This window comes from Paenibacillus haidiansis, assembly GCF_036553665.1.
GTDB lineage: Bacteria > Bacillota > Bacilli > Paenibacillales > Paenibacillaceae > Fontibacillus > Fontibacillus haidiansis.
On the sequence record NZ_JAZHPZ010000017.1, the window covers coordinates 1 to 57,671 of the forward strand.

At 45.3% G+C, this 57,671-nt stretch carries 55 protein-coding genes and 3 pseudogenes (1 of these 58 running past the window's edge); 8 read left to right on the forward strand and 50 right to left on the reverse strand.

Annotated features, from left to right (window positions below):
- Positions 1-39 precede the first annotated feature (39 nt).
- The 13 genes and pseudogenes from V3851_RS22730 to V3851_RS22790 all read right to left on the reverse strand — a co-directional run bounded on the left by V3851_RS22730 (position 40) and on the right by V3851_RS22790 (position 13,001).
- The gene (locus V3851_RS22730; RefSeq protein ID WP_331847368.1) at positions 40-1,368 is read right to left on the reverse strand and encodes an IS3 family transposase; all 1,329 of its coding nucleotides are present in this window, start codon (positions 1,366-1,368) and stop codon (positions 40-42) included.
- Positions 1,369-1,475: 107 nt separating this feature from the next.
- Positions 1,476-1,718, reverse strand: a pseudogene (locus tag V3851_RS22735) (N-acetyltransferase family protein); the annotation flags it as partial.
- An 87-nt stretch (positions 1,719-1,805) separates the two neighbouring features.
- Entirely contained in the window at positions 1,806-1,949 is a 144-nt protein-coding gene (locus V3851_RS22740) for a GNAT family N-acetyltransferase (protein WP_331848806.1), read from the reverse strand.
- 21 nt (positions 1,950-1,970) lie between these two features.
- Positions 1,971-2,789, reverse strand: a complete 819-nt coding sequence (locus V3851_RS22745) for a DUF2935 domain-containing protein (RefSeq protein WP_331848807.1) — start codon at positions 2,787-2,789, stop codon at positions 1,971-1,973.
- Positions 2,695-3,666: pseudogene (locus tag V3851_RS22750) on the reverse strand (4-hydroxyphenylacetate 3-hydroxylase C-terminal domain-containing protein). The gene V3851_RS22745 and the pseudogene V3851_RS22750 overlap by 95 nt, the downstream one beginning before the upstream one ends.
- Positions 3,663-3,935 (reverse strand): 4-hydroxyphenylacetate 3-hydroxylase N-terminal domain-containing protein, encoded by a 273-nt coding sequence (locus V3851_RS22755; protein ID WP_331848874.1) that lies wholly within the window; start codon positions 3,933-3,935, stop codon positions 3,663-3,665. Before V3851_RS22755 ends, V3851_RS22750 begins: the two are co-directional and overlap by 4 nt.
- 281 nt (positions 3,936-4,216) lie before the next feature.
- A complete protein-coding gene (locus V3851_RS22760) occupies positions 4,217-5,146 on the reverse strand; it encodes a GNAT family N-acetyltransferase (RefSeq protein WP_331848808.1) in 930 nt (309 codons plus the stop codon).
- A 36-nt stretch (positions 5,147-5,182) separates the two neighbouring features.
- Positions 5,183-7,252: a serine hydrolase domain-containing protein gene (locus V3851_RS22765; protein ID WP_331848809.1), complete on the reverse strand. Its 2,070-nt coding sequence runs from the start codon at positions 7,250-7,252 to the stop codon at positions 5,183-5,185.
- 228 nt (positions 7,253-7,480) lie between these two features.
- Positions 7,481-8,539: a winged helix DNA-binding domain-containing protein gene (locus V3851_RS22770; protein ID WP_331848810.1), complete on the reverse strand. Its 1,059-nt coding sequence runs from the start codon at positions 8,537-8,539 to the stop codon at positions 7,481-7,483.
- A 64-nt stretch (positions 8,540-8,603) separates the two neighbouring features.
- On the reverse strand, positions 8,604-9,440 hold the full coding sequence (locus V3851_RS22775) for a class I SAM-dependent methyltransferase (RefSeq protein WP_331848811.1): 837 nt from the start codon (positions 9,438-9,440) through the stop codon (positions 8,604-8,606).
- A 272-nt stretch (positions 9,441-9,712) separates the two neighbouring features.
- Positions 9,713-10,885 carry an MFS transporter gene (locus tag V3851_RS22780; RefSeq protein ID WP_331848812.1) on the reverse strand — a complete coding sequence of 391 codons (1,173 nt, stop codon included), beginning with the start codon at positions 10,883-10,885 and terminating at the stop codon, positions 9,713-9,715.
- 478 nt (positions 10,886-11,363) lie between these two features.
- A complete protein-coding gene (locus V3851_RS22785) occupies positions 11,364-12,107 on the reverse strand; it encodes an SDR family oxidoreductase (RefSeq protein ID WP_331848813.1) in 744 nt (247 codons plus the stop codon).
- A 33-nt stretch (positions 12,108-12,140) separates the two neighbouring features.
- On the reverse strand, positions 12,141-13,001 hold the full coding sequence (locus V3851_RS22790) for an aldo/keto reductase (protein ID WP_331848814.1): 861 nt from the start codon (positions 12,999-13,001) through the stop codon (positions 12,141-12,143).
- A gap of 180 nt (positions 13,002-13,181) precedes the next feature.
- Between V3851_RS22790 and V3851_RS22795 the strand changes: the two genes are divergently transcribed.
- On the forward strand, positions 13,182-13,721 hold the full coding sequence (locus V3851_RS22795) for a TetR/AcrR family transcriptional regulator (protein ID WP_331848815.1): 540 nt from the start codon (positions 13,182-13,184) through the stop codon (positions 13,719-13,721).
- 200 nt (positions 13,722-13,921) lie between these two features.
- Here V3851_RS22795 and V3851_RS22800 read toward each other — a convergent pair whose 3' ends face one another.
- Both V3851_RS22800 and rarD read right to left on the reverse strand, forming a co-directional pair.
- Positions 13,922-14,449 (reverse strand): sensor histidine kinase, encoded by a 528-nt coding sequence (locus V3851_RS22800; RefSeq protein ID WP_331848816.1) that lies wholly within the window; start codon positions 14,447-14,449, stop codon positions 13,922-13,924.
- Between the two features lie 107 nt (positions 14,450-14,556).
- On the reverse strand, positions 14,557-15,435 hold the full coding sequence (rarD, locus tag V3851_RS22805; RefSeq protein ID WP_331848875.1) for an EamA family transporter RarD: 879 nt from the start codon (positions 15,433-15,435) through the stop codon (positions 14,557-14,559).
- Positions 15,436-15,672: 237 nt separating this feature from the next.
- Between rarD and V3851_RS22810 the strand changes: the two genes are divergently transcribed.
- Positions 15,673-16,029 (forward strand): MmcQ/YjbR family DNA-binding protein, encoded by a 357-nt coding sequence (locus V3851_RS22810; RefSeq protein ID WP_331848817.1) that lies wholly within the window; start codon positions 15,673-15,675, stop codon positions 16,027-16,029.
- Between the two features lie 75 nt (positions 16,030-16,104).
- Here the strand turns inward: V3851_RS22810 and V3851_RS22815 are convergent, their stop codons facing one another.
- The 25 genes and pseudogenes from V3851_RS22815 to V3851_RS22935 form a co-directional block, all read right to left on the reverse strand.
- A complete protein-coding gene (locus tag V3851_RS22815; RefSeq protein ID WP_331848876.1) occupies positions 16,105-16,419 on the reverse strand; it encodes an ADP-ribosylglycohydrolase family protein in 315 nt (104 codons plus the stop codon).
- Between the two features lie 221 nt (positions 16,420-16,640).
- Complete coding sequence (locus tag V3851_RS22820; protein WP_331848818.1) at positions 16,641-17,273, reverse strand: chloramphenicol acetyltransferase; 633 nt, start codon at positions 17,271-17,273, stop codon at positions 16,641-16,643.
- Between the two features lie 297 nt (positions 17,274-17,570).
- Positions 17,571-17,897 (reverse strand): SRPBCC family protein, encoded by a 327-nt coding sequence (locus V3851_RS22825; RefSeq protein WP_331848819.1) that lies wholly within the window; start codon positions 17,895-17,897, stop codon positions 17,571-17,573.
- 228 nt (positions 17,898-18,125) lie between these two features.
- Positions 18,126-18,884, reverse strand: coding sequence for an ABC transporter permease (locus V3851_RS22830; protein ID WP_331848820.1), 759 nt, complete (start codon positions 18,882-18,884; stop codon positions 18,126-18,128).
- The gene (locus V3851_RS22835) at positions 18,881-19,630 is read right to left on the reverse strand and encodes an ABC transporter permease (protein WP_331848821.1); all 750 of its coding nucleotides are present in this window, start codon (positions 19,628-19,630) and stop codon (positions 18,881-18,883) included. The genes V3851_RS22830 and V3851_RS22835 overlap by 4 nt, the downstream gene beginning before the upstream one ends.
- Positions 19,627-20,340, reverse strand: coding sequence for an ABC transporter ATP-binding protein (locus tag V3851_RS22840; RefSeq protein WP_331848822.1), 714 nt, complete (start codon positions 20,338-20,340; stop codon positions 19,627-19,629). The genes V3851_RS22835 and V3851_RS22840 overlap by 4 nt, the downstream gene beginning before the upstream one ends.
- A gap of 92 nt (positions 20,341-20,432) precedes the next feature.
- Complete coding sequence (locus V3851_RS22845; RefSeq protein ID WP_331848823.1) at positions 20,433-21,443, reverse strand: HAMP domain-containing sensor histidine kinase; 1,011 nt, start codon at positions 21,441-21,443, stop codon at positions 20,433-20,435.
- Positions 21,440-22,117 (reverse strand): response regulator transcription factor, encoded by a 678-nt coding sequence (locus V3851_RS22850; protein WP_331848824.1) that lies wholly within the window; start codon positions 22,115-22,117, stop codon positions 21,440-21,442. Before V3851_RS22850 ends, V3851_RS22845 begins: the two co-directional genes overlap by 4 nt.
- A gap of 195 nt (positions 22,118-22,312) precedes the next feature.
- Positions 22,313-23,098, reverse strand: coding sequence for a stalk domain-containing protein (locus tag V3851_RS22855; protein WP_331848825.1), 786 nt, complete (start codon positions 23,096-23,098; stop codon positions 22,313-22,315).
- A 300-nt stretch (positions 23,099-23,398) separates the two neighbouring features.
- Positions 23,399-24,043: a cyanophycinase gene (locus V3851_RS22860; RefSeq protein ID WP_331848826.1), complete on the reverse strand. Its 645-nt coding sequence runs from the start codon at positions 24,041-24,043 to the stop codon at positions 23,399-23,401.
- Positions 24,044-24,147: 104 nt separating this feature from the next.
- Positions 24,148-25,986 (reverse strand): heparinase II/III family protein, encoded by a 1,839-nt coding sequence (locus tag V3851_RS22865; RefSeq protein WP_331848827.1) that lies wholly within the window; start codon positions 25,984-25,986, stop codon positions 24,148-24,150.
- Positions 25,987-26,050: 64 nt separating this feature from the next.
- Positions 26,051-27,910, reverse strand: coding sequence for a DUF2264 domain-containing protein (locus tag V3851_RS22870; protein ID WP_331848828.1), 1,860 nt, complete (start codon positions 27,908-27,910; stop codon positions 26,051-26,053).
- A 19-nt stretch (positions 27,911-27,929) separates the two neighbouring features.
- Complete coding sequence (locus tag V3851_RS22875; protein WP_331848829.1) at positions 27,930-29,057, reverse strand: glycoside hydrolase family protein; 1,128 nt, start codon at positions 29,055-29,057, stop codon at positions 27,930-27,932.
- A gap of 80 nt (positions 29,058-29,137) precedes the next feature.
- The gene (locus V3851_RS22880; protein ID WP_331848830.1) at positions 29,138-30,799 is read right to left on the reverse strand and encodes an extracellular solute-binding protein; all 1,662 of its coding nucleotides are present in this window, start codon (positions 30,797-30,799) and stop codon (positions 29,138-29,140) included.
- Positions 30,800-30,850: 51 nt separating this feature from the next.
- On the reverse strand, positions 30,851-31,720 hold the full coding sequence (locus tag V3851_RS22885) for a carbohydrate ABC transporter permease (RefSeq protein ID WP_331848831.1): 870 nt from the start codon (positions 31,718-31,720) through the stop codon (positions 30,851-30,853).
- A 12-nt stretch (positions 31,721-31,732) separates the two neighbouring features.
- On the reverse strand, positions 31,733-32,608 hold the full coding sequence (locus tag V3851_RS22890) for an ABC transporter permease (RefSeq protein WP_331848877.1): 876 nt from the start codon (positions 32,606-32,608) through the stop codon (positions 31,733-31,735).
- Positions 32,609-32,894: 286 nt separating this feature from the next.
- A complete protein-coding gene (locus V3851_RS22895) occupies positions 32,895-34,400 on the reverse strand; it encodes a response regulator transcription factor (RefSeq protein ID WP_331848832.1) in 1,506 nt (501 codons plus the stop codon).
- On the reverse strand, positions 34,397-36,205 hold the full coding sequence (locus V3851_RS22900) for a cache domain-containing sensor histidine kinase (RefSeq protein WP_331848833.1): 1,809 nt from the start codon (positions 36,203-36,205) through the stop codon (positions 34,397-34,399). The genes V3851_RS22895 and V3851_RS22900 overlap by 4 nt, the downstream gene beginning before the upstream one ends.
- 172 nt (positions 36,206-36,377) lie before the next feature.
- Positions 36,378-36,764, reverse strand: coding sequence for an Rrf2 family transcriptional regulator (locus V3851_RS22905; protein WP_331848834.1), 387 nt, complete (start codon positions 36,762-36,764; stop codon positions 36,378-36,380).
- Between the two features lie 350 nt (positions 36,765-37,114).
- Entirely contained in the window at positions 37,115-37,411 is a 297-nt protein-coding gene (locus tag V3851_RS22910; RefSeq protein ID WP_331848835.1) for a putative quinol monooxygenase, read from the reverse strand.
- A gap of 10 nt (positions 37,412-37,421) precedes the next feature.
- Positions 37,422-38,066, reverse strand: coding sequence for a nitroreductase family protein (locus tag V3851_RS22915; RefSeq protein ID WP_331848836.1), 645 nt, complete (start codon positions 38,064-38,066; stop codon positions 37,422-37,424).
- 26 nt (positions 38,067-38,092) lie between these two features.
- Positions 38,093-38,494 (reverse strand): MarR family winged helix-turn-helix transcriptional regulator, encoded by a 402-nt coding sequence (locus V3851_RS22920; protein WP_331848837.1) that lies wholly within the window; start codon positions 38,492-38,494, stop codon positions 38,093-38,095.
- Positions 38,495-38,770: 276 nt separating this feature from the next.
- Positions 38,771-39,160: a Rossmann-fold NAD(P)-binding domain-containing protein gene (locus V3851_RS22925; RefSeq protein ID WP_331848838.1), complete on the reverse strand. Its 390-nt coding sequence runs from the start codon at positions 39,158-39,160 to the stop codon at positions 38,771-38,773.
- Positions 39,161-39,407: 247 nt separating this feature from the next.
- Positions 39,408-40,850, reverse strand: coding sequence for a glycoside hydrolase family 1 protein (locus V3851_RS22930; RefSeq protein WP_331848839.1), 1,443 nt, complete (start codon positions 40,848-40,850; stop codon positions 39,408-39,410).
- Between the two features lie 37 nt (positions 40,851-40,887).
- Positions 40,888-42,276 (reverse strand): annotated as a pseudogene (locus V3851_RS22935) (PTS transporter subunit EIIC).
- Positions 42,277-42,496: 220 nt separating this feature from the next.
- Between V3851_RS22935 and V3851_RS22940 the strand changes: the two are divergent.
- On the forward strand, positions 42,497-43,156 hold the full coding sequence (locus tag V3851_RS22940) for a helix-turn-helix transcriptional regulator (protein WP_331848840.1): 660 nt from the start codon (positions 42,497-42,499) through the stop codon (positions 43,154-43,156).
- 65 nt (positions 43,157-43,221) lie between these two features.
- On the opposite strand, the gene V3851_RS22945 is transcribed toward V3851_RS22940, so the two are convergent.
- From V3851_RS22945 to V3851_RS22955, 3 genes are all read right to left on the reverse strand, one after another.
- Positions 43,222-43,707 carry a PTS sugar transporter subunit IIA gene (locus V3851_RS22945; protein WP_331848841.1) on the reverse strand — a complete coding sequence of 162 codons (486 nt, stop codon included), beginning with the start codon at positions 43,705-43,707 and terminating at the stop codon, positions 43,222-43,224.
- 140 nt (positions 43,708-43,847) lie between these two features.
- A complete protein-coding gene (locus V3851_RS22950) occupies positions 43,848-45,374 on the reverse strand; it encodes a right-handed parallel beta-helix repeat-containing protein (protein WP_331848842.1) in 1,527 nt (508 codons plus the stop codon).
- Positions 45,375-45,634: 260 nt separating this feature from the next.
- The gene (locus V3851_RS22955; protein ID WP_331848843.1) at positions 45,635-46,264 is read right to left on the reverse strand and encodes a hypothetical protein; all 630 of its coding nucleotides are present in this window, start codon (positions 46,262-46,264) and stop codon (positions 45,635-45,637) included.
- 169 nt (positions 46,265-46,433) lie between these two features.
- Between V3851_RS22955 and V3851_RS22960 the strand changes: the two genes are divergently transcribed.
- Positions 46,434-47,333 (forward strand): leucine-rich repeat domain-containing protein, encoded by a 900-nt coding sequence (locus V3851_RS22960; protein ID WP_331848844.1) that lies wholly within the window; start codon positions 46,434-46,436, stop codon positions 47,331-47,333.
- A gap of 11 nt (positions 47,334-47,344) precedes the next feature.
- On the opposite strand, the gene V3851_RS22965 is transcribed toward V3851_RS22960, so the two are convergent.
- From V3851_RS22965 to V3851_RS22975, 3 genes are all read right to left on the reverse strand, one after another.
- Positions 47,345-48,280 (reverse strand): NAD(P)/FAD-dependent oxidoreductase, encoded by a 936-nt coding sequence (locus tag V3851_RS22965; RefSeq protein WP_331848845.1) that lies wholly within the window; start codon positions 48,278-48,280, stop codon positions 47,345-47,347.
- A 176-nt stretch (positions 48,281-48,456) separates the two neighbouring features.
- The gene (locus V3851_RS22970; protein WP_331848846.1) at positions 48,457-49,023 is read right to left on the reverse strand and encodes a YdeI/OmpD-associated family protein; all 567 of its coding nucleotides are present in this window, start codon (positions 49,021-49,023) and stop codon (positions 48,457-48,459) included.
- A 76-nt stretch (positions 49,024-49,099) separates the two neighbouring features.
- A complete protein-coding gene (locus V3851_RS22975) occupies positions 49,100-49,564 on the reverse strand; it encodes a VOC family protein (RefSeq protein WP_331848847.1) in 465 nt (154 codons plus the stop codon).
- A gap of 100 nt (positions 49,565-49,664) precedes the next feature.
- Between V3851_RS22975 and V3851_RS22980 the strand changes: the two genes are divergently transcribed.
- From V3851_RS22980 to V3851_RS22995, 4 genes are all read left to right on the forward strand, one after another.
- Complete coding sequence (locus tag V3851_RS22980; RefSeq protein WP_331848848.1) at positions 49,665-50,573, forward strand: helix-turn-helix transcriptional regulator; 909 nt, start codon at positions 49,665-49,667, stop codon at positions 50,571-50,573.
- 85 nt (positions 50,574-50,658) lie between these two features.
- The gene (locus V3851_RS22985; protein ID WP_331848849.1) at positions 50,659-51,834 is read left to right on the forward strand and encodes a serine hydrolase domain-containing protein; all 1,176 of its coding nucleotides are present in this window, start codon (positions 50,659-50,661) and stop codon (positions 51,832-51,834) included.
- Positions 51,835-52,176: 342 nt separating this feature from the next.
- A complete protein-coding gene (locus V3851_RS22990) occupies positions 52,177-53,466 on the forward strand; it encodes a VTT domain-containing protein (RefSeq protein WP_331848850.1) in 1,290 nt (429 codons plus the stop codon).
- 33 nt (positions 53,467-53,499) lie between these two features.
- Positions 53,500-54,144 (forward strand): phosphatase PAP2 family protein, encoded by a 645-nt coding sequence (locus V3851_RS22995; RefSeq protein ID WP_414859346.1) that lies wholly within the window; start codon positions 53,500-53,502, stop codon positions 54,142-54,144.
- A gap of 30 nt (positions 54,145-54,174) precedes the next feature.
- Here the strand turns inward: V3851_RS22995 and V3851_RS23000 are convergent, their stop codons facing one another.
- The 4 genes from V3851_RS23000 to V3851_RS23015 form a co-directional block, all read right to left on the reverse strand.
- Positions 54,175-55,443 carry a cytosine deaminase gene (locus V3851_RS23000; protein WP_331848851.1) on the reverse strand — a complete coding sequence of 423 codons (1,269 nt, stop codon included), beginning with the start codon at positions 55,441-55,443 and terminating at the stop codon, positions 54,175-54,177.
- Entirely contained in the window at positions 55,412-56,689 is a 1,278-nt protein-coding gene (gene codB / locus V3851_RS23005) for a cytosine permease (protein ID WP_331848852.1), read from the reverse strand. The genes V3851_RS23000 and codB overlap by 32 nt, the downstream gene beginning before the upstream one ends.
- Before the next feature lie 311 nt (positions 56,690-57,000).
- The gene (locus V3851_RS23010; RefSeq protein WP_331848853.1) at positions 57,001-57,561 is read right to left on the reverse strand and encodes a pyridoxamine 5'-phosphate oxidase family protein; all 561 of its coding nucleotides are present in this window, start codon (positions 57,559-57,561) and stop codon (positions 57,001-57,003) included.
- A gap of 38 nt (positions 57,562-57,599) precedes the next feature.
- A protein-coding gene (locus V3851_RS23015; RefSeq protein WP_331848854.1) for a winged helix-turn-helix transcriptional regulator crosses the window boundary here: on the reverse strand, positions 57,600-57,671 show its final stretch. 300 nt of this gene lie beyond the right edge of the window; 72 of the gene's 372 nt are visible here — the last part of the coding sequence; its start codon lies off the right edge, out of view; the stop codon is at positions 57,600-57,602.

Genomic DNA, 57,671 nt, shown 5'->3' on the forward strand with positions numbered 1-57,671 from the left:
TAAACTGGCCCCTTAGTCAAGGACACTTTAAAAAAAGGGTTAAGCCGCACTTAAAAGATGATTCCTGTATTGAACAGGAGTCATTTTTTTTCGTCCCCATTGATATCTGTGGTAATTGTAATAGCGAATGTAGCGATGAATCTCTCGTTCCAATTCAGCCAGTGTTGCACAGTTTCGGCTTTTTATATGATCTTTCAAATGTCCAAAGAAGGACTCCTGAGGGGCATTATCCCAGCAGTTTCCGCGTCGCGACATGGACTGTCCAAGGCCTTTCATTTTCAATAAGTGCTGGTAGGTGGGACTTGTGTAGTGGCTCCCTTGATCTGAATGGATGAAGGCGTCCTTATGGAGCTTCAATCGACGCTGTCTCGTTAATGATTTAACGGTGTCTGTCGCAAGACTTAAATGGAGGGTAGTGGAGAAGTTATGGGCAAGCAGTTCGCCTGTGGCGGCATCCAACACGGTCGACAAATAAGCCGTCTGCGATTTGCCATACGGGAGATAGGTGATGTCGGTGAGCAGCGCAAGTCCGGGAATCCCCTTCTTGAAATCCCTCTGCAGCTCATTAGGAACGGTGCGATGCTCGAGTGTTGCTTTCGCCATACGCCGATACGGATTGGCCCGTCGATGGGGACATATGAGATTAAACTTATTCATGAGTCGTTTGATTCGCTTGAGGTTGTACACCGTGTCATACTCATGTTCCAGTGTCATTTTGATCGAGCGCGAACCTTTCTTGAATCCTCTTCGATGAAAGGCTTTCTTAACAAGGGCTCCGGCTTGTTCATCCCTTCGCATACGTTCTTCACGCTTACCGGCAGATAAAAGGTAGTTGTAATAGCCTGAGCGTGATACGTCTAGCAGCTCACAAAGGAAGCCCGTCATGCGTGTGTATCCTTGTTCAATCGCGCCCTGGATAAGTTCGAATCGTTCACTTTTACCTAGGTTTTCTCCGTTTGCTAACAGCCTCCTTTCGCTCCTGTCTAACTTTTTTACGTATTCCAGTTGTGCCTCCAGCAGCTTGATCTTTGCTTCTTGTTGGGCAATAATCTCATCGGGTGATAACGTTGGTTTCAACGGACGTAAAGCTGCCTCTTTGCGTGAATCCGCCAGTCCGATGATTCCGTCTTTGTCATAGGCTTTCTTCCAACGATCCGCACTCTGCTCGACTCGCTTGATCCCGAGCATCTCCACGTCAAAGCCGTTTGCTTCAAAAATCTCTCGAGGAGTCCTTCCTAATAGATACTGGTCGATGAATACGCGTTTGAACGCATCGGCATACGTGATTGATTTCTCACTGACCCGCAAAACATTTGGATTATTCGCTAAAAGCGTACGTTCATTTTTATTAAAGAGTTTCTTACTCATGCCCTCGCCCCCACTATTGATTCCAGTATACAAAAAGGTACCCATACGCTAAACACTTTTTTCTAAGTGTCCAGTGTATGGGTACCAGTTTAGGAGGAACTTCTTTTTTAATCTATTCCAACAACTTCACTTCGTCTCTCCATGAACAGTACATCTCTCCAAACACCATTCATCTTTCCAACCTTTTTTCGAAGTCCGATTTCCCGAAAACCTTGTTTCGAATGAAGAGCTATACTCGCTTTATTCTCAGGAAAGATACCCGTTTGAATTGTCCAAAACCCATTATTCTCTGATAATTCAACTAGCTTCCCTAAGAGCAGATGGCCTACTCCCCTACCACGCACATTTTGCCTTACATAGTTAGCTTAATGAAATTGCATGGAAACATAATTAGATACTTATCTAATCGGTAATCGGACCATGTTCTTGCCCTCGACCTAAAGTTGGGCTCCTTCATCAGCCGGGGTGGATGCCTTAACCATTTTGAAGCCCTCTTGTTTCATTTGTTCTTCCCAGAAGAGAACAACTTTATTTCCTACGCCCTTGCCTTGAAATTGTTCATCTACCCAAATCATGTTCATGAAGGGTATATTCAGTCAATTTCAAAATAAGATTTCTTTCCTGTTTACCTTCATACCGGACAATGACCGATCAAACATGTCAAGAATAAACAAGAATCTTTCTGCTTCACGGAAAACATGATCCGCTAACAATGGATGAATGATGCTTTTTATTCGGCACTCTTCAATTAAGTCACGTGCAGTTTTCTTAAAATCACGCAATGATTTTACAGAAACACGATTCTCATCAACAAATTGACTTAAAAGCGGATGTGTTTGCGACTCAGGGCGCATTGAACTTAAATCAATAGCCTGATACATCAGCGTATCGAATTCATGGCTAAACTCTCTTGCTTGCTCTACCAGCTTTCTTTCAGACGGATCAAGCAAATGACTTATAAACTTTGCGTGGTCAGCCATTATTTTCAGGAAAAATACATTCTCATCAATAATCGCATCAGCTAATGGTTCAAGCCTTCCTTTATTAAGCTCATCTAATCGGTTACTGAAATATCTTGCTTCCCGGCTAATATGATCTACAAGCAGAGGAAAATTGTTGCCTCCGGGAAGTTGGCACCGCAATATCAGTCCGAGTACCCTTCTCTTAAATGCCCAAATATGTGTGGCTGCATTGTAAACTTCTGAGTTGAACTGTCTGATGGTTTGGGGATCCGTATTTTCTTGATATGAATGAGCTCTCCTTTCGATATCCTCAAAGATCGCATGGAATTGATTGGCCTCATTAATTAATTGAGTGTCCTCGCACCTAAAACCCAAGCGAAGGAAGAAGGAATGTTCCTTCATAATGCGTGACCAAAAACGTATCTCGTCTAATGAACGTACAACAAAAGGATCTGACATCAACATCACTCCCTTCAGTATCGGTTATAATACATTGTCTTAATAACAGATTATGGGATTGGCTTGTTCCAATATGATATCGGCATAAGATAAGTGGACTTTTTTCTAAAAAATCAAGATTTACAATCACCCCCCCGCTGTTTACTGCTTCTGTCAGTGCGTAAATGCGGATATCTTCAAAATTTCCGGCATAATTTCGTTCGTATAGCCCATGCCGGCCGCCAAATTCGCTCCCGATCGCGTCCCAGAACAGTTTATTCAGCTTAATTTACTCCATACTGTCATACCCGCCCGAGCCACGGTAAAATCTCTCTAAATAAGGGCGAAGCTCCGGATTTTTAAAATCCGCCGAACTGGATGGCTGTACGATGAGCCCTCCTCCAACCACGTCTTCAATAATTTCTTTTAAACGCGTCCAAGCCATGGGAGAAAACACTCTGTAAGCCGTTCCGTGTTCAACATTCGGCAGCACCGTTCCATTAGGTCCCGGATTCGGATCTTTAGCCATTGCGGTACTTATTGCCCAGAACATATTTCGCCAGGCAATCATTTCTCCGACTTTTGCTTTGACCCCGCGGAAATCGCTGGTTCCCGAAGATTCAACGGATTTTAACAGCAGGCTGGCGATAAAATCAAGCTTGACCGTCAGACGGGAACATCCGTGAAACATAAACAAATTGACGAACCCGGAACGCGGGAAAAACGCATTAGCCTTTTCAATATCTCTATAAACCAAGATGTATTCCCATGGGATCAAGGCTTTATCAAAAATAAGTACAGCATCATTCTCATCCATACGGCTTGAAAACGGGTTATCGAACGGGCTGCCTAATACAGCGGAATGGAATTCATATGAAGGACGGCAAATCAACTTCATTCCGGGCGTATCGTGGGCGGCAATTTTTGAACGGGCAATGTTCCGACAAAATGGCAGTTGGTCAATGCGGATCCTGTTGCCACCATTTTAGCGCCGCTGACAATGATCCCGGCATCGGTTTCCTTTTCTACGTTGATAAAAACATCGGACACTTCATGCACTGGTTTGTTTCTGTCCATCAGTGGATTAATGAGGGGGTGGTTGATAAATAATACCTTCCTCTGCGCTTCCCCATACCACCGACGGGCGTTATTCTCATAGGCAGATATATATCAGCAAAACCTAAAAGTTATGCTAACTGAACTGAAGGAAAAAGCCGGTGCCTATATTTTAATCTGGGACGGCTTGCCTTGGTATGATGATGAACGCAATTTAACGCAGCATACCATTATCAGCGTACCGTACGGGAAACATAGATTGGATTGTTTTATCCTCCCCCTCACCTAACCGGGATCTCTCGCAAAAGCAAAAAGCCCTCATCTTTGGAAAGATGGGGCTTCCTTAAACCTATGAAAGTTGTCAAACCATAGCAAGGCTTCGGCCGGTTTGTTTAGCTCAAGCTCTTCTCGTAGATGCTGATCTCATTTTCCGGCTTCATCCCGGCCTTCTCATAGAGACGATAGGCTCCCGAAGGATTGGCTGCATCCACGCCTAGCGAGACAAGCGGCTGACCTGCGCGGTAGGAGGCCTCAAACACGGTCTGCAGCAGCGCAAGCGCAAGACCGCGTCCGCGGAACGGACGGCGAACGCCGATCTTCTCTACGAACAACAAATCATCACGCATACGGGCGAGTGCAAATCCTGCAACACTTCCATCTGAGTCCCGAGCGATCATCCACCACTGTTCATTGAAGGTGGGCAGCTGCGTCTTTTCCAGCCATTTCTCAAAAGACGGTTCTGCAAAATCCCAATGGTCCGCGAAAGATTCGATATAGGCTTCATAGACTGCTCTCTCGTCAGCCCCTTTGACATATGGCCCGACAGTGAACCCGTCTGGCAAGTTGGCCGGCGCCGGTTCGGCATTAAGCCGGATTCCCATACGTTTAAAGTACCGGACCGGGGCAAAGCCCCTGCTCTCAAATAACCGGACGGCATCTTCGCATAACGTGGGAATCATGCTTTGCAAACGCTTGGGAACCCCGGATTGTCTCCGAAGTTCGGCAGCATGCGCTTCAAGCGCCTCCACGAGCATCGAACCGATACCATGGCCGCGTGCAGCGGGCATAACACATCCATAACTGAACAACTTTTCTTCGCTGTCTTCTTCTAGAAAAGCATACCCGGTCAGCTTGGATTCCGGATCTTCGACAACCCACACCTGCTTGTCGAGATCAAAGCCGGACCACATGTCCAAGACATCGTCAAGTACGATATCCGGAGCACCCAGGTCTTCTGTATCGCAGGCGGCTACCAGGTCGCAAACTGCCTGGGCGTCATCCATGGTAGGACGGCGTAGGTGATAGGTCGTTTTTGACATCATCAAATCTCCTTAAATGCATTTTAGATAGTCTAACTACTATTCCAACGAAATGTTAAATGTTGATCCCGCATTGCCTGCAAATACGATTGTTCCGTTTTCTGGGAGAACAACTTCATTATTTCCGCTGATTACGGTGTAATTCACGCATGTTCCATTTTTGTCATACACCGCATAGGAACCTTGTTCTGGCATCGATACGATCATCTTCTTACCAGCTATTTCTTGAGGTATGCTATACCATTTCGAGTATCCATCTGTTTGCACGGTAACCTTAGATTGTTTCCCATTATAGAGAGGTACTACATTATCCTCACTTACATACAAACTTCCAGCCGATTCAAAGTATTCGATACCTTCTTGAGTATAAAAACGATACTCGGCACTATCCCGGCTTCCCGTTCCAGGGACTTGATGTTGACTCACTGCTGTATTCGGTCCAGTAATTTTCTTATCCCCCAAATAATCCGGCAATTCTTTGTTACGGGAAATCTTGAGGGTTGGATTAATCATGTAAACTAGTGAGCTATACTTCTCGTTCACAGCGTAATATGCTTTGCCTTCTCTTTTGGCCCATATATCTTCCGTCTCTTTAGATAGAGGCTGACTCTCCAGCTTCTCTACTGCGTACTGTGATATTGCCAGTTGCCCTAGGCCCGGAACGGTTGCATATTCTCTACTCCACAGGTAGGTGCGTCCATGATCGCTTACGATACTAACCTTCGAAGTTCCCTCTTGGTTTACAAAAGACCCATCCGAAGTATAAACAAATTTCTGCTCTGGATACTCTGGGACAAGCGGCACCGATAAAGTTAGCTCTCCATCCTGTATAGTAATTTTTATCTGTTGGCCGGTCGAGCCATAATAGCCTGAGTACTTTGTAATATCGTTCGGCATGTCAGCCTTAACAGGAGTACCGAATGATTTCTCCGGTTTAATGTCTTTTATTGCGCCCTTCTCTTTCAAGGCCTGAAGAAGAAGCTCGTGTGCCAGAAGTTCGTTTGTCGAACTGCTTCCGCCTGATGACAAAACTGCAGCAGCCATGTTCTGCTCAGGGAGCACAACGAGTGAAGCATGATAAAGAATCGTGTCTCCGCCCTTGCTGAGGCCCTTTATTTTATAATCGCTGAAAGGAAATAATCTAACACTATCCCAACCCAGCCCGTAATCAATTATATTATCCGCTTCTTCGGGCCAGATTCCCTTCTTGAATTCCTCTTGCTCCATAGCTAGTACCGAACTGTCCGAGAGAATATCTTCTCCTTGTCTCATAAAGATTTGTGCAAATTGTACCAAATCCTCTGCTGTGGAGTAAATTCCGCCCGTTCCGATCACGTTCACGGTTTCATTTGGAAGCTGCTTTTGATAGGTTGGATAATAAAGTCCAGGAAATTGGCTTGCTTCCAATTCGTCTTGAGTTGTCTTCGTATGTTCCAGATCCAGCGGTTCAATAATATGTTTTTGAAGGAATGCGGTAAAATTCATCCCACTGACTCTCTCTACAAGAATCTCGGCCAACGTAAATCCATCGTTACAGTAAACCGAGTAAGCCCCCGGATCAGCTTTCAAACTTTGCGTAGATAATTGCTCAAGCAGATTATCATGCGCATAAGTGTCATTGTCATTGAACAGAAATGCATTACCCAGGCTTGACCCTTGAAGTCCGGAAGAATGATTCAGCAGCATTCGCGGCGTAATTTGCTTATAACGTTCATCTGCCATTGTGAAATCGGTTAAGTACTCTACGACCGGGGTATCCAGATTGATTTTTCCTTCGTCTACCAATTTCATAACAGCAACCGTCGTAAACATTTTACTCGTGGATCCAATCCCATACATGGTTTCCGGGGTCAAAGGGATTTTCCCTTCTCGGTCGTTTAATCCCGTCTGTCCTGTCACTGTAATCTTGCCGTTGTCGATCAGGGCATACTGTACGCTGGTCGTACCGTACTGCTCGGTCAGCAATGCCGCCTTCTCAGCGGCGCTCATCGCCTGTGTCTGACCAGAAGTTGAGGTTGCAACAGTCTCGTTAGATGCAAGTGCCGCCGTCGGGACAATCGGTGTTAGTGCAATAGCAGCACTCAGAATCCAGACCAACCTTTTTTTCACGCAAAAACCTCCCTGTTATAGAAACTATGATGTATTACGATTCACCAGTACAAATGGTTCACATTTCCACAATAAAAGCCTACTCCTCCTCCCTACCAAGACGGTCTAAGCCTTGAACCTCTTATTTTTCAATTCGATTCTCTCTTAAAATCGCCTTGCGGAAAAGGAAGATTAATAAGCCTGCTCAGATGAGCAGGCTAAATGAAAATAAAAAGATTTTACCTGAAATCAAAACGCCTCGACAAATTTACGGTAACGTTGAATCGATTGATCCAGGCTTTCTACACTCCAAGGTGTAGTGGGTGAAAACGGGCTGACAGAAATATCAACGCCATCCTTTTTGATTTTCCTACTCCACGTCCCTTCGATCTGACCGTCAACGATGAGCATAGGCTTAAAAACACCATTATTACCAGGTACGATGAATGGAGCAAACTTTTTCTCTAATACCGCACTCCTGTCTTTGTAACCGAGCAAATATTCATCAAACCCCGGTAGCAAAAAGACACCGGATTCGTTACCTTTGGCGCTATCTGGGCCCATCCAATACTCCACCCCTGCGATTTTCTCGGAATGGAGTGCTAGGGCTGCCGCCTCAATCCCGGTTCTTGCCTCCGTGACCGTAAGCCCCGACCACCAAGCAAAGTCATGGACTGTGGCAGGCCCATGGCCCGTAAAGTAGCGTTCCGCAATCTCCTTTAGTGATTCCTCCTTGGAATAACTTTTTCGGTTAGGCAGCCACTCTTCCAACAAGACGAAGGTTTGCTGTTTCCCCTCCATAGGCCCCAAACAAATCAGGCCTATTTGCGCCAAATACCATAATAAAAGATATCCGCGCCCATTTTTCGTGACGAATCCCTTATCCTCCAACAATGCCATTAACTCCGCACGATTCATCCGTTTCTTTTCCTTTAATGCCTGATAAATCAAATCTTCAAAATGCGAGAGCAATTTGGAGTCAAGTCCCATCTGTTTTAACCTGGGTTGGCTTTTTGATAAAATACGTGGGGCCAGCAGCTTGATCATCCAGTGCACATCTTCTGCTGTCACCAGGTGCAGCGTACCGCGCATAGCCCAAGTAAGTACGATATGTTTTTCGGCGATAGCGTTTTCGACTTCTGAAGCATGCGCTTGCTGCATTCGTAGACCTACCGCCCATAACGCTTGCGAATAATCCTGCGCCTGGATAGCACCTAGTCTTCTAACGACATCTGATGCCGTCAGCTCCCCAGGCCGATTAATGCGTTGATTCCTTAATCGACATTGAGCAATCCATTGTTTGTCCATGTTTATTTCTCTCATCCCATTTCGAGCAACTCCGACCGGAGTTTGTGACGGCGTTTTGGCGGAATTACAACTTCTGCACGACATAGATGATATTCATTCCACAATCAAGAGTGCCCTGCAATTTGGTAAACGCAATTTCTTTTTCGACAATTAGCTTCCAAAATTCTTTATCGTTGCGAGCATTTTCTAAAGCAGCATCTCCTGCTTGCGTAAATAAACCAGCGGAGCTTCTCTCTTGAACTCTTACAGGAAACTGAGCAAATAAAGCATCTAATTCGGTGCTTCTCATCATATGGACGTAATGCTTGCTTTCAACCGGATAATGCTCTTCGTCTTGAATCCCTGTATCAAAAATCCACTTTGTAGCTTCAAGCCCGAATTGGTCTTTTTCATACCTTATACCTTCAAGATAATAAAGCGAAGCGCCAATGAAACTCATGGCTCCAACAATCAATACGCCATCCGATTTTAATACTCTTAGAATTTCTTGTATTCCATCGTTCTCTTTGTCCAAAAGATAATTGATTACACCACCTATACAGACAACGCAATCGAAAGAGGAATCTTCAAAAACACTCATATCAAGAACATCTATAACATGGTATGCCTTTATTCTGTCAATCAGTGATAGCTCGCACATTTTGGACTTATTGAATTCAATTTGATGACTAGATATATCTGCAACGGTCAATTCAGAACACATTGCAACAATATCCTTTGTATATCTTCCTGAACCCGCACCAATCTCTAACACTTTATCGGTTAGTTTAATATAACGCTTCAAAATATCAAGATGTACCTGATATAAAAGTTCTCCATGCGCATCTTTTTCAAGACGTGTCCATTCACGGTCACCATAGTTATCATATCGGCTTCTTGGAATTTCGGGGTTGTAACTCATAAAAGCATCTCCCTTTAATTTTTGGTTTTATAATCGGGGGAATATCACTAATATCGCTTTCACTCATACAACCACCTCCTTAGAATCCGCTTGCAACCTATTATACAATGAACAACGTGGATTGATAACCATAACGTCTATAAGCTGCTTTACAGCCCTTTTACATGGCTTACCCGTCTTCTGTTGTCGTTTTACCGACATATTATCCAGATTGCCATCAATGGAATGGATGTATGTGTGTGTATAAAAACATAAGGTTTTGATCCTCCTTGTTAGCTGGCAATTTGTTTGGTTTTATGATTAAACAAATAATTTCTTAATACAATAAATACTAAACTCAATATTAAGAATAGGAATCCGCCTAATACGACGTAGTGTGTACCCATTCCTGATATAACTAATCCGCCTACCGATGTACCGGTTGTTACCCCTAAGTTACCGGATGCCAGAAACAATCCATTCGAGAATTCAGGGGCTTCTGGAGCTGCAGACGTAATCCAAAATTGACCAATATTATTTCCTATAGCCACTACTATTCCAAAAATCAAAACAATTAATGCCATAGGTACAGTGAACTGTCCCATTAAGAACAATAAGATGTAAACGGCCCCTACTACGAGTGGAAAAGATGCTACAGATTTTATGGCATTTTTAGTAAGCAACTTCCCGGCGACGATATTTCCTATTATACTTGCACCACCGAATATGAATAACATTAAACTAATCGTTTTCCCGGGGATATTCGTAATGGTTTCAAGATATTCAGCAAGGTAACTACTTACTCCATACATCGCTGCATTTATAAAAATGACAGCAGCAATGGATAGCCAAGTAATTGGTATTTTTAATACACTTAATTGAGTTCCATAAGAGAGTCTTTTCTTAACAGGCATAGATGGTATAAATAGCAATATAGTAATGAATGCTATAGCATTCACAATAGTAAAGAATAACATTGCCATTTCAAGCGAAGTTGTATTAGCAATAAAATTAGAGACTGGTGCCCCAAGTATCATTCCCCCCGTTACTCCCATAAATACTTTAGAAGTAGCTTTTGGAGCTTCTTCCTTGCTAACTGAGGCTGCTGCAGCTGTCAAAGCTATTGAGACATAAACTGGATGTAAAAAGGCTGGAATCACACGAGCAATTAATAAAGTGGTGAAGTTTGATGAAAATATGGAGATAATGTTACCCAGAACGAAAACACCAAGAACAAGTAACATTACCTTCTTGCGATTTATACCCGAAAACAATAACGGCATAATGGGCCCAGATATTGCAACAGCAAGTGCAAAGAGACTCACAAGCAACCCAGCTTTGGATATACTGATATGGAAATGATCAGCAATTAAAGGTAATATCCCAACGATCCCCATTTCCGTATTTAAGATGCCGAATACACCTATGGTTAATATAAAAATCAACAATTTATTTCTTATAGCCAATAATAGCAACTCCTATCTTCAGTATGTCTAAATAAGCATTACGGGCAATACCGCACGGGTGACGCTTGATTCTCCCATAATTACAACAACTTTATCTTGTATTTTTGATATTGTTAATAACACCCTTTCCTTTTCGTTCAGTAGTCAATCCATTGAGATATAGAAAGTGAACTTTGATTCCTTTATTCCGAGTCCACATGATGGGCAAAATTCTCATTTAACAAAATGAGTTGTTTAATCGACTCGCGTCTATTATTATATGGGTAAGAAAGATACATTCAATGGTTAAAATAACGAAGTCTGTTGATATCTCAACACAGCAATCAAAAATGTTAATTAAAAAGGCTGCTGATCGGTCTGACCAGCTGCCTTTCTCTTTTTTATTAAACTATCGTATCCCGTTAGCGTAATGGATGATGCCGAAATCCGGCTGATGCCACTTCATCCCAAAATGTAGCAAGAATGAATCGTTACTCCATTACATAGGTTGTTTAGTTGGACGGATTAGAATTTCATTGATAGCAACACTTTCAGGTGTGTTAATCGCATAAGCTACTGCATCAGCAATATCCTCTGGTCTTAATCCAAAACCTTCTTTACTTGCATTTTCCTTTAACGTCTGTACTACTTGTGGATCTTTTATAGTGTTCGGCAGCTCTGTATCCACTGTTCCCGGTGAAATCATGGTAGTTCGGATATTGTTTTCATGTTCCTCTTGGCGCAAACCTTCCATAATAGCTCGAACAGCAAATTTCGTTCCACAATATACGGCGGCGGTAGGGATAACGATATGACCAGCAACGGAATCAGTCGTAATGATTTGACCGGATTGTTGTTTTTTCATGATTGGTAATGCAGCAGCGATCCCGTTAAGGACCCCCATCACATTGATGTCTAACATTTGTCTCCACTCATCAAAGTGATTTTCTGACATTGGAGCAAGTGGCATGATACCAGCATTATTGAAAAGTACATCTATACGACCATATTTCTTGATTGCCAAATCAATAACCGCCTGAACTTCTTCTTTCTTTGTTACATCTGCAGCTGTATAAGAAATTTCGGCATTTGGCAGTGATTCTACAACCGCCTTTAAGCGGTGTGCACGACGAGCAGCAATAACCAGTTTTGCTCCTTCAAGTGCAAGCTTCTTGGCGGTGGCTTCACCAATCCCGCTCGATGCTCCCATAATAACAATAACTTTATCTTTAATGTTAGACATTTAAATACACCCTTCTTAATGTTAATCAATTGTTTATTTATTTTCTTCACCAAACGTGTAGTTAGCCATCCATTTTACAATTTCCGGATCATTATGAGAGAAGAACAAACTCTTGCCCGTATCTAATGTAGTAATTATCTCCATATCCTCTTGGCTTAATTCGAAATCGAAAATATTGAAATTCTCGATGATTCTTTGCTTCTGAACGGATTTTGGAATAACAACAACCCCTCTTTGTGTCAACCAACGTAATACCACCTGAGCGACTGATTTATTGTACTTCTCCGCTAAGGATACTAAAACTTCGTTCTCAAAGAGGTTATTTCTTCCCTCAGCAAAGGGCGCCCAGGATTCAATCTGAACATTGTACTCGCTCATAATCTTTGCGCTTTCGATTTGCTGACAGAAAGGATGCGTTTCAACCTGATTTACAGCCGGAACGACTTCATTATAAGAGATCAAATCTACCAGACGATCCGGATAAAAGTTGCTGACCCCGATTGCCTTAATCTTTCCCTCTTTATAAAGGTCTTCCATAGCTCGCCAAGATCCATAGACATCCCCAAATGGCTGATGAATTAAATATAAATCTAAATATTCCATTTGTAGTTTCTCTAATGATTCTGCAAAGGCTCTTTTTGTATTTTCATAACCAGCATCCGCAATCCAAAGTTTTGTCGTAATAAACAATTCTTCTCTTGGTACGCCACTTCTTTTGATGGCTCTACCCACCGCTTCTTCATTCATATAAGATGTTGCCGTATCAATCAGCCGATATCCAGCTGCAAGGGCATTATAAACAGCTTGTTCACACTCGTTTGGATCTTCGATTTGATAAACGCCAAATCCGAGAATAGGCATCTCGACACCATTATTCAGCACTACTTTTTGCATAAATGACTCTCCTATCTTTTCGAATTTCTAAAAATTATTGCATCTTGATGGATTAATACTCACATGTATATTATTATATAGTTGTCACTTTTTCTGCAATGACCAGATTGGGATCATTTGTGTATTAGGAAATAAAAATAAAAAAATTGTGTAATTTTATTTGAAAGTTGGTGTTTTCGTATGTCAAAAGTAGATCGGCGAATATTGAAATCCCGTGAGGCAATAAAAAAAGCAGTTGTAGAATTAATGAATGAAAAAGAATTAGATCTCATTACGATGCAGGATATATCAGATAGAGCAAATGTTACTCGAAAAACAATTTATCTTCATTACAAGGATAAATATGATTTGTTGGATAAGCTTATTGAAGAGCATATAAATGAATTGTGGGATATATGTTACTCAGAATCCGCTTCCGCAGCCCATCTAACCTGGTTTGAGTATTTTGAAAAAGAATACCCGTTTTTTTCTGCAATGTTAGCTAGTAAAGGAGCCCCTTTTTTCCGTAGCAGATTCCTTGATTTTGTTATTAAGGATATTCGCAATGGTTGGGATATGGTTGAGGGTAAAAAGTTCGGATTAAATGAAGAGGTTATGGTTCAGTTTTTTGCACCAGCGTACGTAGGACTCGTAGAATGGTGGTTTAATAATGGTATGCCATACCCACCTCGTATGATGGAAGAACAAGTGTTGATAATGTTAGAGAAGAATCTAAATTAGCCTCTAAGAAACAGTCTTTCTTGCAGTTATTCCGGCAGGAAGGCTCGTTAGATTAATGAAAAAGGAGCAGCTGCCGATCGGCAAACTGCTCCTTACTGTTTAGCAACAATAATTTCGTAAAATTGCTTTATAAATCAACCTCCAAGAATTAAATTAATAATTAACCTAACGAGCGTTAGTTTGACCCACATCCTGGCGGCTTAGCAGAACTTGATTGTAACCACCCCGCCAGAGTCGCAGTTGCGCAGTTCTAGTTGTCCTGCGTGCGTTTTTGCAACTTGTGCTGCAAACCAAAGGCCAAGGCCATTGTGTCCATCGGCGCCGCGCGCCGCATCACCACGCCATAGGCGCTCTGTTGCATGGTGTAACGCCGCCTTGCTAAAGCCGGGGCCTTCATCACACACGGTGACTTGCCAGCCACCCTCTACAATGCTGCCTTCCAAATACACGTTTCCACCCGCCGGTGTATGCTCGATGGCATTCTGCACCACATTCCGAGGGCGCGAAGTAAACGGTCTTTCTGAATGCTCGCAACACCCTCCAGGCCGTTTTGGGTTTGCAGGCAAACACTTGGCTTCTGCAATGGCCATTGTGCTCAGGCAAAGCTCGTCAAACATGGCGGGCAGGCTGGTGTTTTCAAAAGCCTCATCCGCACCGGTGGAGGTTTCCAGCAGGCTGGCAACATACTGCTTGGCCCGGTCGTTGCTTGCCACAATGGTTTCCACCATTTTGCGGCTGCTCTCAGGCAGATTAACCTCAAACAGAAAACAGCCATCTCCTCCCTAGCCGGAAGGAAATGGCTGATATGACGGTAGCGTGCGGGCGTGTTTTGCCGTTAGCGCGCCTTCGCGAGTTTCGTGCCGCGAACCGATGCCGCAGCGTATACGACAAGCGCTGTCCAGATAAGCGCGAAGCCGCTGAGAAGAACCGGCGAGACCGATTCCTTGAACACGAATATGCTAAGTAACAGCATGATCGTCGGCCCGATGTATTGTACGAAGCCGAGCGTGGACAGCGACATCCGGGCGGCCGCCCGCGCAAAGAAAAGCAGCGGTAGCGCTGTTACTACGCCGGAAAGAAGCAGTTCGACGAATGTGGACACAGGTAGCGTCCATGCCGTCGTCTTTCCCACGGCGGCCAAATAGATCCAGTAGCCGAGCGCAACGGGCAGGACTACAGCCGTCTCCGACAGCAAGCCTACAGAAGCGTCTTGTCCGATCTTTTTCTTCGCGAGGCCGTATAAGCCAAACGTCGCGGCCAGTGAGATTGATATCCATGGGAACCGTCCGTAGTCGATGGCGATGATGAGCACCGCGGCGCCAGCGATGGCAATCGCTAGCCATTGGCCGCGGTTTGGCTTCTCACGAAGGAAGACAACGGCAAGCAGCACGTTCAGCAACGGGTTCAAATAATAGCCGAGACTTGTCTCGACGACATGGTCGTTGTTGACCGCCCAGATGAAGATGAGCCAATTAGCTGCGATCAGCAGTCCGCTGGCGGTGAGCGACAGCAGGAGCGAACGGCTAGCCGCTATCCGCTTCATGTCACCCCAGCGATGCTGGACTGCAACGAGAATACCCATAAAAACAAACGACCAGACAACCCGATGTGACAGAATCTCGCCTGCCGGCACATCGTTAAACAACTTCCAATACAGCGGGAGAACCCCCCACATGATATACGCGATAATAGCATTGACTAATCCGTTGTTCATAATCAATTTCCCTCTTCTCACTCTAATGTCTTAACGGATTATACGCTTTGATTATCGTTTAAGTAAAGAGATTAATATTTTGGCCCAAGTAAATAAGGTATGTTTGCTGATTTGTTACTTGTCCGAATCCTTGATATAATAACAAGAACAGGTGTTCTAGTCGGTTATCAAGATGCTAATTTACTAATGGATTAAACGCTATGTTGAAGATAAACAGGTATTTCCGGAGGTAATTTTATGATAAATAGAGAAGAAATTCTCTCTTATGTAAAGGAAAAATTTGATACAGAGCCAGACTATCCCTGGGTCAAGTTCCCGGATTACGCTGTTTTAAGACATAATCGTCATGGCAAGTGGTATGGAGTGATTATGAATGTACCGAGAGTCAAATTAGGTTTATCGGGGGAAGGAAGTGTTGATATAATTAACTTAAAAGGTCACCCCGAATTAAATAGTTTATTAAAAAGTCAACAAGGCATTTTGCCCGCATACCATATGAATAAGGAACATTGGATTACAATTGTTTTGGACAGTCCTTTTCCTAAAGGTGAAATTTTGGATTTAATAAATTCAAGTTACAAATTAACAAAATAAGAGCATAATCCGTATTTGTGGTTATAAGGAAATATGTGTTAGAGGTGCATCGTTTAGTTGCACCTCTAATTTTCATCATGAAGTCCTCATTACATATAATTGCGAAATCGTTTGGTCAAGTCTTTCTTTAATGAGAATCGCATTTGCATAGGGAGCCGGAATACCTTCGTAGCCATAATAAATACCCGCCAACCCTCCGGCAATGGCACCAATCGTATCAGAGTCACCACCTAAATTTGCCGCCTTCTGTACGACTCCTTCAAAATTGGATGTATGAAGCAAAATATATAGGACCCATCGGAAAGTATGTACGATAAAACCACTTGGCGGACAATCCGGCCGCGCTTCTATGTTTTCTTCGTATTCACTTCCTGCAACCTCGGCCCTAATAGACGTTCTTAAATCTTCCCCCTATGGAAATGTTGTGGAATCCCTCAGCATATAAAGTGTCAAAAGTGTTTACAGCACCACCATGTTCAACAATTTTTCCGTCTACTACCTTATCAATATCAACCCTGTAAAAGTAAGTTTTTTATTTGTCGGCTTTATACCGATCCATTCACCCTGATGTGTTCCTTCCATAATAAACTCTGAAATTACATAGTTAAAATTTAGCTATTATTTAGATGTTTCTGTATATGCTCAACAAATTTCCCTACATGAAAACCATCTATAAAAGAGTGATGCACTTGGATAGAAAATGGAAGTAAAACTTTACCATCTTTCTCAAAGAATTTTCCCCAATCAAACATAGGATTGGATTTATCACTTTTCCCTGCAAGTGTATGCGAAAAATGGGTAAATTTGATCCAGGGCAAAGATGAAAATTGGTATACATCATTTGCAACGGGTCCTGTAATATACTCCTTTTGATTGGCGATGGTTTCTTTAGCAATTTGAATATATTCTTCTATGTCATCGATCATGGGGACATTTACGACCTTAAACAGTTCAGTTTCAGCATTTAAGTAAGTAAAAGATGTATGGATAGTATCATATAGAACAACCGCATTATTTAAAAAACGATATCTGAATTCTTCAATATCATTGGCGCATTTCGTTACAGTATGTATAAAGGCTAAAGAAAACGGCCATTTATTCTCCTTTACCTTTTTAATAAAGTTTGTAATGTCCAGTTCTAGACACACATTATATTGCGGCTGGAGTGCATTCCTGAAAATCTCGCAATGAAGTTTTCTCTTCCAAGTAGACGTATTGATTATTGTGTATGAATGATCTGACATAATGAATTCGCCTCCACTTTTGTAAAAGGATATTTACTCCCGTTCAATGAAAAATACTGCTCTTAGTTTAACGGTTAAACGGTGCAGCTGCCAACCGGCTAACTGCACCCTGGATCACTGATTTAACTACATCTGCCCTGCCACTACCGTCAGCGTAACGATGCCTCTATAACCAACAGCAATTCTATTGTCTGTCATACATTGGATTTCCTTATCTTCACTTGATAAGCTACGATCATGAAAAAGAAGATCATGCACATCAAGCAAAGGACTGCCGCGCCCAAGCCACCCGTGGGTTTATCGCTTGCGTGCAGCCACTGCGCCGAAGTATCCTGATATGCGTAACGCGCAGCTTTCAGCCGCTTTCGATATTCTTCTTCTATGATGCTGCCTTCGATCCGCCGAAAATGAATCCATGCCGCCTTGCGTATCTGGAGCGCGCATGGAGAACACGTATTTTCCGCCTACTCGTAAATCAATCTCGCAACTGGGCGAAGTAAAGTTCGTTGGCTTCCACCATTTCATGACCAGCGTCGGATCCGTCCAAGCCTTCCACACTAGTTCCACCGGATACTCGTACTCGCGTGTAATGACAATATCTCGCTTGCTGGGATTTACATTCATCGGGCTCTTCTCCTAATTCTTATCTTTCTGTAGCTTCTCCATTTCAGTCTTGAGCACAGCAGCCAGTGCGTCCAACCGGCTGCTCCAGCGCCGTCTCATATTACTGACCCATTCTTCCAATTCATCTATGGATTCTGTGTTAATCCGATATATGCGCTATTGCGCTTTTTTCTCAACATGCACGAAATTGGCTTCTCTGAGAATCTTTAAATGCTGGGGAACCCAACCTTAGGCATCTCGCCTACGATGAAATACAATAGCTACTGTAATAAAGATCAGTGTCCATAACACTAAAATACCTGTCCCTTGCATTGGTGTAAGTGCATTTATTTCATCAGGAGAAGGCGGCATATACATAAAAGATCCTGCCGTATCCGGGAAATAGCTTCTAATCTTAGGTATAAAATCTCTAGTCAATGGACTCACAACGAAATAATAGCCAAGCAGTACCACTAAAGCTGGAGTGGTTCGTCTTAATAAAGCACCTATAGCTGCACTAAGAAGTGTGGTTAATGTCAGATAGCCTGTTGCTCCTACTATTGTTTTTATCATTGTGTCTATTTCAAACCCTGCTGCTGTGTCTCTCATTCTTATAAAAGTATAAAGCACACCGGATGCAGCAATAATAAACGCCGCGGGAACGGTTATGATTGCCAGTGCCACATACTTCGTGGATAGTTGAAGCCCACGCCACGGTATCGTCGTTAAAGTCGTTCGAATCTGTCCGCCGGTATACTCCGAACAAGCAGCTAAGATCCCCAGAATAATGAACCCTGCTTGAAGATATCCCATAGAAGCAAGACTAATATTTAGTATGCTTTGCGTCCCTGAAGCCCCTTGCAGACCAACCGAAGTAAATGCTGCGGTTAAAAATAAATTTAGAATAAAGATGCCTATAAGCGTGAGCCACGTCAAAGGTAATGTTATTAATTTGCCCAGTTCAGCACCAAGAATTAGAGTTATCTTTTTACTTGAAGGGGCACTCATGCTGCAACGTCCCTCCTATGAAATACAATAGCTGCAACAATGAAAAGAACAAATACCCAGGCAAACATGACTAAACCGCCTGTGAGCGGGGTGAGAAATCTGTCGCTAGTAAACATAAACATTTCAATGCCAACCCGATCCGGTAAGTATAACGCCAACCTCGTAACCTTAGAAAGCAGGAAACTGAATGATACAACGGAGGTATTTATGATCAGCACAGCAAGCGGAATCATGCCGTTCTTAGTCAGAACAGTAATCCCAAATGCCAAAAGTGCGGTGAATGTCCAGTAACAAACTGCCCCGAACAGTTTGGACCCTTCAAATGGAGGGGTGAACTCCCCAAGAACAAGATGCGTGGCGAACAAAGTGGTCATAATAGCAACAACGCTAAGCAGTATGCTGATCACTGTCACAGCGCCCGCTTTTGCCAGCAAAAAATGAAGCCGTGATGAAACAACAGTTAAACTTGTTGTAATCTGTTGTCCTCCACCAGATTCACTGCTCTCAGTCAAATACTCACTGCTGACAGCAAGCACACCTAGAATGATGACACCCTGCACGCCAAGAGCCAATCCAATATAGCCGACTTCCGGTAACCGTGTGCTTACTCCGGCGATGATTTCTTCTTTTTGTGCCATACTGTCCATGAGGGCTATAAACGCCGGGGCAACTGCTCCAATAAGAAAGGCAAGCCAACTGCCCGGCAGTGAGAACAATTTAGATAGTTCCGCGTTGAAAGCCCTCATACCGTGTCACCTGCCTTGTCAGATGTCAGGGCAAAAAAGGCCTCCTCCAGCGAGGAATGGTTACCTATGACTTCTTCCAAGGTTCCGTCGGCAACGATTTTTCCATGCTTAATAATCACTACGTCATCAACCGTCTCCGCAAGCTCCCCCATTAAATGACTGGATAGTAACACCGTATTTCCGGATTCGGCACGTTCACGTAAAAATGTCCGAATAAAGCGAATGCCTTCCGGGTCGAGTCCGTTTACAGGTTCATCTAAAACCAATATTTCAGGATCACCCAGTAGCGCAGCCGCCATTCCAAGTCTCTTCCCCATCCCCAGAGAATACTTTTCTACTCTTTGACCCGCTGCATCAGTAAGTCCTACGATTTCCAGAACTTCCTCGACACGAGAGCGAGATAATCCGGCGGCACGAGCAATCCAACGCAAGTGTGCCCGTCCCGTTCGCTTACGGTGAGCTCCAGATCCATCCAGTGCGGCGCCCACGGTAGCTAGAGGATGTTGTAATTCTGCGAATGGCTTGCCATTAATGAGCACACTCCCTGAAGTGGCACGATCCAATCCAAGCAGGATGCGAAGTGTAGAACTTTTACCTGCCCCATTCGGACCTAAAAAACCAGTTACTCTACCAGGTCTAGCCTTAAAGCTGATACCCGACAAGATTTCATGAGTTCCGCGATGTTTGACCAAGTTATTAATTTCAAGCAACCATAACACTTCCTTTCTGTTATGGTTCCAATTATAGGGAAGCAAAGTTACATCTCGTTTGTCATGTGGTTTACTTCTGGTTTACCTTTAGGTTAAGCTCTGCCGATAGCCACGCTTGTGCCATTTTCATTTGATGTAAAGTCAGCCTTCAGGTTCATTTTATTCAACATGTAATGACAAGTCGACAAACCCATCCCCGCCCCGCCCTCATGTGAAGATTTATCCAAACCGGGACCTCTGTCCGCAACAATAATCAGTTCTCTTTTCACATCCACCACAATATTTGCATATTTCCCCTCTGCTGCATGGCGAATAATATTCTGAAACAAATTATCCAGAACCCTTGTCATCCATTTCGGATCTGCTTCCCAATAAAAAGTTTCGTCTGCCGGCAAATCAGCCTCAAGTTGAATTTCCTTTTCTTCAAATACGGGATACCACGCAGCAATTGCAGCCCTTACTAAACGTCCAATATCCGTTGAAACGGGCTCAAAAGGATGTTTCCCCGATGTAAGCAAGGTGTAGGAAAGTAGATCATCCATTAGATCTCCGACTCTTGTTATCGTATGGTTGATCTCAGTTAAAGAGTGCTGTCCTTCTAAACTGATGGATTCATTATTTAGTCTGGTGACATGTCCTCTCAAAATGGTAAGCGGCGTTCGTAAGTCGTGAGATAAGTTCGCGATGAGTCGATGTCGCAGCAACTCCTCTTCATATGCCCGCTTGCGGCTTCCCTCAAGCTGATGAATCATCCAGTTAAATGAACTTCCTAACTGATCTATTTCATCCATACGATCCGCTTGAACAGATATGGGTTCAGGAAAGGAGTTGTTTTTAGCTGAAAATGACATCACTTCCTGCAAGCGTGCAAGACGTTTTTGAAGTTTCAAGAAGAACAGCCAAGATAAGATAACAAATGCGACAATAATAAAACCGAACAATAGCACGGTAACGTAGAACAGATTTAATGTATTTACATTTTTTCCATGGATATCCGAAACCCCAAAAAACGCACTGATGAAAATAAGCATAATCGGAGGAAGAAAGATAAATAGAAAATGAACTTTTAGAAAACGACGAAATAAGGATCTGTTTTGTTTCATAATTTCACCCGGTAGCCTATTCCCTTCAACGTTTCAATGATCTCCGGGGAATCGGGATGACGTTCCAGCTTTTGGCGCAGTCGGTGGATGTGCACCATTAATGTCTTATCTCCTGTTATGTATGCTTCTTCCCAAATAGCTTCATAGATTTGTTCTTTTGTTAAAACTTGATTAGGGTGGCGCAGGAAATACATTAGTATTTGGTGCTGTTTCCCCGTCAATATAATTTCTTCTCCTGTCCGTTTGTCAAATATCATTTGACCTTCCGGATCTACTTCGATCTGATTTCCTAATGAAATTCGTTCGGAATGTGTTCCACCTTTTCTACGGATTAATACTTCTAATCTTGCAACCAATTCATCCGTATGGAAGGGCTTTGTTACATAGTCATCGGCAAATTGTAAACCATCTACCTTATCATCGATCGATGTTCGAGCGGATAACAGCAAAATAGGAACAGCGGGAGCCGCTTTTTTTAATCGTTTTCCCACCGTAAATCCGTCTAACCCGGGTAACATGATATCCAAAATAACGATTTCATGCTGATTTACTTCTCTTTCGGCTCCTTCACCAGAAAGCAGCCACTGAACCGAAAATCCTCGCTGTTCCAATTCTTCTTTTAGCAGGCTGCCTATTTTTTCATTATCTTCAATATATAATACGCTTCTTCTCAAGTAACATCCCTCTCTCTAAATGGGGTTCACTATTAGACAGATTAACACAATCTAAAAAATGGTTATACGGTTTCGTACGTTAATAAGTGCTATTTCTAAACTTTGCCCTGGATTAACTGAAAAAAAAGAGCAGCGTAATTATCGCTACTCTTTTTACAAGAAAATGTATCCTAACAACTGAACTACTAATCCGTATTATGGCTCAATAATTTGTCTGCCCACATTCACATCGTCTACCTTCCATTGGTTGTCAACAAATTTATAGAATACATAACGATCAACGAGTTCGAGATTGATAGGACCACTTTCAAAGTAAGCAGATTGATGCATTCTCGCCGCTATGGTGCTGCTGTAAATAATATCGGCTTTTTTTGTTAGTATAGCGTTATTTTTAATGCCATTGCTGTGAATAATCTTGTTTATAAATGAGTCCGTGAAATAGGGTCTGAAATATGTTCGAATTTGCGAATAGCTTGAGAGATCCGTTGCTTCATTTATCTTTGCATTAAGTACATTTATTCTCTCATGATTCATTCTCCAAGGCTTGAGCGGCTCTGTTTGGATAAAGACCTGTTGCAGACCGATCGTAATGGTTGTTTTTCGTTCTTGTTCGGACCACAGTGCTGTACCGCCAAAGGCTTCAGCAAAAACACGTGCTGGTACATAAGTTGTACCATTATCAATTTTTGCAGGCACATCAAGGCTGAAAGCAGCGCTATTTAATAAAGCAGTGCGAGAATAAACATGCAGCAATAGCTCTTGTTTGCCACGAATAATCGTAATGCTTTTTTTTGTTTGGTTCCAAGTCACTTCTGAATTGAATCTCTCTGAAACAGCACGTATTGGAATCAGCATTCGTCCATTTTCAATTTTTCCATTGTCAACCGTATTCGAAAAATTATTGGCGAAGCTTATCGATGGATTACCGGTTAGTAAGGTACACACTATAGAAAGTGTTAGTGCGATTATTGTTTTTTTCATAGATGATTACTCCCACGGTAATATTATATTCTTGATCCTAGCTCAATTCTTATAGTCGAAAATTCTTTGCGATACGCTTCTTTCAGTTAGATAAACGCAATCTTAATGGATAATGTTGCAGAATATAATATGGAAGTATACCAACTTTGAAATATACGAATCAGTAGCTTTACCTCTTATTTTAAAGAGGAATTAATAACAAAAAAGCCAAATCCTTATAATCAAGGGGGGTTTGGCTGTTGTCCTTTTTTGGGGTTGAAAATCATCAATACAATCCCCTACGAAGTAGATTCACCCTAATTAGAGCGTCTCAACCAATTTCTGAATCTTTGAGCGGGAAATTAAATATACTTTGCCTATAATGTCGATTTTGCCGTTCTTTACACGTACAGCACCATCTTGGTCTGCCGCCATATAAATATCCATTTTTTCTGATAAAGGGAAACGTTCTTCAATCAGCGCGGTGTTATCATGATTAAAATGAGCTTCAAAAGAAAAGTGATCAAGAGCCATACCTTCATAAACAGTGCATTCATCCACATATTCATCGGACATGTTCATTCCACCAGCACTTGTTCCCATTACAACAGCATTACTTATTTTAATCAAATCCGATAATTCATATTCCATCAAAAGGTGTTTTTGGTACCGAGCGGTTCCACCACATAAAAAAACGACAGAGGCGTTTTGAATTAATCGCTGGGCATCTTCCTTCTTCGTACGGTGATCAATTAAATAATATTCATCAAAAAAAATGTTAGCCTGATTAAACCATGTCCTTTCAAAAACACCATCAATATTAACCGGCTCATCTTCATAATCAGGCGATTCAGCGCTAATCATAACAAGCGATTTTCTGTCTGTTATATCTTCATGCAACACATTGACTAACTTCTCAGAAAAGCCCTTATCATAAAAATAATCTAAGTAATAGTGAGTTTTCATAAGGAATTACCTCCAATATGTACTATTTACATTCTTCCATTCTTAATGATAAACACGCTAAATAGAAGTATCATTTCGTTAAATCAATAAATTGATCTACCGATTTAATCCAATGGAATGAATTCAAAAACAAAACTGAACCGCCCTTCTTCCCCGGGCTCGCTCACACGAAAATCTATACTGTGCCAAACCGTCTCACGGCCAAAATGGTCGCGGTACATATGCCCGGCGATTTCCGGCTCGAGGATTCGGCCGTCATAATGAATCTCGACTCCGCCGCCAGATGCCCCTGGAATGCGCATCACACCCGGCCGCACCGGTTCCGGCCGCAGCCAGGTCACGAAACGCTCCGTCCAGCTCTCCGGCATACCCGCATACCGGTATTCGTCCGTCAGCTCGAGCCTGGGCCATTCCTCCTTATGCCACACCATCGAGCGGACCAGCCTTTCTAGGCCTTCCACCCTGTAAGCTCCGGACAACTCCAGCGTCAATTCGTCCCTGTCCGCCGAAGCCGACGCATGAAGTACCGCCGATCGGTGATCCGGCCCTTCCCGTTGATACTGACCGTCAATGATCGGGACGGAATGCCCCTGCGATCCATTGCAGTCATATCCATAGCGTCCATCTCCAAAGTAATCGGCCGTGTATTCCCCGCTACCGAGATCGGCGGCATATATCTCTCCCTGCCCATACAGAATGAAATGGCCGAGATCGTTATGATTATGCGGCTCGTCGTTATGCCCGCCTTTAGCGGCGAAGCCGAACGCTCCCGCTTTTGATCGATACCGCGAGATGAGCCAGGCGGCATCCGGAAGATAATAACTGGCGGGCTTCCAATCCTGAAACTTCTTCTGCGCCTTCCCTTCCGCATTACGCATGCTCCAGATCAAATTCCGCAAGGCCGGAGCGAAGCGGCTGCAGTGATCCTCAGTGTAAGCAGCGTCGAGCGCCGCCGGGGAGAGTTCGACATCCGGATATTGAGCGGCTAGATAATGAGACAATCCCCTATGTACGCGCGCCTGCGGAGTCGAATCGGAGAAATTCGCCACAAAGTCGCCCCCGATAAAACATTTCTGCTGAAACCGGGCAATGCTGTGCACTTTCTCCTCTCGGAGCCAGTCCAGTCTGCCTCCGCTTCTAGCCCGGAGGAGATCGCTGTAATACGTAAAATAACCGAACCCGTAATTCCAGTAGTCAAGCCCCTCCAGGCACGCTCCGTCATCGCCGAAGCCCTCAAGGTAATAACGCATGCTGTTTTCCGTCTTGGCAAGAATGCCGGCAAGCCGTGACGGGTCATCTACTGCCAGCAGGGCCGCGGCACCGATCGATCCGGCGCAGACTGCGGCCCAGTTATGCCGGGCGGTCTCCCATTGAAACGGTCCGGCCTCCATAAAGGGACGGAACAGCCTCCGCTCCACCTCAGTTCGGATCCTCAAGCGCAGAAGCAGAGGGAGCCGTTCGCCCAGCAGCAGCGAAATTTCAGTCAAGGCAAACCCGGTCTCGGCGGAGAACAGGTCAATATGGCGGTCTATATGTTCAGGATCGTGGTCCGCAGGAAGATGCGCGGGAAGACACCAGGTGTATTCCCCGCATACCGCCCACAGAATTTCCTTCAGGTTCTCCAGATGTGATAAATTCTCCTGCTCCAACAGTGTTAGAAACACGTAGGTGTTCAGCCTTCTTCTCCGCTCAAAGTACACCCGCTCGTAATCCAGCCTCACTCCCGTTCGCGCGAAGGCCGTAAATAGCGCGTAGGACAACTCCGGAATCGGCTGGCCGTCCAGCCTCTTACCTTCCTCCCGTATCTGTCGTATATCTTCTTTCAGAAGCTCCGATTCCAAAACTTCTTTCCAAAAAGCTTCCGAGTCGCCCTCCGGGTAGTATAGATTTAAATCGGGCGGCCTCATTTCCTGTATCCTCTTGAACAACTCCTGTTGATTCAACGGGCTCCCCTCCAAGCAGGTCATAGAACTTGCGGATTGTAGTAAACGATTTTATGCCAGGCTGTTAACAGCGGATTGTTAGATGGTTTACCGTGCCTCCCTCCCGGGAGATAGAAACCCCTTCTTCTGTCAGCGCAATTCCTAATTCATTCAATGCTTCTTCCGGCGAACACGCAGCACTGCTGCCCGCCGCTTCCCCGCATATAGCGGATATAAGCAGGTGGCTTCCCGGCTCAAGGTCAGCCAGCAGCGTCGGCATTACCGTTCGGGGATATAGCACGTTGGTATTGACATTCGGATAGATCAGATCCGCCTTTGCATACCCTTTCAGGCCATAGATACCGCTTCGGCCAAGAGCATTCTTGACCGACAAGCCCAGGTCGCTCGTTTTCTCAATGTGCTGATCCTGTCTCGATTCAATGGAATAACCGCCTTCGGCGGCAGTTAGAGGCCTTTTGGCATCGATCCGGTGGATGCGGACATGCCACGGCAGGCCGGCAACAATCCATGTTTGAACCTGTACATCAGACCATGGACGCCATTTGGCATAAAGCACATTGCCGGAAATCCAAGTTTCTTCATTTTGCCGTCGTACACGGAATAACTGATCTCGTTCGCTAAGTGCCAGCATGCAATCCGCCGCAGCCTGCTCAAGCCCCCATTCCGCCCTAGGCACACTGAAGCCGAATTGGGTGGAGTAGACGAATTTTTCATATTTGGCCGGAGTATGAGTGTGTGCGTTACTCGTTAGATGTCCGCTGTTGAATGCCGCCACATGACCCGATTCCTTATCCCGGCAGACCACAAGGTGCGGCTCGGACTGTACGGAGAGGGCCGGCCGCAGCGGCATGTCTTCCTCTATAGCCGTCCAGAAAGAAGAATCCTCCTCAAGTGTCAGCACAAGAAAGGTCTTGAGCGCCCAATACGGCGAGCCTGGCGCATTATAATTTTCCGCCATCACAAGATTGGGGTAGGCATAGCCTACAGTGAGTACTCCGCTTCTATCAAAAATGGGCTGCTTAAACCACCAGCGGAGATTACGCAGGATAAGTCCTTTTACCACACCGGGCGTCAGCGTATCCGAACTCAAACCGGCATAGGCAAAGGCGCTCCAAAATGCCGACTGCGCAAACCGGTAAGTCAAGCTTCGCCCATAGGGCAATGCCGATCCGTCCGTATCAAACCAGTTCACGAAATCCTCGGCAAAAAGCAAAGCCCGCTCCTTATAATTGGAGCAGCGCTGAGGATCCTCCGCTTCCATCAGCCGCAGGTAGATCAGTGAGTAGAAATGAATCGCAAACGGAACATAATAATCGCTGTGGCCGCCCACGCCGTCACTGTACCAGCCGTTTCCGAGATAGAATTCATCGATGCGCTGCAAATTCCGTTCCACCTGCTCAGCATCGTAAGGCTCGCCGATCCGCCGAAAGCCAAGGTTGACCATCACCTGAAAAAAAAGCCAGTTGCAATCATGGCAGGGGTGAACGTTGATCTGATTCAACCAGTTGTACAGGTTGCGGCGCTGCCCGGCATCGAGCGGGTTCCAGATTTTCTCCGGTATAAGGCACAATGCCAAGCCCATTGCCGCCATTTCGACGAGACGCTGGTCGTAGTCGCCTACTTCTCCCCAGTACTCTTCATGAGCGGGGTTCGTCCCGTTGATAATTCCCCGTCGATAAAGCTCCTCTAACTCCTCCGCTTCTCCGCCGCCCGCCAGATGTGGGACGAGGCCCCACAATATACGGGAGAAACCTTCCATATCAGCGATGCTTTCCGTATGCCCGGCACCTGCGCCCCTGATTTCCAAACGGGCTTTGCCTTTGCTGTACAATTCTTTCAGCGGATCGGTCAACTGCTTGAACGCTTCCTGCAAATCCTCTTTTGTCCTTAACGCGTTTTCACTCACCGGTTGCTTGATAACCATGACTGTTATTTCCCCCTTTTTATTCCCAATAGAAAGGTCCGCAATCTTTAAGCCGGGCAAGACCTTCTATAAAAAAGTAATCCCCGTAAATGAGCGGAACATCAATATTGGATCCCTGAGGATAATTGCTTGTGCCATGCAAGATTAATCCTTCCTCATTGTCATTGCCCCAAGCTCCATACGATTCGTAAAGGGACTTTAGTATCCGTTCCCCGCGCGCGCGGTAGAACGCTCCTTCCGAGCCGCCCGTCTTTTCCCCAAGCAGTATAAGGCCGCTGGCAGCGCAAGCGCTGGCGGAGCTGTCTTTGAACTTCTGCAGCGGTTCCGGTGCGCGGAAATCCCAGGGAGGCACCTGATCTTCAGGCAAGCGGCTTAAAAAGAAATTGGCCGCCCGGTGGGCGGCGGTTAAATACGCGTCCCGGCCCGTATGGTGATAGGCAAGCGCCAAGCCGTATATCGCCCACGCCGAGCCGCGCGACCATGCCGATTCCGGCCCGTATCCCTGGCCTCCCAGAGATTCTATCCGCTCACCTGTTTCCGCATCAAAATGGATGATATGGCTGACGGATCCGTCCTCCCGGATAAAGTGCCGGAGTACAGTATCCATATGTGCGTTCGCGATATGCGCAAACCTTGGATCGCCGCTTATTCGCGTAGCCCAGAACAACAGCGGGATATTCATGCAGCAATCGATAATGGCTATGCCTTCGTTTTGCTCGCCTTCCTGCCAAGGATTCCAGGCCCGGATATAGCGGCCATTTAAATTAAATCGGGCAGCAAGGTAATTTGCAGCCTTCATGGCGCGGATACGCGAAATCTCGCTGCCGGTCAGCTTATAGTTTGCCACACTCGTCAAGGTCCACATGAAGCCCAGATCATGATCCAGCCTTACGTAGCCGTCCAGAACCTTATCCAGCCTTGCTTCGCATTCCTCCGCTGCCGCTTTCATCTCAAGGCTGCCGCTTTCTCCGTAAAACAGCCATAGCATACCCGGCCAAAATCCGGCGGTCCACCACTCCGGTCCCGCCAGATCATAAACGCCTCCTTTACTCGCATGGGGGAACCCCGCTCCGATTCTGCGCAAGTTAACCATCGTTTTCCCCGCCGATTTGCTCCATGCTTCCTCTACCCATGACCGATCCTCCATGGCGATTCTCCACCCTTCCCTTATGTAAGCCGACTGGAATAGCCGCCAAGGCTACTCCATGGCGGCTATCTTCGTTCTAATTAATCCGCTTTCAATTCCGCCTGCTGTTGTTGATAGATTTCATAGAAGTCACTCCAGATTAACACATTATCCTTCTCTTTGCTCCACCATTCCTCATACCAGCTTATAATTTCGGGACCTCCGCCTGTTTCCCATTGTTTTTCCGCGTCAAGAGCCGCTTGTTCCACGGTATAATTACTTCCGCCGATAATCGCTCTTGTATAAATATCATGCACTGCCGCCGTCACATTACTGAACTTAACCTGCAGTTCCTTGGGAAGCTGCGGCATATGCTCGGAGTGGGTCAGGCCTTCGCCTACCGGAAGATCGTTCATATACGCATCGATCGATTCCCGGAACAAACGTAACGCTTCTTTCTGGGCAGGAACTTCTTCATCGAATTGGTTTTCGACGTAGCCATATTTACCTTCTTCCAAGCGGCTGTAGAGCATGGTAAAGTCACTAGCCCAGCTTACTTCGTTTTTATATTTTTCCTGATCAAGAATGACCGGTTTGCCGTCTTCCTCCAGTTTATAATGCTCTCCTTCGATGCCGTATCGGAATGTCCGTGCAATTTCCGGTTTGACCAGAAAATCAATGTATTTAATAATCGCTTCAGGTTCCTTGGCCCGGGCATTCACTACGGCGGTCATTTGCACCGGGTTATTCCAGACGGGATTAAATTGTCCTGCAGAGGTCTTCGGAAGCGGAATGACTTTCAGTCTGGATTCCGGCACATTTTTCATCAATGTGTCCAGTTCACGGGAAGCGAAGCTCAAAAAATCGTTCGTCATGAACGCGTAAATTCCGATTTTACCGTTCAGGAAGTCCTGTTTCGATTTGGAGCCGTCCTTATCGCTTAGAAAGTCTTTGTCCACAACACCGGCTTCGAACAAGGCTCGTTTAAACTCCGCTTCTTTCTTCAAGCGCTCGGGACCCACCTGAATTTCGCCATTTTCATCCAAATTGACCCAGTTGGCATTGAATATATACCGGAACAACCCCGAATTGTCGCCGAATTCAAATCCGCCCACCCCGTAAGTATCGTCCACACCGTTTCCATCCGGATCTTGTTCTGTAAATGCTTTTGCGACAGCCAGGAATTCTTCTTCAGTTGTAGGAACGTCCAGGCCGAGGTTCTGCAGCCAATCCTCACGAATGAACACGCTTACTAACGGATATACCTCATTCATCCGCCCGACTTCATACAGTTTGCCGTCCGATTTGATGCCTGCTTGTTTCAATTGCGGGTATTTCTCCATCAACGCCTTGTACTCCACACTGTGCTGCTCAATGAGATCATCAAGCGGCATAAGCTGCTTCTGGTCAAACAACTGGTTGCGAATACTGGTTCCAAACTCAAAAATAAGATCAGGCGCACTGCCCGAAGCCAGCAGCACATTTAATTTGGACTGTGACTCCCACCGGGGAATTGCCACAAATTTTACGTTGGCCGGGCCGTTTTCATTGATCCACTTGGTCCACATATTGTCTTCAATCGTTCCCATCCCATTCGGAACCGCACCCCGGTCATAGATGGTCGAAGAAATGCTGGCGCGTTTACCGGAGTCCGTGGCATTTTCGCTTCCCGCAGCTGGATTATTGTTTGAACATCCTGCCAGCATGCTCCCCACCAAGCCTGAAATTAACAGCAGTTTAGGCAATCTGCTAAGCATACTCATCGTGAAATCCCTCTTTCTTATAAAATATGAACATAGAGAGCGATCGGCCTGCTAACCTTTAATAGAGCCGAGCATAACACCTTTTACGAAATACTTTTGCAGCAGCGGATACACTGCCAGTATCGGGACAATCATGACAATGACGGCGGCAGATCGTATACCTTCCGGTGTCATACTGGCCAACATGGTTGGATCGGCGAAGTCCTGGATCATACTTGTTGATTTGATCATATTTTGCACCAGGACCGTCATATTGTACTTGGCGGTATCGTTAATGTAAATCATGACGCTCATAAACGAGTTCCAATACCCGACTCCATAAAAAAGAGCTAAAGTAGCTAGCATCGGCTTGGACAGGGGCAGGACAATTCGCATCAGGATACCTGTCTCGCCGCAGCCGTCAATCTTAGCAGCTTCTTCTACTTCGCCCGGCAGCTGCTCAAAAGCGGAACGCATAAGCAGCATGTTATAGGTGCTGACGAGACCGGGCAGCCACAACGCACCGTAGCTGTTCACAAGGCCAAGATTCTGTACAACCAGATAGGTCGGGATAAGCCCGCCGTTGAATATCATTGTAAATACCATTGCCATCGTAAAAAAACGCCGGCTGTAAAATTGTTTTCTGGATAAGGGATAAGCAGCCATAATCGTTACCAGCATACTTAACGCTGTCCCGATTAAAGTAATTTGCACGCTATTCCAGAAAGAGCGCATAATCGGAGTACCTGTAAACAAACTTTTAAAGGATGAAAAGCTGAAGTCTATCGGCCATAGAGTCACCCGGCCGCTTGCAACCGCACCCGCTCCACTGAGAGATAACGCAACTACATTCAGAAGCGGAAATATGCAGCTTATTGCAATAAATGATAATAATACGTAGTTCAAGAAGTAAAACAATTTTTCGCCTCTGCTATCCCGCATTTACTTTCCTCCTTACCATAGGCCTTGATCAAATCTACGCGCGATATAGTTGGCCGTAAATACCAGGATAAACGCCACTAATGATTCGAATAATCCCATAGCCGTTGTCAGACTGAACTGCGCACCCTGCAGACCGATTCGGTAAATATAGGTACTGATTACATCGGCGATTTGGTTCACATTTGAATTCTGAAGCATGAATACCTGATCAAAGCCTACCTCCATCACGCGACCCATAGAGAGAATTAATAACAGGATAATCGTGGGACGGATGCCGGGGAGTGTAATATGCCAGATCTGCCGCAGTTTGCCGGCTCCATCCATTCCGGCCGCTTCATATAAATTGGGATTGATGGAAGATAGCGCAGCCAAAAAAATAATGGCGTTAAAGCCCATATCCTTCCAAATACCTGATCCGACAAAAATGGCGACCCAAGACACTTTCTCATACATAAACGGGTAAGCTTCGCCGGTGATTTGTTCGACGATCCGGTTGACCATTCCATTCTCCATCGCAAACGCTGTGGATACCAGCATGGCAATGATTACCCACGATAAGAAATGCGGCATGTACACGATGGTCTGCACCGTTCGCTTAAAAGCCATGCTGCGCACTTCATTGAGCATAATGGCTAAAATGATGGGAACTGGAAAACCGACTACTAGACTTAGCAAGCTAAGCATCAATGTGTTACGGATAATCTCCAGGGTTCGGGGATCCTGAAACAGAATTTCAAAGTAGTGAAAACCAACCCAGGGGCTGTTTATAATTCCGTCATAAAAGTTATAATCCTTGAACGCAATCACCAGTCCGCCGATGGGTGCATACCGGAATATAACATAAAATAAAACGACGGGGATGAACATAATCAACAAAGGTATGTTCATTTTAAAGCGTTTCCATTTAGGGCCGCTCCATTTGCTTTTAATTTCAGGACCTTCGGGGCGCGCGGCCGAAGCCGCGTTCCTAATCTCCATAGGCTACTCCTCACTTTCAGTCTGTCTCTTGTTTATGTTATTTGTTACTTATACATTGATTTTACAAATTGCAATTAACCAAAACATTTAAAATCCTACGATGTTTTTTTGAAATTCTACACACAAAACAGCCGCCCCGGATTCAGGCGGCTTCATGAAATGCTTATACGGCTTAACTTAACTGTAGGATCCCTCATTAATCTTCATACTGCCTTCTAAAATTCCGTGGAGCTTCCCCAGTCATCTGCTTAAAGACAACTGTGAAATAGCTGGAATTATCAAATCCGACCCGCTCGGCAATTTCCGTCATTTTCAGCCGGGTATGCTGTAGTAATCCTTTGGCTTCTTCGATTCGCAACTGACTGACGTAATTCGTAAGTCCGATTCCCGTCTCTTTTTTGAACAAATTACTTAGATAATTAGGAGTTACATGAACATGCGCGGCAACTACCTGTAGCGAACAGTCGCTTTGATAATGGCTCTTGATATATTGTTTGGCTTGAAGCACGACATGATCCTGTTGGTTATTCAGCCAATGCTCGAAAATATCCAGAAAGTCCGCGCACTTCTCTTTGGCCCAGACTAAGAGCTCCGAAACAGACCGAAATTCGAGGATCCGCGCTGGATTGAATTCTTCGCCGGTTGCCGCCGTTCTTACATGTTTGAAGTCAGTCATCAAAATACTTGAAAGAACCGTGACCAGCGTATAGATCTTTGTTTTACAAGTCTGCAACGCAAGTGTCGCTGTCTGTTCCACATACTCCGTCAGCCGCTGCTCTACCGCCGACAAATCGCTGGTAACCAGCAGTGACAGAATTTCATCCTTAAGTAGAGCAAAGCCGTCCATGGGTGACGTTTCTTCCGTTCTGCCGTCTCCGGGATCGTAAGAACTAACTTTGTATTGCATAGCCAACTCGTCAAACCGTTTTAATATTCCGAGCTTAAGCCAACTTGTCTCCAATCCAATGAAACGACGGACGGCCTCCATTGCCGAAGTGCGGTACTCTTCCGTTGCAGTTCCGGGTTTAAGCAAAAATGCAAACGCTTCCCTTTTTAATGGAAAATAGATACCTTCCACAGAATGCCTTTGCAGCAGCTCCTGCAAAATATTCGTTACCGCATAATGAAGAAGGCCGATATCGCCAGAGTTATAATTCTTGCCCGGCAAATCGTAGCTCTCCACCTGAAGGACATATATATTCGCCCCCTGCCATTGCTGTACCCAACTTTCTCTAAGGTCCTTTTCGTAAGGAATGCCGAACAAAGCTGCTCGGAACAGCTCCTTCTGCCTTTCCTGCTCCGCCACTCGTTTATTCAACTGCTTCAATCGAAGCTCTTCATAGGCTTTGCGCAAGACGCGGTATGCTTCATCCAGCGAGAAGGGCTTCAACAAGAACTCTGCCGCTCCGAAACGCAGCGCACGCTGAGCATACTCAAAATCGCGATAACCGGTTAAAATAATTATTTTGATATCCGGATGAAAGCGGGATAACCACTCCATGAACTGAAGTCCATCCATCACCGGCATATTAATATCCGTTATGATTAGTTCGGGCTTGTATAACTGAACGGCCTGCATGGCCTCTTCACCGTCAGACGCTTCGCCGACCACTTCCCAGCCCAGCTGATTGCCGGAGATCAATTGAACAAGCCCTTCACGAAACCAAATTTCGTCGTCCACTACTAGCAATTTACCAATCATTGTTCTTCACTCTCCAACAGCCGGTAAGGCAATCTCAGACGAACCAATGTTCCTTTGCCAATCACAGATTCAAATTCGACTCCGTATGGCGAGCCATATTCCAGTTCAATCCGCCGGATAATGCTTCCCGTTCCTATGCGATTACGTTTATTTGTTGCCGGTTCCGATGACAGGTGTAGAATGCGGTCAATCATTTCCTGTGTCATCCCGCTGCCATTATCGCAAATCTCAAGTACAAGAGTCGGCTCCGCACCTTCAGAAGCAGATTGAACATAACCGGTAATCACTAATCGGCGGTCTGTTTTTTTATTGCGAAAACCATGAATGAAAGCATTTTCCACAATGGGCTGAATAAGCAGCCGGAACACTCTGCATCCCATGATCTCCTCAGGTATTCTTACTTCAGCGGTAAGCGAATCCGGGTAACGTTCTTTCTGGATCTCCAAATAATTGTTAATCTGCCGGATCTCATCCCGCAGTGTGGTCATCTGTTGAACGGGTTCAAGTGTATATTGCAGCATTTCAGAAAGGCTGTTAATCAGACGAGCGGACCTCTCGTCTCCATGCATATAGAACTTCCAGAAGAACATGCCCAGCGTGTTAGAAAGAAAATGAGGGTTGAGCTGAGCCTGAATCGCCTTTAACTCGGCTTCTTTCTCATTAATCTTACGTTCATAGATTTCATAGATCAAATTTTCGATATGTTCTGCCATGTTGTTGAAGCTCTCTCCCAAGTAACCAAGTTCATCCTTGCTGCGGATTTGAATCCGGGTATCGAACTTGCCCGCCCGTACATGCCTCATCCCCCGCACAAGATTGCCAAGCGGACGCAGCAGCATGCGGCTGATGACCGTAATAATGATACTGAGGCTAACAAGGCTGGCAAGCGCCGAAACAACAGCTACCTGTAAAATAACCCTGCTTTCACTTTGAATCTGGGCTAGCGAAACTTTGCTCACAAGCGTAAAGCCGACTTTCTCCGACTGTTGTCTTGTATACATGTAGGAAACGCCATTCTCTTTGCGCACGATATTTCCCATCGGCGGCATGTCCTCAAGAACCGGTGCTTCCCCATTGCTGGGCCCATTTAACAAATATAAAAGCCGACCTTCTTCATCAAATAAATAGGCTTCCGCATCCTCATGAATGCGCAGATCCTTCATATGAGATTCAAACAGTGAATTATTGAATAAAATAAGCATGATTCCGTAGGTATCCAGATCCATCGTACGCATGAGCCGGCCGGCTAAGACTACATTTGGGGTATTCAACTGCTGAAAATCACTTTCGACTGCCCTGCTCCATACATATTCACCACCGGTTGGTCCTAATCTTGTCAACATATCGTTCAGATAAGAGCTTTTCAAATTGTTGAATTGGCCTGAGAACGAACCCAGATTGAGAATGTTTCCCTTTAAATCATAAATACGGATGCCCATGATTTCCGGCGCATCCAGACGGACTTGATAGATTTCCTTGTCCAACATTTGTTCGAGCTTCATCCGTTCGTAGGAACCGGACTGCTCGGTCTGCTCCATGACCGCCTGACTGACCGACGGATTCAAGGTGATATAATCTGTGATCCGGTACATATCATTGACTCTTGAATCCAGTTGGGCGAGAATTTGCTCTGTCGTCATATAATATTGGCGGCTGACCTCTTCATTGAACAGCGACAAATGGATGCGGTACGTAATTATGCCTGTTATGGAGGAAATAAGAATATTGGCAGTCGACAAGGCAATAATCAACTTCGTGCTGAATTTAAATTTTCTTCTAGATGGCAGCCATCCGTTGTTAAGCATATCTCACCCCCGGCTAGAACAGCTCCGTTTCCGTATGTAATTCGTAAGTCATTAATTATTTATATATTGAATGATCTGTCGATTGGAAGTCAATCATCTTTGATTAAACGAAGAAGAATCTAGAGCCCGGTCAGGCCCATATAAAAAACGGTTGTTCTTCACAGAACAACCGTCATTTCTTAGCAAGCTCGGACAATTTTTGGTTTTTTAAAAAGTCCTCCATTTTCTCTTCCGCCGATACCATCACCTTCTGAATCAAACACTCTGATCCGTGATTCATTTCGCATTCGAATAAGGAGGTTGTTCCTTCAATGGCATGTATAACGTCAAGAAACGAGATTTCTTCCCAATTCCGTTTTAAACGATATCCACCATTGGCCCCTGAGGTGGATTCAATCATTCCCGCCTTGACCAGTTTGGTAAGGATTTTGGATAGATACGTTGGGGAAACCTCTTGCCGCTCCGCCAATTGCTGTACACCGATAAGTTTGTTCGGCGGAGATGCGGCAAGAAAGAGCAAGGTGTGAAGAGCGTAGTTTGTCGCTTTCGAAAATTTCATAGCGGTGTTCACCTCAATCATGGACTTTATGTGCCCATAATAACTTTTTACTTTGGGTTAAGTCAAATTTCCGTCTGACGGATTCGTCCTTTATTGTTGACGTCTGGCGGCTCTCCTTGACTTGCGCTTGTGCTGAACCTTCGGCATTAGTCCCCTGACATTTTGCGCATAGATGGGAAGCAGCAGTTCTACTCCCGCCATGACGATGAACAAAATCACGCCAACGATTGAGGCATAAGCAAATCTCGAGTAAGATCATTGTTTAGTTTCCTGTTCAGGTATTTAAGAAGCCTTAAAAGAGGATAACTCTCTTTTAAGGCTTCTTATTTAACCCCATTATGTTTCATTAATTATTTGCTGATGGGTTGACCTATAAAAGCTTGAGCATGTAACGGAGCTGTCAAATATTGTGGCGCTTTGGCTACGAACGCCTGAAAATGGCTGCTTGCATTGTGAGCTCCTACTGCTTCTTGGTCTTTCCACTGTTCGATCATGAGATAGGTGTCTTCCTTCTCTGTATCCTTCATGAGCTTATATGATACATTCCCTGCTTCCGCGCGGGATGACTCAATGAGTTCTTGTACGGACTCCAGAAATTCTGCTTCTGCTTTACGGTTTACTTTCATTTCTGCATGAATAATAATCATAGTTCTATCCTCATTTCCATTCCGCAATACGGTCAATTGGAAGACGAGATGTAATACGCGGATCTTGAGCCGCTTTACCTATAGAAATGAGCATAACCGGTACATAGCGTTCCTTCTCCATACCAAAGGCTTCCGCAATACGGGTTTTGTCATATCCGCCAATCGGGTTTGTATCATATCCGTGGGCACGAGCGGAAAGCATCAGCTGCATGGATACCAGACCGCCGTCGATAAGAATCATTTCACGAAAAGCATTTGCCGGCATACGTCCAAAAAGATCGGTATAGTTAGCCATGATTTGTTCTTTAATCTCTTGCGGCATATACCCTTTTTCCACATCCGTACTCATAATTTCGTCAGCATTGTCAAATGCGTTCATATCTCCGAAAACGGCAATGACCGCAGAGGAAGTTGTAACTTGTCTTTTGTTACGTGGTGCAAGCTCCTCAAGCGTCAATTTACCTTCCGGGCTATCAATGACAAGAAATCTCCAAGGTTGAAGATTAACGGATGACGGGGCCAAAGTCGCTTCTTCCAAGATTTCCGTCATTTCCTCACGGCTGATTTTGAACGTCGGATCGTAAACACGCACAGAGTGCCGGGAAGTAATAATGTCTTTAAAATTGTTGTTTAGGGAAGTTGCTGTTGCAGTCATGATATTCTCTCCTTTAATCTCTATAGTTAATTGGTATTACTTATTTGTTTCATTTTTTGAATCTTGCTATTCAACTTCTGTAGAGCTTGAATGAACTCAAGTCGTTCCGATTCCGTAAGGTCTGCCTGCAGTTCTTCCAGAAATCGATCCTTCTCCGCTTTAAACATCGCTACTTTTCTTTTGCCTTCTTCGGTTAGCTGAACTAAAGTAATCCGGTTATCGCTCTCGGACCTAGTCCGCAGAAGGATTCCTTCCGCTTCCAGTTGCTGAACATGACGGGTCACTGCAGCTGGATCAATAGACACTGCTTTCTGCAGATCCGACTGGCTAATTTGGCCGCCCGTCAGTGTGCAAAGGAGTTCGAGCCGATTGGGACTAACTCCGGCACATCGTTCAAACCTGGTCGCAATATGCTTGTTTAAATGCATTAGCAAGTACAGCAGATCATCTGTATGACATGTAGAGATGATAAAGGCCTCCTTTATTTCATTGACCCGTCAATGGTTGATGGGTCAATGATAAATCATTATTTATAGAAAATCAAGTCCGTTTGTTCTCCCCTCGGGACAAGAACTTGTTCCGATAAAACAAAAAAGCCGCTATTTTAGCGGCTTTCTCGCGCGGAGCGAGGTACGAATAACCGAAGCTCGAATATGGCGTCATATGAAGCTGCTTGCTTCGCGAGCAGCGGTATTTCATAAGCGCTATGTTGTGAAATAATGCCCTTGCTCAAGATCTGCGAGAAGTCCATGCTGGACAGGCTTCCAGCCGAGCAGCTCCTTCGTCCCTTCACTTGATCTTGCTAAGTCAAGCGGCGCAACCATGCCCAGAAAACCGAAGATCGATTGCGCCTCTTCACGCGGGATGCTGACTACCGGCACATCCAAGTGACGACTGATGACGCCGGCAATATCGCGGAATGGAATACCTTCGTCGTCCACGCCGTCCAGTCGTGAGCCTGCAGGCGCAGATTCTACGGCGAGGCGGAACAAAACTGCCGCATCCAAGCGATGAATCGCTGGCCAACGGTTGGTACCGTCTCCAATGTAAGCCGAAGAGCCTCTTTCCCGGGCGATCCGGATTAATTGCGGCACGAAGCCTTTATCTCCTTCTCCGTGAACGGAAGCTGCAAGCGAGACGATCGATGCTCTCACGCCTTGTTCTATAAACGCAAGAGCCGCATCCTCCGATGCTTTGCCATTAGCATGAGCTGTGATAGCAAAAAATGATCAGACCCATCTGTTTTAAGAGAGTCTGATCGAAAAATAATACACTCAATATTTCTGTTGATCAATTCTGAGTCGTCACAGGAACGCCATCCTCAAAGGAAGTCAGGCTAGCTTACAATTCTTCTCCGTTGGTTTCAATTACTTTTTGATACCAATAAAAGCTGTCTTTTTTCGTTCTCTTCAAGGTTCCGTTTCCATGATTGTCTTTATCAACATGGATAAAGCCATAGCGCTTGTCCATTTCTCCGGTTGAACAACTGACTACGTCAATAATTCCCCAAGAGGTGTAACCCACCAGTTCAACACCGTCTGTAATTGCCTCTTGCATTTGTTGAATATGCTGCCGTGTATAGTCAATACGATAATCGTCATGAATCCGGCCATTCTCTACCACGTCACGTGCTCCCAGGCCGTTTTCCGTAATCATGACAGGCAACCGATAACGGTCATAAACATGGTTGAGTGTATACCGAAGCCCTTTCGGATCAATTTGCCAATCCCATTCGTTGACTTCCAAATACGGATTTTTGGCCCCACCCATAATGTTGCCGGAAGTTTGCGCCGTATCCGGGTTTGCGCTTTTACAAATCGTCATATAGTAGCTGAACGTATAGAAATCACAAATACCTTCTTTCAGAATCGCCTTGTCTTCATCAGTAAATTCAATCTGAATATCGTTCTCTTCGAAATATCTCAGCGCGTAATACGGGTATTCTCCGCGGTGCATGACATCGCCACAGAAGCAGTTTCTGATCAAATCTTCTTTTTGAGCCAGCAACACATCGTCCGGATGGCAGGTATGCGGGTAGACTGTAATATGACAAATCATAGAACCGAACTGGAATTCCGGATTAATCTTTTTCCCCATCACCACGGCTTCAGCGCTTGCTACCATTTGATTGTGCAGTGCTTGAAAACGCATGTTCGGCTCGTCTACCTGATGTTCAAAGTATTTTGTTCCCTCGTGAAGAATACCGCCATGATTCCAGTTACCGAGCGGAACGGTCAGGTCATTGATTTCATTAAATGTAATCCAGTATTTCACGTCGTTTCTATAGCGTGTAAACAATACTTTGCACAGCTCCAAATATTGATCCAGCACTTTACGCGAAGCCCATCCGTTGCAATCCTCCACGAAATGGTAAGGCAGATCGTTATGATAGATGGTGACCAGCGGCTCGATATTATATTTTTTCAGTTCCTTAAATACGTTGTCATAAAACTCGAGGCCTTTCTCGTTTGGTGTCTCTGAATTATTATCCGGAAAAATACGGGACCAAGCGATGGACAGGCGATACATTTTCAGCCCCATCTCGGCAAATAGAGCAATATCCTCTTTATAGCGATGATAGAAGTCAATAGCTTCATGGGCAGGGTAGTATTCCCCTTCCTTGATTCCTCTAGTAATCCGTCTAGGCTCTCCGAAGGACCCTTCCGTCATGACATCAGCGATACTCATTCCTTTGCCGTCTTCATTCCATGCGCCTTCAATCTGGTTAGCGGCAGTTGCTCCTCCCCAGTAAAATCCTTCAGGAAAGTTTTTCAGTTTTCTCATGTTGTTCCACTCCTTGTTTATCTTTGTAGTTAGTTTCCTATTTGTTGTTACCTACCGGATTCTCTTCGAATCCTACGATGAAGGTTGTAATAGCGGCTACGATAAAAGCGATGAGAAAGGCGCCGGCTACTAGCCAAACATTCCCCGGCTCCCCGATAAACATCGGCAAGGTCAGGAAGGACGGTCCTCCCATTGCATAAGATTTTGCTCCAAAGAATGCGGCGAATGCCCCACCCACCGAGCCGCCGATTAAAGCGGATAAGAACGGTTTTTTCAATCGCAAATTGACTCCGTAAATCGCTGGCTCGGTGACGCCTGTTAAGGCCGAAACGGTAGCAGAAGCGGCAACCGTCTTGGTGTTCTTATCTTTGGATTTCAGTCAAACCCCAAATGCCGCACCCGCTTGCGCCATATTGGCACTGCCCGATACAGGGCTGATGAAGTTGTAGCCCACTCTGGATATGCCGTCGATCAATACCGGCACCATGCCATGCTGCATTCCTGTAACGACCAATACCGAGTACAGTGCTCCATAGATAATGCCGGCGAAGATGCCGCCCTTGGCAAACAGAATACTGATAAACCCGGCAATATTATTGCCCAGGAACTGAGCGACCGGACCGATGGCGATTAAGGAAAGAGGTGTAGCGATCAAAATGGTGATTGCAGGAACTACAATGATTTTGAGAGCTGCGGGAGTAAACCGGTCTACGAACCTCTCAATATAGGATGCAAACCAAATCGTCAATACAATCGGCAGCACACTGCCGTTATACTTTATCAAGTTCATTGGCACAGCAAGGAAATGAAGTTGAGTTGTTCCACCCGTCAAAAAATCAAGGAATGTCGGATGGAGCATCGCTGCGGCTATAGCAACCGCGACATAAGTATTCATCTTAAATATTTTGGCCGATGAAATCGCTAACAAGAACGGCAAAAATGTAAATACTCCATCACTGATTGTATTCAAGATCAGATAGGTTTCACTTTGATTGCTTAGCACCTTTATGGAGACTAACAGCGCCAGGATCGCCTTGATCAACCCCGCGCCGGCCAATGCGGGAACAATGGGATTAAATATCCCTGCGATCGTATTCATGACCTTCGTAATCGTCTTTTCTTTCGGACGCTCAGTCTTTGTATCCGATTTCATCGGAGCTGAAAAAGGCTCGCCTGCGGCTGAGTTCGATGTGATCTCGATAAATTCCTTGTACACATTAGATACATTTGGGCCAATTATAATCTGGAGTTGACTACCGTTGATAACGACACCCAGCACGCCCTTTATTTTTTCCAGCTCCTCTTTGTTTACCTTTCCCAAATCGGCGATCTCCAGGCGCAGACGAGTCATGCAATGCGTTGATTCTGCAACGTTGCTGCCGCCTCCGATATGATCCAGCACTTTTTCGATTAAATCTTTGTACATGTTCTCCCCCCCATTTCATGTTGTTGGTACCGGTTACTCACAGCTAAATTATAAGACTAGTATTTATTTTAGTCAATACAATATATTTCATTCAATAAAATATATTAATTGACCTTTCCGGAAAAGAATGCGCTGAAATCATAGTATCTTCGTGGTTACTTGTTATAATTGTATTTTTTAGGTATTATCTAAATGAAATATATTTTAGTGGAGGGGTAATGTGAAGCTTACTAAAACGGATCGTGAAATATTGAACTCGTACATACTAACCATAAAGGGAATGGGCGCTTTCTTGGGGAGCGGATACGAACTGATTCTTTATTCCCTTGAAGACCAATCTATCGTGATGATCGTTAACGGGGAACATAGCTCCAGAAAAATCGGGGACCCTATTGCTGAAAAGGATCTGACTATTCTTGAAAAGGCAAAAAACATGGAGGAAGATAACCCATACCTCGTATACTTCAGCAGGAACTCTTCGGGGGAACCTATGAAATCCATGATCACACCGATCGAAGGCTCCAATCAGAAAATTATCGGGGTTCTTTGTATTAACTTTTATTTAAATACATCTTTCGTTAAAGTAATGGGCACCTTTCTCCCGGAACACAATTCGTCGCAGAAGGCCCCTGTGATCGACAGCTTTTCCGAAGATCCTCAATCGATTATCCTTGAATCTCTTCAAGAGGCCAAGACACAGATCGAAGGCGACACTTCCATACCTGCCACCGAAAAGAACAAAGCCATCATCGAACAGCTGCTGGTCAATGGAATATTTCAAATTAAAAATTCTGTCGTGATTGTTGCGGATTTGTTGTCCATATCCAAAAACACGGTCTATCTTCACATCCGAAATTACAAGAACAAACATAATCATTAATTGTCCCGAAGAAGCCCTGCTAGGCCATACTCCTAAAACAGGGCTTTCTAAGTGGTTTAAACCGTTTACAAATGTACGCGGATATAGCAATCGGACTTCTCGCCAACAACTTCTACCCGTTTGACACACTCCTGTCCAATAGGAACAATAACCGGTGTAATCAGCGGGAGCCCCGCTTGCCGGATCAATGCCATATCAAACTCAATGAGCAATTGCCCCTCTTCAACCCGTTGACCGGTCTCTATATGCAGCTTGAATCCTTCGCCTTTAAGAGACACTGTGTTCATTCCAATATGCATCAGGATCTGCACACCGCAATCATGTTCCAGCATAACGGCATGCTTGCTCTTTTCCATGACATGAACAACAGTACCGGAGAAAGGAGCCACCAGTCTGCCCACTTCCGGTTCAACAGCAAACCCTTGTCCCATGGCGCCGCCCGAGAAGGCTTCGTCCGGAACTTCCGACAGCGCTACGACGGCACCGGTTAATGGAGATTTTACATCCAAAGATGTTAAGACTTGTTTCTTTTCCTTCCGCTTGAAAAACATAGGCTTCCTCCTGAATGTAGTCAATATGAAATTGATATTTGCTGCTTATGATTCATAGCTAAGATTATAATAATAGTAATTTTTTTTAGTCAATACAAAATATTTCATTCTATAACGCAGATCGATACCAATTGTATCATCTATTTTGCCGATTCATTCCGGCCTTTTCCCTGAGCGGGGGATCCGGCCAACAGCCGAAAATCGCCCTGGTCCGGATCCACAAACTTAGGATCGGCAAACAAGGAGTGCGGATCGTTGCCCGATTTTTTTTGATAAGCGGCAAAGCCGGCATAAACCTTATTTTTCCATATCCATTCAACCTCCTCCGCACTCGATTCGGAGTAATACAAGTTATGATCCACCACATTATCCGTATTGCTCTTATATTCGTTATAGATCATCACATTTGATTCGCTCGCGACCAGAATATTGTGCGTAATCGTATTGCCGGACAGAAATGCTTGCAGATACAACTGGCCGTTTCCTTCTTGCAGCAGGTCATTCTTATAAAGAGTGTTCGATACGACCGTGCTTGTCGTGGTGCCGCCTCGGTCCTCGTCATATCCGCCCATCGCAATCCCTGTCAGCCGGTTACGATAGATCAGATTATCCTGTACCGTGATGCTGCTGGTCACATGCCCGGCATGCTCGGAGGCCAGTTCAATGCCGATATCGTTGCTGTAAATACGGTTCTGTTCGATGAGAATGTTTCTGCCCCCGTCAACATAGATTCCGCCGGCTGAATAACTGCCATTCGGCAGTGCAATGCCGTAAGACGGATTGTGGTTGGTTGAAATGCCGTACACCGTATTTCCTTTTACCGTCCCGTTCCTCGCCTGGTCAACCGCTTCACTGCCTGCGATGCCCTCGAAGCCAATCAGATCGATTCCGATGTTGTCATTGTCGTGAATACGATTGTTAGTTATGGCGAAATGCTCGACATTCCCGTTCAGAACCAGCGATTCGCTGGACCCCAGCACCAGATCATACAGCTCGTTGCCGTCGATCGTCAGATCGCTAATGGATTCTTCGGTTTCGGTTCCGTAGACCGCAATGCCATGGGCATCCCTGCCCGACAGCTCGTCTCCTTCAGGAATAGACATATTCGCAATGCCATGAATCCGATTCTCAAGTAGGCTGATGCGCTTTCCGGTTCCATGAATGTATATTCCTGCCGGAACCTTTCCGCTTGCAGATGTCGTGTAATTCCGAATTTCCAGTTGCCTGATCGTCACATAGCTCGCATTATCGATTTCCACAAGTCCTTCCATCTCATCGACCGGCAGGCCCTCACCATCTAAGACGGCCGTTTCGTTGGGGTAACCGGAGAAGACGATCGCTCCCTCCGTCTCCGACCCTCCGCGCGTAATGTGGAGCTTCTGGTGATAGACACCTCCCCGCACAAAGACCGTACTGTCCGGCGCGACATGATCGGCCGCATGCTGCAGTGTCTTCCACGGCGAATCTATGGTCCCCTTGTTTCGATCATCGCCATTTGCGGATATATAGTAAATCGCCCCTGTATTCGGTATAACGGCCATTTCCTGCTTCCCTTCTCTCAACTGAAATGACTTATCGAGCGACAGCAGCATGTCGGGGCGAACGGTAAAGCCCCATAGTCCAATTAAGCCCGCCCAAATAACTAACAGTTGGATCGCTTCCTTCATAAATTCCTCTCCCTCAAAAGCCCTGGTGTCTATGCGTTTTCGTATCTTAATATCATATTCTCATATTATGATATCGGAATGATTTAAATTTTTAGTAATACTGCGATGGCAATCGGAAACAATCAACGAGAGTCAGGTTGTGCCAATGGGGATGCCCAGATATCCCCTTGTACAATTGGAGGTAGTCGCGAATATCCTTATTTCTTCATAAAAAAACCGAAGATTTCCCGCTTTCTTTGGAATCTTCGGATGATCGCAAATCAGGAATCACTTTGAACCGTAGATAAGGAAACGAGAACCGGACCGGCAAAATCCGAAGCTTCCTCGCCTTTGGGATTGTGAAGACGGAACAGAAAAGCATCGCCTGTTTCTGACCGCCACACGATATAATCCTTAATCCCTTTATCACTCGAGGCTTGCAAATAGAGCTCGGCGGAACCCAGGGGATGTTCGACAAGCTCGCCGCTATAATCGGATACTTCGCCGAACCCTTCCAATTCTTCTTTTCCTTTAGTTTCAAGCTGCGTCAGATCATAATTTGCAGGCAGCGCTTCGATTTCTACACCGTATTCCGGATTACTGCTTAGGAACAGGCGTCCTTCGGCAGCGTCGAAGGTAAACTTATCGAATACATATAAGGAAAAGCCTTCACCCTGATGCAAGGTGGCCGTGTGCGCTTGATTACCCTCGCCGGTCATCAATTCAAATTTCTCAATCTTGGGGCGCGTCACATCGGGGGTTGTCTCGGGTTCAGGAATTATGACCTCTTCATTAACCGGTGTGGAAGTTTCAGGGCTGGCGGAAGGTTCAGATGCTCCTGAGCATGCTGTAAGCAATAAAACCATAACGAAAAGTGAGATTTTTATGAAAACAGAGTGCTTTTGATACACGCTGATCACGCCTCTCAATCTTTAGTCCATGCCTATAACTTCAATAAAAGACAATATCATGGCTGTTCCATTATATTAATATGATTCTTTATGCGTTATTACCCAAAAAAGGGATAAGAATGCACTCGTCGAATTATGTCTGTATAACATTTCCAAGGAGTGAACCATTTTGAGTAAACGGATTCGAATTCAGTTATCGCTGATGATAACATTCATGTTCAGCTTAGTCTCTATCAATCCCGCCTTTGCGGAGAACTCGCTCATTCCGGACAAAAATCTGGAACAAGCAATTCGAATTGAGCTCAACAAGCCAACGGGTACGATCACGGAACAAGATCTTGCCTCTCTAACATCGCTCTATCCCGAAGATTCCGAAAAGAAAGTTGTCAGCTTGACAGGACTGGAATATGCCGTAAATATGGAGAGCCTCATGCTCCCCGGGCTTGGCATTACCAGTATTGAACCGCTCAAAAATCTGCGAAAAGTGACCTTCCTGGCACTGAACGGCAATCAGATCAGCGAAATGGAACCACTACAGGAGATGAAGCAGCTGAAGCAGTTAATCATCGATGCGAACAACATCGAAAAACTCGATGCTTTATCGGGTTTGACCAATTTAACGGATCTATTAATCGGCCATAATCGGATTAAGGACTTGTCGCCGATTCAAACGCTAACCAAGCTGAATTGGCTCATCATTAACGATAACCAAATTCAGTCACTTGAACCGTTAAGAAATCACCCGAATCTGGAATACCTATACATAGAGAACAATCAAATCCAAGATATCAGCGTCTTAACGAGTCTTCCAAAGCTCAAAGAGGTGTCGTTAAGCAACAACCCTCTGGATGCAAATGCAAAGGAAATCTTAGCGGAACTTTCCGCCAAAGGCGTCGAAATCGTTGATTTTGAAGAAGAGGCACAACCGGTACCGTCAACCCATCCGGATAAGATTACGGCTATGCCCACTAACAAAATTTCAGATTACTATTTCCTACCGTTTCTGAGAAACGGGTCCGTCCTTGTTCCGTTCATTGTGATTCTCGAATCATTGGGAATGAACAACTGAGGCTGATCCAATTAACGAACCGTATTCCACTCTTCGTCCAGTAGATCCATTTGAATAGCAGCTGCTGCTGTGGCCCCGCTCGATGCGGCTGCTATCAATTGGAATGGACTACCCGATGCATCGCCTGCTGAATATACGCCGGGGACGTTCGTCCTTCCCATTGGATCCGTATCCACCTTCATAACGGAGCCGTTATTGGACATATTGCACCCCATTATTTCCGGAATATTCGTACTCTGCACCAAAGTCGGAACAAAGAAAATCCCGTCACAATCGATAGATCGGCCATCGTTAAACGCAATTCGGCTTACATATCCTTGTTGTGATTCAATTCTTTGAATGCTCTCTTCGATTACGGGAATCCCGCGAGTGCTTAATTCCGCACGTTGCTCGTCGTTCAGCATGGAAGCATTGGTGAGCAGGGTCAAGTGCTTTGTCCAGCCTGAGATCATCTTCGCAAAATGCATGCTTGAATCATTCAGTGCAATCACGCCGATCCGCCGGTCCCTTAACTCCCATCCGTCACAGAAAGGACAGACAAAAGCGCTGGTGCCATACACATCGGAAAGCCCTTCGATGTCGGGCAATACATCTTTCATGCCTGTGGCAAACAAGAGCTTGCGGCTGCGCACTGCCGCTTCCGAGCCCTCTAACCAAAGGAGAAAATCACCGTCACCTCCCGTTACAGACGCCACCACCGCGGATTGGAATGCGACCGATGGGTACTTTAATATCTGTTCCTTGGCAATTCGCCGGAATTCGGATGGCTTAATCCCGTCACGTGTAAGGAAGCCATGGGATTCTCTTGTCACCTGATTTCTTGGCATCTCCTCATCGATTACCAGTATACGTCTGCGCGAACGCGCCAGCACCAAGGCGGCGTTTAGCCCTGCGGGCCCCCCGCCGACAATTGCTACATCATATATTTCGTTCTCAGTCTTAGTCATCTTCTTATGCCTCCCTGTTTGATTATTTGAAACTTTACTGCCAATTTAAACGAGATATTATCACCCTGTGATATCTGCAATTGGATTGTAAAAAATGACGGATTCTAGTCCGTCTTTGCAGATTGAGTCCATTTTAGAGTTTTGGAACACCTCTGTCAAGTTTTGTATAAAGTTCGTTAATCCAGTAGACGGCCATTATCATTCCATTGACCGTACATTTTATTTTCTCTCGTGTTTGTTATGAATTTGTCTAATCTGCTTTTAAATAATTCCGGCTGATTCTTTATGCTCTGTATCGTGTCGATGCGAACTCTTTTATAAAGATCCGGAAATGCGATGAAATTCTCATAGACTTGCTTTTCCTCTTTTAGCCTTTGTTCTATCGCCTTATCGATGCTGAAAGAATCCGGATTCATATCGGGAAGAACCCTCCTTCCCTCTTCTCTCATGAGCCCCAGCTTTTCGAGTCGGCGGACACGTTCTTTATTTAGTTCAGTCCATGAACTTTTTTTACTTCTAGGCGAAAGTCTCTGAGCCAGCTGCGTATCAGAGATTTTCTTCTTGATTCCATCGATCCATCCAAAACACAAAGCCTCCTCCACCGCGTCCAAATATAACAACATATCAGGGGCGGGCGTCATACTGACCAAGACCCAGCAGGACTTTTCAGTCGTACCATTGTCCTGCAGCCAAATCCTCAAATCTTCTCTTGATTTTACTGGAATTAAATTGTCAATTTTCATAGATAAAATCCATGGCCCTTTCTAAGGAATATTAAAAAAATGGTCTTCAGTTGCAAGACCATTTTTTTGGAATGAGTTAAGGTTGGTTTGAAATGACATGATCAAGAAACCGGTCTGCGTCACTATTAAATTTCCAGGAGACTCCAAACTGATCCACCAGCATTCCAAAGCACGAAGACCAAGGCGTATTTGATAACTGCATGATCACATAACCGCCTACAGATAAATTAGCGAAGTATTTCTCCAGCGTCTGTTTATCCTCATTAACGATGCTGATCAGTATATGGTTGCCTTTAACCAACTCGCCCGTGACACTCTTCATCGAAGGCGGAATATCCGACAGCATGATTTTTCCGCCTGTGAATTCTATTGAAGACTCCATGATCATGTTTAATTCGTTTTCCGGCATTGGATAGTTTGGATCCTGCGGGAAATCCCTGAATTTCACCTTTTTTACCTCGTTCGCGCTTAGCGCCTCCGAATAAAATTCAATTGCTTGTTCCGCATTTCCGTCTAAATTTAAATATGCGATAGCTGACATAAAGTCGTACCTCCTTCTTTTGATAAATGAAGTATAATTTATGAGTGGTGACAACGGTATGTCACCTTTTATAAATATGTACAAAAAAAGAGGTGCAATTATGGAGAAGGTTGAGAGATTAATATCGATAATCATGATCTTGCTGAAAAAAGATATCGTTTCAACCAAAGAATTTGCACAATTATTTAACGTCTCCAAAAGAACGATTATTCGCGACATGGAAACCCTCAGCTTATCGAACATTCCGATCTATTCCGTTCATGGCGTGAACGGCGGATACGGTATTATGGACGAATACAAGGTGGATAAGCGTCTTTTAAGCAGCGCCGACTTGGAGAATATATTGACCGCGCTCGGCGGATTGGAACAAATTCTAATTAGCGAAGAAGTTGAAGTGACTATTAAAAAAATTGAATCCATGGTTAGCCCAATGTCTCCAAAGGGTTCAATCCATCTTTCATTTTATGATTGGGAGGGTCGGTCCGAAATTCGTCAAATCTTGAAGACATGCCAAGAAGCAATAATAGCGAGAAGGTATATTTCATTTGATTATATTGATAAAAACGGCATGACATCGAATAGAATGGTCGAGCCGTACCAGCTACATTTTAGCGAAATGAGTTGGTATTTGAAGGGATTCTGTTTGCACCGTCAGGGATATAGAACATTTAAACTCTCCAGGATGGATGATCTCCGTATGGACGAAGAAACATTTAACCCAAGAGAGGATGCATTAGAACAAGCTGAGGCCGGTTATCAACCGCAGCTGGTCGCTATTAAGGCATTGATTTCGCCCGGCATCAAAGATCATTTTATCGAACGGTATGGCCGAAAGAGTATTGAGGACTACAATTCCGAATATTTCTTAGCCACAATCTATGTTCCCGAAGACAGTATCGGCTTTCAATTTTTAGCAAGTTTCGGCACTAATCTGCAAATCGTCGAGCCCGAATCCTATGTTAAAGAATTTCGAAATTATTTGCTTAAAATGGTAGATAGATATTCCTGAAAAGTGTATTCTGTGCTTTGTAACAAGATTTATAAACATCCTCTTCTGTTTTAAGGATTTTATTTGAGAAGGAGACTTATCAAACATGTTCGCTCCAAACATTGCGAATCAATTAAAAAAAACGCTGAAAGCAAGTATCGATAACAAGGAAATTGCCGGCGGGAACTTCATGGTGATCAAGGACGGTACAGAAGTTTTTTACCATGAAGCCGGCTTTGCCGACCTGGAGTCGGGACGCCCTGTTGCAAGGAATTCCATTTTTCGATTATATTCAATGACCAAACCGATTACCGCCACCTCCGTCATGATGCTGATAGAGCGTGGGGATATTGATTTATTCGACCCTGTGAGCCGCTATATTCCGAGCTTCAAAAACCAGAAAGTTGAAAAAAACGGCGAACTGGTGCCGGCCGGCCGGGAAGTCGACATTCACGATTTGCTGAACATGACATCGGGCTTGACCTATGGCGGAACCGATAAAGCCGGACAGCATACGGAGGCGTTATTCCAGGAACTCGGAAGCCGATTGAACGGTAAGAACCCCATCAGCACCATGGAATTTGCAAACCGGCTGGGCCAAGGTCCCCTCTCGTTCGAGCCGGGCTCGTACTGGCAATACGGAACGTCGGCGGACGTCCTTGGCGCGATTGTGGAAACGGTAAGCGGCATGCGGTATGGGCAATTTTTGCAAAAGGAAATATTCGAGCCGCTGGGAATGAAGGATACCGGTTTCTGGCTGCCTGCAGAAAAAAGAGACCGCCTCGTTAAAACTTATCAGGACGACGGCAAGGGCGGCTTGAAGCTGTACGCAGAAAACCATCTCGGAATTAACCATCAAATGGACCTGGAACCGGCATTTGAGTCGGGCGGAGCGGGCCTTGCGTCCACGATTGACGATGCCGCCAAATTTACAACGATGCTAATGAATCAAGGAAGCCTAAACGGAGTTCAACTGTTAAAACCTAAAACGGTTCAATTTTTGACTTCCCCCTCTTTAAGCGGTTGGCAACAAAAAGGGTTTGATATCGGGCATACATCACGCGGCCACAGCTATGGAAACCAGATGCGCGTTATGATCGACCCCGGGAAAGCCGGGTTTATCGGCAGTAAATGCGAATATGGCTGGGATGGCTGGTTAGGGGCTTATTTTGCGAATAGTCCTCAAGACGGGCTGACGTTTATATTTATGATCCAAAAAAGAGATGCCGGTACGATGCCGGTAACTCGCAAGCTTCGCAATATCGTGTTCAGTAACTTGTAAGAGTAAAGACGCTCCCTCCATTTTCATATTGTATAAGAATCATAAAATAAACAAAAACTCCGAGTGCCACGAATCATTAAATGACGGTACTCGGAGGTATTCAGGTATTTGAGGGTTCATAATGTATGCAATGTTATGCGCCTCTTGGAATTCCAAGTCTCCTTTTATTGACAGAACTACGTCAGCACCAGCATTACTGCCGTTTATTGCTCGTTCGTGGTTCTTTAACATCCTCAACTCCTTTAACCTGCTTCACCCTCTCCTTAGTTTGTACCAAAGCATAAATTGGAATGCTGAAGATGCATAACTGAATTTGTTATTTTCCTATCGCGGAGGTACAACGTGACGCATTTCATGCAACAGCTAATGGATCAGTACGGGTACTTGGTTTTGGGAACCGCCCTGACGCTAGAGCTTCTCGCCCTCCCCTTGCCGGGAGAAGTGCTCATGACATATACAGGACTTTTAGTTTTTCAAGGACATCTAAATTGGGTCATAAGCATTCTTATCGCAGGTCTAGGTACTTCGTTGGGCATGACCATTTCTTATTGGATCGGATTTAAACTGGGGAAGCCGTTTTTCAATAAACACGGCTCCAAATTCCATCTTGGTCCGGATAAGTTAGAGAAGACTTCGCTCTGGTTTGAGCGTTATGGAAACAAGCTGCTGCTTATTGCCTATTTCATTCCCGGAGTTCGGCATTTCACCGGTTATTTTTCGGGAGTCACACGCCTGTCGTTTCGAACCTATTTGATTTATGCTTATACCGGGGCATTCTTATGGACAAGCACGTTTATATCGCTGGGAAAAACTCTCGGTCCAAAATGGGAACAGTTCCATCATGCAATCACCAAATATTTGATCATCGCGGGGTTCATCGCGGCGGTGGTTTTCGCTGGTGTGTACTTATACAAGAAATTCCGGGACCAATTGTATGCCGCTACCTTAACGGAGCTTCGCAAAGGGGTTAAAACATTCCATACGTTAGGAAGGATCCGTTTTCTTCTTCTCATCTCTTTCGGAATATTCTTGGCACTTTTTATGGAAATGGCAGGCCTGATTCAAGACTTGCTCGCCAATGAATTTGCCGATTTTGATGCGGTCACCTCCTATATCGTCCACGCCCTATTCGATGAAAGCTGGGCAGGTTGGATGAATCGCTTTGCATATTTAGCATCGTTTCCGGTGCTTGTCACTGTTGCTGTCTTTGCTTTGATCATGATCTTGATAAAAGGTAAGGATCGCCTGCTGGAAGGGACATTCTTATTGTTTGTCTTTGTCGGCGGCGAACTTTGGGACGAGGGGTTGCGGAGACTTTTCCATAGAACAGGGCCTTCCAGTCTGATCAATACGTTCCCGAGCGAGCAGACCTTGATTACTGTTGTCTTCTTGGGTTTCGCGGCGTATCTCATCGTACGGCACGTGCAAATGGCCGGAATCCAAACAGCCGCTTCCCTGCTTGTTCTTGCTGTTGCCCTTCTCGTTGGAATCAGCCGGGTTTATTTCAACATTCAATATCCCAGCGACGTTGTTGCTGGTTATGTATTTGGAGGAGTTTGGCTTAGTCTTAATGTCGTGTTGTTGGAGGTGTTTCGAATTATGAAACACAACAAGTTGAAGTTTTCAACATAAGATGATCTTCAGTCTTAAAGAAAGGATCGAACGATGCAAATGAATCTGAAAATGCAGCTTACCCGCGCTTTATTCATAAGCTTTCTGTGTGCTGTCGGGTTCGGGGGGATAGCTCTCCTCGTATCGGATAAAAAAATCGCTCAATTTGACAATGTGATCATTTCCTTGATTCAAGGGCTGGAATCACCTGTTTTGACCAGCATCATGAAATTCTTTACTTTCATCGGGGGTGGAATACCGGTCACGGTGATTACGATCGCTATTCTCTTTATTCTTTATAAGGTTCTGCACCATCGAAGAGAATTGATCTTATTTATCTATGTCGTCATCGGGTCGGCACTCTTAAACGAAGCATTGAAGCTCGTATTTCATCGGGCAAGACCAAGTCTGCACCGGATAATTAATGCGAATGGGTTTAGTTTTCCCAGTGGACATTCCATGGCTGCTTTTAGTTTATACGGAGTGACTGCTTATTTACTTTGGCGGCATATTTCAACATCCTCGGGGCGAGTCATGCTGATTGTATGCAGTTCAGCGATGATCCTCACGATCGGGATTAGCCGAATTTATTTGGGGGTTCATTATCCGAGCGATGTTCTTGGGGGATTCTTGGCTAGTGGCAGTTGGTTGGCCATTTCGATTTGGTTCTATCAGCGATATCAAAAAAACCGCATATAGCGGTTTTTTTGAATTGCACGCTTTATTCGATTATTTATTAAAAGTGACCTTCTCCGTACCGGCCTCAAGAACGATCGAGGTATCCCGCGGCTTCGTTTCCGCGATTTTGCGGCCGCCTCTGAACGAATAAAGCACCGCGGCCTGTTTGCGTATGGCTTCATATTCGTTCTCCGCTTCAAGAACGATGAAGTTGGCGGGCTTCCCTTCTTCAATTCCGTACACGTCCTCGATATGCAGCGTTCTTGCGCTATTTTTCGTGATGAGATCGATCGAATTCACGATTTGATCGTAACCGAGCAACTGCGAAGCATGGATGCCCATATGCAGCACTTGAAGCGTGTTGCCCGTACCTAGCGGGTACCATGGATCAAAGATGTCGTCGTGACCGAAGCACACATTAAGACCGGCTTCCAGCAGCTCTTTGACGCGGGTCAGCCCTCTTCTCTTCGGATACGTGTCGAAGCGTCCTTGCAGGTGGATGTTGACCAGAGGATTAGAGACGAAATTCAGGTCAGCCATTTTCAGCAATCTGAACAATTTATACGTATATGCATCATTGTACGACCCCATCGCCGTCGTATGGCTTGCCGTCGTGCGGGAGCCCAGCCCGCGTTCGTAGGCTTCTTTGGCGACGACTTCCACGAAACGGGATTGCTCGTCATCGATTTCATCGCAATGGATATCGATGAGACGGTCGTATTTTTCGGCAAGGTCAAACGCGACCTTCATCGAATCGACGCCATATTCCCTCGTGAATTCGAAGTGGGGAATGCCGCCGACCACGTCGACGCCCATTTTCAGCGATTCTTCCAGCAATTCCGCACCGTTCGGGTAGGAGTGGATGCCCTCCTGCGGAAAAGCGACCAGCTGGATGTCGATGTAGGGTGCCATTTCTTCTTTCACTTCAAGCATCGCTTTAACTGCGGTCAAGCTGGGATCGGTGACATCAACATGTGTCCGTACATGCTGGATGCCCTGGGCAATTTGCCATTTCAATGCCGTTTTGGAGCGCGTTTTAACGTCTTCATGCGTCAGGAACGCCTTGCGTTCCGACCAACGCTGAATGCCTTCGAACAGCGTTCCGCTCAAATTCCATTCCGGCTCGCCCGCCGTTAAGGTTGTGTCCAGGTGAATGTGAGGTTCAATGAACGGCGGCAGCACAAGCGAGCCGCCCACATCAATGACTTCCTCATTTGCAGTTGCTTCCAGTGACTGTGTAATTTGCTCAAACTTCCCGTCTTTCACGACGATATTCCATAAACCCTCTTTACCCCGCAATTTTGCGTTCTGTATAATCATTTGTTTTCCCCTTTTCTTTGATTTCTTTGGCAGGAACGATCAGCATTAACACAATATAGACCACCGCCGTACCGATCAGTGCGTTCAGCGGCGTTATTCCTGGAGCCAACTGGGCAAAGGCAACGCCGATAGCCCAGGCCACCATCGCTATCCAGTTTACCTTCTTAAATGTCATGTCGGCAAAAGGTCTATAGTTTCTGCGTTTCACAAAGAAGTAATCCGCGATGATGATGGCCCCGATGGACGGTACCGCCGCCCCCAGCACATTCAGGAAGCCGACGAAATTGTTGTACATCCACATGGCAAATACGGTACCCACAATGCCGTTTACAATAACGAAGAACTTTTTCGAAATTTTAGTGATGTTGGCAAAGCCGAGCCCGGAAGCGTAAAGAGCGTTGTCGTTGGTCGTCCATATATTCAGCCCAAGCACGATGATCGCGGGAATGATCAAACCTTGCAGGAACATGACCTCCGAGATATCCGCAAGGTTGTAAGCCATTGCGCCGACCGCGCCGAACAGGAACATGAGCGAGTTTCCGAGAAAGAACGAAATGACGGTTGCGGTAACTGCCTGCCGGGATGTCTGAGCGAATCGGGCGAAGTCGGGCGTTAGTGTACCGCCGCTAATGAATGATCCGATACAAATGGTCAATGCCGCCGCCGCGGTGAGCGTCTGTGCCGGCGTGTAATCGAGCAACCCTTGCAGCCCGCCCAGGGAGCTTGCTCCTTGGAACATCGAGTAGCCGCCGAGAATCGCAATGGCCGGAACCGCAATATAGCCCAGAATAACCAGCGACTTCATGCCGAAGATGGCGGACGCCGTCATGGCGAGGCCAAACAGGAAGATCAGCAGGTACACGTTCCACCCCATCGCTTTGGCGACCGGAATCGCGAACATGGCCACGCCGACGCCGAACCATCCCACCTGAGTGAAGCCTAGTAAGAACGAAGGCAGGTAAGACCCTTTCTCACCGAACGCGTATTTTGCCAGCAGATGCGTGGACAGGCCCGTTTTGGCAGCGATATGCGCCAGTGCTCCCGTATAGATGCCGAGCACCAAATTCCCCACAAGCACGACGCCAATGAACTCCATGAACGTCAAGCCGACTCCCAGCGTCCCGCCCGCCAGCATGCTTGCCGAAAAGAAAGTGAACGCCAACATGACGGACAGCGTCTTCAAAAAATGGTTTCTCTGCGTTTTCGGTACCTCTTGCCACGAAAACTCTTGATCTTGTTTGCTCATCAGAATACCTCCAGCTTAAAGTGTCCTGATACCAAAAAAGCAGAAAAAAGAGGCTACTCGTCAAGTCTCAAACCGACAAGTAGCCTCTCTCTTTACATCATAACCCGCGTGAAGACGCAGAGCATTCCCTGACGGAATATGCACTGTTCACGCATGATTATAAACATCCGCTGCCCTTGCCAGCCTCTCTGGACTGATTTAAAGGTACCAGTATTCAATTACATTCTATTATTTTGGAAAAGCCGGCGGTTGTCAATGTTATTATTATCCAATGATAGTAATTCTCTTTAAGGCGCGAAGGCGCTCGGACGCTATGTCCCAATGCGTTTCCCTAAAGAAGTCGGCAACCGGTCAATGCTGCTCATGTTCTTTTCCTGCCAGTAATTATGCAAACCTTCTTCACCCTTTTGCTCCGCCCACCGCTGGAGAGTGTCCCTGTCTTTTTCGTACGACATGAGCGGCACCGAATAGCCGCAGGACGTCTGAACTTTATGCACATCGACCACAATAATTTGCCGGACTCCGGGCAGCGGTTCGAACATGCCGAGCAATTCCCCCCACTCGCTGTCCTCCGGAAGAACTACCGCTCCGGTTCCGTAGAGACGCAGGATGTTCGGCGGCCCCTGGAATGCGCAGAACATAATCGTGATGCGGCCGTTCTCTTCAAGATGGGCACTGGTTTCATTGCCGCTCCCGGTCAAATCCAAATACGCAACCTTACGATCGGACAATATCCGGAATGTGTCATATCCCTTCGGCGACAGATTGACGTGTCCATCCCGGGAAATAGGCGCCGTCCCGACAAAGAAGAGATGTTGCTTTCGGATAAAGGCCATATGCTCGGGGAGCATGGCCGGAAATTGTTTTCCCATTGGAATCCCCTCCCATGATCCAATCTAATAAATGTATGTTACTTCAATTTATCATTTAAAACGTTCTCCTCCAATACGGCAAATTTATCGCCATATACTCGGCTAATATG

Bases quoted from the DNA above. Each gene is read 5' to 3' on its own strand.
- V3851_RS22920 (WP_331848837.1), bottom strand. From the start codon at position 38,494: ATGCATTTAAACAAGCATATTGCGACCAGGTTTGAACGATGTGCCGGA.
- V3851_RS22895 (WP_331848832.1), bottom strand. From the start codon at position 34,400: ATGATTGGTAAATTGCTAGTAGTGGACGACGAAATTTGGTTTCGTGAA.
- V3851_RS22950 (WP_331848842.1), bottom strand. From the start codon at position 45,374: ATGAAGGAAGCGATCCAACTGTTAGTTATTTGGGCGGGCTTAATTGGA.
- V3851_RS22885 (WP_331848831.1), bottom strand. From the start codon at position 31,720: ATGCGGGATAGCAGAGGCGAAAAATTGTTTTACTTCTTGAACTACGTA.
- V3851_RS22965 (WP_331848845.1), bottom strand. From the start codon at position 48,280: ATGACTAAGACTGAGAACGAAATATATGATGTAGCAATTGTCGGCGGG.
- V3851_RS22890 (WP_331848877.1), bottom strand. From the start codon at position 32,608: ATGAACATACCTTTGTTGATTATGTTCATCCCCGTCGTTTTATTTTAT.
- V3851_RS22875 (WP_331848829.1), bottom strand. From the start codon at position 29,057: ATGGAGGATCGGTCATGGGTAGAGGAAGCATGGAGCAAATCGGCGGGG.
- V3851_RS23010 (WP_331848853.1), bottom strand. From the start codon at position 57,561: ATGGGAAAACAATTTCCGGCCATGCTCCCCGAGCATATGGCCTTTATC.
- V3851_RS22770 (WP_331848810.1), bottom strand. From the start codon at position 8,539: ATGGACAAACAATGGATTGCTCAATGTCGATTAAGGAATCAACGCATT.
- rarD (WP_331848875.1), bottom strand. From the start codon at position 15,435: ATGAACAACGGATTAGTCAATGCTATTATCGCGTATATCATGTGGGGG.
- V3851_RS22810 (WP_331848817.1), top strand. From the start codon at position 15,673: ATGATAAATAGAGAAGAAATTCTCTCTTATGTAAAGGAAAAATTTGAT.
- V3851_RS22820 (WP_331848818.1), bottom strand. From the start codon at position 17,273: ATGTCAGATCATTCATACACAATAATCAATACGTCTACTTGGAAGAGA.
- V3851_RS22760 (WP_331848808.1), bottom strand. From the start codon at position 5,146: ATGATGTCAAAAACGACCTATCACCTACGCCGTCCTACCATGGATGAC.
- codB (WP_331848852.1), bottom strand. From the start codon at position 56,689: ATGAGCAAACAAGATCAAGAGTTTTCGTGGCAAGAGGTACCGAAAACG.
- V3851_RS22975 (WP_331848847.1), bottom strand. From the start codon at position 49,564: ATGTCAGCTATCGCATATTTAAATTTAGACGGAAATGCGGAACAAGCA.
- V3851_RS22775 (WP_331848811.1), bottom strand. From the start codon at position 9,440: ATGAGTTACAACCCCGAAATTCCAAGAAGCCGATATGATAACTATGGT.
- V3851_RS22745 (WP_331848807.1), bottom strand. From the start codon at position 2,789: ATGTCAGATCCTTTTGTTGTACGTTCATTAGACGAGATACGTTTTTGG.
- V3851_RS22900 (WP_331848833.1), bottom strand. From the start codon at position 36,205: ATGCTTAACAACGGATGGCTGCCATCTAGAAGAAAATTTAAATTCAGC.
- V3851_RS22835 (WP_331848821.1), bottom strand. From the start codon at position 19,630: ATGAGGGCTTTCAACGCGGAACTATCTAAATTGTTCTCACTGCCGGGC.
- V3851_RS22995 (WP_414859346.1), top strand. From the start codon at position 53,500: ATGCAAATGAATCTGAAAATGCAGCTTACCCGCGCTTTATTCATAAGC.
- V3851_RS22910 (WP_331848835.1), bottom strand. From the start codon at position 37,411: ATGATTATTATTCATGCAGAAATGAAAGTAAACCGTAAAGCAGAAGCA.
- V3851_RS22915 (WP_331848836.1), bottom strand. From the start codon at position 38,066: ATGACTGCAACAGCAACTTCCCTAAACAACAATTTTAAAGACATTATT.
- V3851_RS22790 (WP_331848814.1), bottom strand. From the start codon at position 13,001: ATGCAAAAAGTAGTGCTGAATAATGGTGTCGAGATGCCTATTCTCGGA.
- V3851_RS22945 (WP_331848841.1), bottom strand. From the start codon at position 43,707: ATGTTTTTCAAGCGGAAGGAAAAGAAACAAGTCTTAACATCTTTGGAT.
- V3851_RS22970 (WP_331848846.1), bottom strand. From the start codon at position 49,023: ATGAAAATTGACAATTTAATTCCAGTAAAATCAAGAGAAGATTTGAGG.
- V3851_RS22870 (WP_331848828.1), bottom strand. From the start codon at position 27,910: ATGGTTATCAAGCAACCGGTGAGTGAAAACGCGTTAAGGACAAAAGAG.
- V3851_RS22930 (WP_331848839.1), bottom strand. From the start codon at position 40,850: ATGAGAAAACTGAAAAACTTTCCTGAAGGATTTTACTGGGGAGGAGCA.
- V3851_RS22825 (WP_331848819.1), bottom strand. From the start codon at position 17,897: ATGAATGTAAATCCCAGCAAGCGAGATATTGTCATTACACGCGAGTAC.
- V3851_RS22880 (WP_331848830.1), bottom strand. From the start codon at position 30,799: ATGAGTATGCTTAGCAGATTGCCTAAACTGCTGTTAATTTCAGGCTTG.
- V3851_RS22795 (WP_331848815.1), top strand. From the start codon at position 13,182: ATGTCAAAAGTAGATCGGCGAATATTGAAATCCCGTGAGGCAATAAAA.
- V3851_RS22855 (WP_331848825.1), bottom strand. From the start codon at position 23,098: ATGAAAAAAACAATAATCGCACTAACACTTTCTATAGTGTGTACCTTA.
- V3851_RS22845 (WP_331848823.1), bottom strand. From the start codon at position 21,443: ATGAAACAAAACAGATCCTTATTTCGTCGTTTTCTAAAAGTTCATTTT.
- V3851_RS23000 (WP_331848851.1), bottom strand. From the start codon at position 55,443: ATGATTATACAGAACGCAAAATTGCGGGGTAAAGAGGGTTTATGGAAT.
- V3851_RS22800 (WP_331848816.1), bottom strand. From the start codon at position 14,449: ATGGTGGAAACCATTGTGGCAAGCAACGACCGGGCCAAGCAGTATGTT.
- V3851_RS22980 (WP_331848848.1), top strand. From the start codon at position 49,665: ATGGAGAAGGTTGAGAGATTAATATCGATAATCATGATCTTGCTGAAA.
- V3851_RS22905 (WP_331848834.1), bottom strand. From the start codon at position 36,764: ATGAAATTTTCGAAAGCGACAAACTACGCTCTTCACACCTTGCTCTTT.
- V3851_RS22740 (WP_331848806.1), bottom strand. From the start codon at position 1,949: ATGAACATGATTTGGGTAGATGAACAATTTCAAGGCAAGGGCGTAGGA.
- V3851_RS22730 (WP_331847368.1), bottom strand. From the start codon at position 1,368: ATGAGTAAGAAACTCTTTAATAAAAATGAACGTACGCTTTTAGCGAAT.
- V3851_RS22860 (WP_331848826.1), bottom strand. From the start codon at position 24,043: ATGAAAACTCACTATTACTTAGATTATTTTTATGATAAGGGCTTTTCT.
- V3851_RS22985 (WP_331848849.1), top strand. From the start codon at position 50,659: ATGTTCGCTCCAAACATTGCGAATCAATTAAAAAAAACGCTGAAAGCA.
- V3851_RS22785 (WP_331848813.1), bottom strand. From the start codon at position 12,107: ATGTCTAACATTAAAGATAAAGTTATTGTTATTATGGGAGCATCGAGC.
- V3851_RS22830 (WP_331848820.1), bottom strand. From the start codon at position 18,884: ATGAGTGCCCCTTCAAGTAAAAAGATAACTCTAATTCTTGGTGCTGAA.